Annotated in this window: 42 protein-coding genes (2 of these 42 only partly in view); 25 read left to right on the top strand and 17 right to left on the bottom strand. The window is 62.6% G+C overall.

What is annotated here, in order from left to right; translation table 11 throughout:
* From ugpE to CAL19_RS19950, 3 genes are all read left to right on the top strand, one after another.
* Positions 1-99, top strand: partial view of a sn-glycerol-3-phosphate ABC transporter permease UgpE gene (gene ugpE, locus CAL19_RS07975; protein WP_026641333.1) — the 3' end only. It extends 729 nt beyond the left edge of the window; 99 of the gene's 828 nt are visible here — the last part of the coding sequence; the start codon falls outside the window, past its left edge; the stop codon is at positions 97-99.
* Between the two features lie 36 nt (positions 100-135).
* On the top strand, positions 136-1224 hold the full coding sequence (locus tag CAL19_RS07970) for a sn-glycerol-3-phosphate import ATP-binding protein UgpC (RefSeq protein WP_026641332.1): 1089 nt from the start codon (positions 136-138) through the stop codon (positions 1222-1224).
* A 391-nt stretch (positions 1225-1615) separates the two neighbouring features.
* Positions 1616-1915 carry a transposase gene (locus CAL19_RS19950; RefSeq protein WP_094796496.1) on the top strand — a complete coding sequence of 100 codons (300 nt, stop codon included), beginning with the start codon at positions 1616-1618 and terminating at the stop codon, positions 1913-1915.
* A 525-nt stretch (positions 1916-2440) separates the two neighbouring features.
* Here the strand turns inward: CAL19_RS19950 and CAL19_RS07960 are convergent.
* Positions 2441-3049, bottom strand: a complete 609-nt coding sequence (locus CAL19_RS07960) for an RBBP9/YdeN family alpha/beta hydrolase (RefSeq protein ID WP_026641331.1) — start codon at positions 3047-3049, stop codon at positions 2441-2443.
* A gap of 212 nt (positions 3050-3261) precedes the next feature.
* Here CAL19_RS07960 and CAL19_RS07955 point away from each other — a divergent pair, with 212 nt between their 5' ends.
* From CAL19_RS07955 to CAL19_RS07885, 15 genes are all read left to right on the top strand, one after another.
* Complete coding sequence (locus CAL19_RS07955) at positions 3262-4389, top strand: branched-chain amino acid ABC transporter substrate-binding protein (protein ID WP_026641330.1); 1128 nt, start codon at positions 3262-3264, stop codon at positions 4387-4389.
* 562 nt (positions 4390-4951) lie between these two features.
* Positions 4952-12598 carry a type I polyketide synthase gene (locus CAL19_RS07950; protein WP_094796495.1) on the top strand — a complete coding sequence of 2549 codons (7647 nt, stop codon included), beginning with the start codon at positions 4952-4954 and terminating at the stop codon, positions 12596-12598.
* A gap of 5 nt (positions 12599-12603) precedes the next feature.
* Positions 12604-13950, top strand: coding sequence for an aminotransferase class I/II-fold pyridoxal phosphate-dependent enzyme (locus CAL19_RS07945; protein WP_026641328.1), 1347 nt, complete (start codon positions 12604-12606; stop codon positions 13948-13950).
* A 115-nt stretch (positions 13951-14065) separates the two neighbouring features.
* Positions 14066-14311 (top strand): hypothetical protein, encoded by a 246-nt coding sequence (locus CAL19_RS07940; RefSeq protein ID WP_026641327.1) that lies wholly within the window; start codon positions 14066-14068, stop codon positions 14309-14311.
* Between the two features lie 338 nt (positions 14312-14649).
* Positions 14650-15789 (top strand): non-hydrolyzing UDP-N-acetylglucosamine 2-epimerase, encoded by a 1140-nt coding sequence (wecB, locus tag CAL19_RS07935; protein ID WP_026641326.1) that lies wholly within the window; start codon positions 14650-14652, stop codon positions 15787-15789.
* Between the two features lie 6 nt (positions 15790-15795).
* Positions 15796-17061: a UDP-N-acetyl-D-mannosamine dehydrogenase gene (gene wecC / locus CAL19_RS07930; RefSeq protein WP_026641325.1), complete on the top strand. Its 1266-nt coding sequence runs from the start codon at positions 15796-15798 to the stop codon at positions 17059-17061.
* A 141-nt stretch (positions 17062-17202) separates the two neighbouring features.
* Positions 17203-21387: a glycosyltransferase gene (locus CAL19_RS07925; RefSeq protein WP_141214367.1), complete on the top strand. Its 4185-nt coding sequence runs from the start codon at positions 17203-17205 to the stop codon at positions 21385-21387.
* Positions 21388-21438: 51 nt separating this feature from the next.
* Positions 21439-23262 (top strand): alpha/beta hydrolase family protein, encoded by a 1824-nt coding sequence (locus CAL19_RS07920; RefSeq protein WP_141214366.1) that lies wholly within the window; start codon positions 21439-21441, stop codon positions 23260-23262.
* A 20-nt stretch (positions 23263-23282) separates the two neighbouring features.
* Positions 23283-24332: a CgeB family protein gene (locus CAL19_RS07915; RefSeq protein WP_051423911.1), complete on the top strand. Its 1050-nt coding sequence runs from the start codon at positions 23283-23285 to the stop codon at positions 24330-24332.
* 4 nt (positions 24333-24336) lie between these two features.
* A complete protein-coding gene (locus tag CAL19_RS07910; RefSeq protein WP_026641321.1) occupies positions 24337-25116 on the top strand; it encodes an ABC transporter permease in 780 nt (259 codons plus the stop codon).
* Between the two features lie 21 nt (positions 25117-25137).
* Positions 25138-25791: an ABC transporter ATP-binding protein gene (locus tag CAL19_RS07905; protein WP_026641320.1), complete on the top strand. Its 654-nt coding sequence runs from the start codon at positions 25138-25140 to the stop codon at positions 25789-25791.
* Positions 25788-26906, top strand: a complete 1119-nt coding sequence (locus CAL19_RS07900; protein ID WP_094796492.1) for an ABC transporter permease — start codon at positions 25788-25790, stop codon at positions 26904-26906. Before CAL19_RS07905 ends, CAL19_RS07900 begins: the two co-directional genes overlap by 4 nt.
* A gap of 65 nt (positions 26907-26971) precedes the next feature.
* The gene (locus CAL19_RS07895) at positions 26972-28051 is read left to right on the top strand and encodes a polysaccharide biosynthesis/export family protein (protein WP_051423910.1); all 1080 of its coding nucleotides are present in this window, start codon (positions 26972-26974) and stop codon (positions 28049-28051) included.
* On the top strand, positions 27994-30051 hold the full coding sequence (locus CAL19_RS07890; RefSeq protein ID WP_094796491.1) for a capsular polysaccharide biosynthesis protein: 2058 nt from the start codon (positions 27994-27996) through the stop codon (positions 30049-30051). The genes CAL19_RS07895 and CAL19_RS07890 overlap by 58 nt, the downstream gene beginning before the upstream one ends.
* The gene (locus tag CAL19_RS07885; RefSeq protein ID WP_094796490.1) at positions 30048-31271 is read left to right on the top strand and encodes a capsule biosynthesis protein; all 1224 of its coding nucleotides are present in this window, start codon (positions 30048-30050) and stop codon (positions 31269-31271) included. The genes CAL19_RS07890 and CAL19_RS07885 overlap by 4 nt, the downstream gene beginning before the upstream one ends.
* 6 nt (positions 31272-31277) lie before the next feature.
* Here CAL19_RS07885 and CAL19_RS07880 read toward each other — a convergent pair whose 3' ends face one another.
* The 6 genes from CAL19_RS07880 to CAL19_RS07855 form a co-directional block, all read right to left on the bottom strand.
* The gene (locus tag CAL19_RS07880; RefSeq protein WP_094796489.1) at positions 31278-32723 is read right to left on the bottom strand and encodes an LTA synthase family protein; all 1446 of its coding nucleotides are present in this window, start codon (positions 32721-32723) and stop codon (positions 31278-31280) included.
* A gap of 43 nt (positions 32724-32766) precedes the next feature.
* Positions 32767-33546 (bottom strand): SDR family NAD(P)-dependent oxidoreductase, encoded by a 780-nt coding sequence (locus CAL19_RS07875; RefSeq protein WP_094796488.1) that lies wholly within the window; start codon positions 33544-33546, stop codon positions 32767-32769.
* A 117-nt stretch (positions 33547-33663) separates the two neighbouring features.
* Positions 33664-34167 (bottom strand): Dps family protein, encoded by a 504-nt coding sequence (locus CAL19_RS07870; RefSeq protein ID WP_026641314.1) that lies wholly within the window; start codon positions 34165-34167, stop codon positions 33664-33666.
* A gap of 96 nt (positions 34168-34263) precedes the next feature.
* Positions 34264-35205: a LysR substrate-binding domain-containing protein gene (locus tag CAL19_RS07865; RefSeq protein WP_026641313.1), complete on the bottom strand. Its 942-nt coding sequence runs from the start codon at positions 35203-35205 to the stop codon at positions 34264-34266.
* A gap of 54 nt (positions 35206-35259) precedes the next feature.
* Positions 35260-37344 (bottom strand): ATP-dependent DNA helicase RecG, encoded by a 2085-nt coding sequence (gene recG / locus CAL19_RS07860; RefSeq protein WP_094796487.1) that lies wholly within the window; start codon positions 37342-37344, stop codon positions 35260-35262.
* Between the two features lie 32 nt (positions 37345-37376).
* Positions 37377-37763: a Rid family detoxifying hydrolase gene (locus CAL19_RS07855; RefSeq protein ID WP_026641311.1), complete on the bottom strand. Its 387-nt coding sequence runs from the start codon at positions 37761-37763 to the stop codon at positions 37377-37379.
* A 262-nt stretch (positions 37764-38025) separates the two neighbouring features.
* Here CAL19_RS07855 and CAL19_RS07850 point away from each other — a divergent pair, with 262 nt between their 5' ends.
* The gene (locus CAL19_RS07850; RefSeq protein ID WP_026641310.1) at positions 38026-38991 is read left to right on the top strand and encodes a Bug family tripartite tricarboxylate transporter substrate binding protein; all 966 of its coding nucleotides are present in this window, start codon (positions 38026-38028) and stop codon (positions 38989-38991) included.
* Between the two features lie 91 nt (positions 38992-39082).
* Positions 39083-40087, top strand: coding sequence for a TRAP transporter substrate-binding protein DctP (dctP, locus tag CAL19_RS07845; protein WP_026641309.1), 1005 nt, complete (start codon positions 39083-39085; stop codon positions 40085-40087).
* Positions 40088-40141: 54 nt separating this feature from the next.
* Here the strand turns inward: dctP and CAL19_RS07840 are convergent, their stop codons facing one another.
* Entirely contained in the window at positions 40142-41449 is a 1308-nt protein-coding gene (locus tag CAL19_RS07840) for a flagellin (protein WP_094796486.1), read from the bottom strand.
* A 198-nt stretch (positions 41450-41647) separates the two neighbouring features.
* A complete protein-coding gene (locus CAL19_RS07835; protein ID WP_026641307.1) occupies positions 41648-42424 on the bottom strand; it encodes a ferredoxin--NADP reductase in 777 nt (258 codons plus the stop codon).
* Between the two features lie 309 nt (positions 42425-42733).
* Between CAL19_RS07835 and CAL19_RS07830 the strand changes: the two genes are divergently transcribed.
* The 3 genes from CAL19_RS07830 (at position 42734) to CAL19_RS07820 (ending at position 46360) form a co-directional block, all read left to right on the top strand.
* Complete coding sequence (locus tag CAL19_RS07830) at positions 42734-43774, top strand: Fe(3+) ABC transporter substrate-binding protein (protein WP_026641306.1); 1041 nt, start codon at positions 42734-42736, stop codon at positions 43772-43774.
* A 134-nt stretch (positions 43775-43908) separates the two neighbouring features.
* A complete protein-coding gene (locus tag CAL19_RS07825) occupies positions 43909-45579 on the top strand; it encodes an ABC transporter permease (protein WP_094796485.1) in 1671 nt (556 codons plus the stop codon).
* Between the two features lie 4 nt (positions 45580-45583).
* Entirely contained in the window at positions 45584-46360 is a 777-nt protein-coding gene (locus CAL19_RS07820; RefSeq protein ID WP_026641304.1) for an ABC transporter ATP-binding protein, read from the top strand.
* A gap of 194 nt (positions 46361-46554) precedes the next feature.
* Here the strand turns inward: CAL19_RS07820 and CAL19_RS07815 are convergent, their stop codons facing one another.
* On the bottom strand, positions 46555-47439 hold the full coding sequence (locus tag CAL19_RS07815; protein ID WP_094796484.1) for a pirin family protein: 885 nt from the start codon (positions 47437-47439) through the stop codon (positions 46555-46557).
* Between the two features lie 64 nt (positions 47440-47503).
* Complete coding sequence (locus CAL19_RS07810; RefSeq protein WP_094796483.1) at positions 47504-48202, bottom strand: pirin family protein; 699 nt, start codon at positions 48200-48202, stop codon at positions 47504-47506.
* 145 nt (positions 48203-48347) lie between these two features.
* On the opposite strand from CAL19_RS07810, the gene CAL19_RS07805 reads away from it, so the two are divergent.
* Complete coding sequence (locus CAL19_RS07805; RefSeq protein ID WP_094796482.1) at positions 48348-49271, top strand: LysR family transcriptional regulator; 924 nt, start codon at positions 48348-48350, stop codon at positions 49269-49271.
* Between the two features lie 32 nt (positions 49272-49303).
* On the opposite strand, the gene ntrC is transcribed toward CAL19_RS07805, so the two are convergent.
* From ntrC to CAL19_RS07775, 6 genes are all read right to left on the bottom strand, one after another.
* A complete protein-coding gene (gene ntrC / locus CAL19_RS07800; protein WP_026641300.1) occupies positions 49304-50806 on the bottom strand; it encodes a nitrogen regulation protein NR(I) in 1503 nt (500 codons plus the stop codon).
* Positions 50803-51867, bottom strand: coding sequence for a nitrogen regulation protein NR(II) (gene glnL / locus CAL19_RS07795; RefSeq protein ID WP_038852714.1), 1065 nt, complete (start codon positions 51865-51867; stop codon positions 50803-50805). Before glnL ends, ntrC begins: the two co-directional genes overlap by 4 nt.
* Before the next feature lie 197 nt (positions 51868-52064).
* Positions 52065-53477 carry a type I glutamate--ammonia ligase gene (gene glnA / locus CAL19_RS07790; protein ID WP_026641298.1) on the bottom strand — a complete coding sequence of 471 codons (1413 nt, stop codon included), beginning with the start codon at positions 53475-53477 and terminating at the stop codon, positions 52065-52067.
* Positions 53478-53677: 200 nt separating this feature from the next.
* Positions 53678-54895 (bottom strand): radical SAM family heme chaperone HemW, encoded by a 1218-nt coding sequence (gene hemW / locus CAL19_RS07785; RefSeq protein ID WP_094796481.1) that lies wholly within the window; start codon positions 54893-54895, stop codon positions 53678-53680.
* Between the two features lie 3 nt (positions 54896-54898).
* Positions 54899-55534, bottom strand: coding sequence for an RdgB/HAM1 family non-canonical purine NTP pyrophosphatase (rdgB, locus tag CAL19_RS07780; protein WP_094796480.1), 636 nt, complete (start codon positions 55532-55534; stop codon positions 54899-54901).
* Positions 55535-55614: 80 nt separating this feature from the next.
* Positions 55615-56523 (bottom strand): LysR substrate-binding domain-containing protein, encoded by a 909-nt coding sequence (locus tag CAL19_RS07775; RefSeq protein WP_026641295.1) that lies wholly within the window; start codon positions 56521-56523, stop codon positions 55615-55617.
* 118 nt (positions 56524-56641) lie between these two features.
* Between CAL19_RS07775 and CAL19_RS07770 the strand changes: the two genes are divergently transcribed.
* Positions 56642-57671 carry the 5' portion of an acyl-CoA dehydrogenase family protein gene (locus tag CAL19_RS07770; protein ID WP_026641294.1) on the top strand. 131 nt of this gene lie beyond the right edge of the window, so only the first 1030 of its 1161 coding nucleotides appear in the window; the start codon lies at positions 56642-56644; the stop codon falls past the right edge of the window.

Genomic DNA, 57671 nt, shown 5'->3' with positions numbered 1-57671 from the left:
ACCATGGCCACGGCCATGCTGGCCATGGTTCCGCCCGCGCTGGTCGTCATCCTGATGCAGAAATGGTTCGTCAAGGGCCTGGTCGACACTGAAAAGTAGCGCCCTCGCCGCCTCGCCCACGCAAAAGATCAATCCATGGCTACTCTCAGCTTTCGCAACGTCAAGAAAACCTATGCCGGCAACGTAGCCGTCATCCACGGCATCGACGCCGACGTCCGCGACGGCGAATTTATCGTGATCGTGGGCCCGTCGGGCTGCGGCAAATCCACGCTGATGCGCATGGTGGCCGGCCTGGAAACCGTCACCAGCGGCGAAATCCTGATCGACGACAAGGTCGTGAACGATCTCGAGCCCGCCGAGCGCGACATCGCCATGGTGTTCCAGAATTACGCCCTGTACCCGCACATGAGCGTGTTCGACAACATGGCGTACGGGCTCAAGATCCGCAAGTTTTCCAAAGAAGACATCCGCAAGCGCGTGCAGGCCGCGGCGCAGATTCTTGAACTGGACCAGTTGCTGGAGCGCCGCCCGCGCCAATTGTCGGGCGGCCAGCGCCAGCGCGTCGCCATGGGCCGCGCCATCGTGCGCGAACCCAAGGTCTTCCTGTTCGACGAGCCGCTGTCGAACCTGGACGCGAAGCTGCGTGTCGCCATGCGGCTGGAAATTCTCAAGCTCCATCGCCGCCTGGGCACCACCAGCCTGTACGTGACGCACGACCAGGTCGAAGCCATGACGCTGGCGCACCGCATGATCGTCATGCACCAGGGCGTGCCCGAGCAGATCGGCACGCCCATGGAAGTGTTCGAACGGCCTGCCTCCACTTTTGTGGCGGGCTTCATCGGTTCGCCACCCATGAACCTGCTGCCCGTCAACGTAGGCGGCGACGGCACCCTGCAGACGTCCGACGGCGCCGCGCTGGATATTTCCCCCTTGCAAGTGCCCGCCCAGGTGCGGGGCCGCCCGGCCATCCTGGGCATGCGGCCCGAGCACATGCTGCTCAACGCGCAAGGCCTGAAGGCCGAAGTCGAAATGGTCGAGACACTGGGCTCCGAGCAGTTGGTGCACTGCCGTTGCGGCCAGAGCGCCGTCGTCGTGCGCTGCTCTACCCGCCAACTGGCCGAAATGCCCGCCAGGCCCGGCGACCAGATCAGCATAGGCCCCGACGGCCGCCACCCGCTGCATTGGTTCGAACCCGACACCGGCCGCCGCGTCCAGGACACCTGACCCCCGGCCGGCTCCCGGCCGACCCACCTATGGCGACCCGCCGGCCTCGGCTACAACAGGCACCCGCGCCACGCGCGGCAACGACGCGGTAACGCGCCACAGGTGTCTGACACCCTTCGGGAGTCAGACACCGCCCTCGCCTCCCGTCACCACACCAGAACACGCCCCCATTCCCTCGGTGTCTGACTCCCGAAGGGTGTCAGACACCACCGCCGCCCGCACCACCCCCAAACACGCCCCCTTTCCCTCGGTGTCTGACTCCCGAAGGGTGTCAGACACCACCCCATGCACCCACGCGCCTCAACTGCACTCTGGCAAAAGCGCCATCCCTCGTCTTGCTATAGCCACTGGCATAGGTATCGTCGGTCTTCGTCCACGCCGTTGCCATCCCATGCCGAGACCTCCCCGCCTGCTCATCGCAAATCTTCCTTATCACATCGTTCAGCGCGGCCACAGGCGCCAGATCGTATTCGAGTCGGCGGGCGATCACCGCGCCTACTTGAATAACCTACGCCTGTTCAGTCGCAACTTCGGCATCGCCGTACACGCGTGGTGCCTGATGCCAAATCATGTACACCTGCTGCTGAGCCCTACCCAAGATCCGCGCGCATTGTCTGCCTTGATGCAGCGGCTTGCCAGAGCGGCTACCTGCCGGTGGAACGCACGAAAACACACCACCGGCTCGATCTGAGAAGCCCGATTCAAGGCACGGGCGGTACACGAGGAAAAATACCTGCTGGAATGCTGCCGCTATATCGAGCTCAACCCTGTACGCGCAGGCCTGGTCAAAGCGCCGGCGAGCTACCCGTGGTCGAGCTATCGGGAACGACTGGGTGTAACTCCGCAGCACATGCTGGACCACCATGCGCTATATCTGGCCATGGGCCGGGACGATACCGGCAGGCGCGCCGCTTATCGTCACTTCGTCGAAAGCGGGCTGCCGTCGAGCCCCGGCGGTTACCTTTAGGCCCCATCGAAAAGCGTCGGGAAACATCGTCCCGCGACACGGTGTCAGACACCCTTCGGGAGTCAGACACCGCAAGACCTTGCCCGTGCACACCGCCGTAAGATATACGTCAGGTGTCAGACACCCTTCGGGAGTCAGACACCGCAAGACCTTGCCCGTGCACACCGCCGTAGGATATACGTCAGGTGTCTGACTCCCGAAGGGTGTCTGACACCAACACCTCGCAAAGCGTTCGCCCGGCCGACCCGCCTATCGCGGCCAGCTGGCCTCGGCTACGGCAGGCACCGGCGGCACGCGCGGCAAGGGCGGGGTAACGCGCCAGACCGCGCGGCGACGCAGCGCCGCCAGCAGTTTCAAGCCCTGCGGCCAGTCGCCGAATCCGCTTTCCGCATTGATGTGGCCGCCTTCCGGCACCAATTCAAAGCGACTGCCCCATGCAGCTGCAAATTCCCGCGCCCGCTCCAGACTGCAGTACGGGTCGTTGTCGGACGCCACCACCACAGACTGAAAACGCAACGAATGCCCCGGAACAGGGGCAAACACCCGCAGGCATTCAGGCATATCGGCCTGTTCCACATCGGCAGGCGCGACCAGCAACGCGCCCGCCACTTTCGCATGCAGCGGCACGGGCAGGTTGACCACGGCCAGGCAGCCCAGGCTGTGCGCAATCAGAAGGACAGGACACTCTGCTGAGTCCACATACGAAGCCACCGCGGCATTCCATACTGCCGGATCGGGCGCTTCCCAATCGGGCTGCCGCACGCGTCGCGCATGCGGCAGGCAGTGTTCCCAGCGGCTTTGCCAGTGGCCAGGGCCGGAGTCCTTCCAGCCCGGAACGAGGATCGGTTGGAATCTCATGCAGCCAATCATGCCCCGCCGGCTAAAGATCGCAAACGAATAAATCGGCTTTTGCATATATGCCTGGGGGAATAAAGCCAATTGCGTGCCGGCGCCCATTCTGCCCCGATGTCCCCCGCAAAACGGCCCGGCTTTCAGGTATGCTTGCCGGCACAAGCCACGCGCCGCGCGATCCGCGGACGGCTTATATAACGACGCAAAGGAGATTCCCCATGACACAATCGTTTCGCCTTACTCCGATGCTGGCCGCACTAGGCCTGGCCGTCGGCCTGGGCATTTCGGCCGGTGCGCAGGCGCAAAGCATCAAGATCGGCGTGGTCGGCCCCACCACCGGGCCCGTTACCCAGTACGGCGCAATGGTCCGCGAAGGCGTCGACACCGCCGTCGAACGTATCAATGCCGCTGGCGGCGTCGATGGCAAGAAACTCGAAACCGTGGTGATCGACGACGGCTGCGAACCCAAGCAGGGGCCGGTAGCCGCCAACCGCGTGGTCAACGACGAAATCGGCTTTGTGGTAGGCCACGTGTGCTCGGGCGCCACCATCGCAGCCGCCGACATCTACAACAACGAAGGCGTGGTCATGATCACCCCTTCGGCCACGTCGCCCGCCCTTACCGACGGCAAGAACTACGAGTTCATCTTCCGCACCATAGGCCGTGACGACCAGCAAGGCCCGGCCGCCGCCCAGTTCATCCTCGACAAAATCAAGCCCAAGGCGGTCGCCGTACTGCACGACAAGCAATCCTACGGCCAGGGCATTGCCACCGCCGTGAAGGACAACCTCGAGAAAGGCGGCGTCAAGGTCGCCGTGTTCGAAGGCATCAATGCCGGCGACAGCGACTATTCGGCAGTCATTACCAAGCTCAAGTCCAACAATGTGGATTTTGTGTACTACGGCGGCTACCACCCCGAAATGGGCCTGCTGCTGCGCCAGGCCAACGAACAGGGCGTCAAGGCCAAGTTCATGGGTCCCGAAGGCGTGGGCAATCCGGACATCAACGCCATTGCGGGCGACGCCGCCGAAGGCATGCTGCTGACCCTGCCGGCCGACTTCACCCAGAACCCGGCCAACGCCGAAATCGTCAAGGCGTTCGAAAGCAAGAAGCGCAATGCCAGCGGCGCCTTCCAGCTCACCGCTTACACCGCCACGCAAGTCATCGCCGACGCCATCAAGGGGTCCGGCAGCACCGACCCCACCAAGGTCGCGCAATACTTGCACGCCAATACTTTCGACACCCCCATCGGCAAGACTTCCTGGAACAAACAGGGCGACCTGAATGAATTCGAGTTCCAGGTATTCACGTGGCACAAAGACGGAAGCAAGACGGCGTTCAAATAATGATCAGCTGAACCGCCGATCTGTCTTATTGCAAATAAGGCCCCGCGTTGCGGGGCCTTATTTTTGGCAGCAACAGAATTAATTTTTGAATCGTCGCAGAAACTCAAGTGCGGTAACGTCATTCACGGCACGTAGTTTTCTGTAACTCGTGCTTTCACCTGGTGCGCCCTGATTAGCCTAACAATTCGATTATTAAGGCTAATTTGCAACGATTAGAGATGCGGACACCCTCGCTGTTTTGTATCTGATTTTTGCGACGCAGCAGAGTTGCCTGAGTCAACCCCAATAAACTGTAAAATCTTGCCATCTGGTTTGACCCATGAAATGGTGATAATAGGCGCCTCGCTTCGCTTTCGAAGCAAGTCGCCTTTATTTTTTCCGGCGAAGCCAGCATTTCTTACGCCAGCACTTTCCTGCTCGCCATTTATCTTTTTTATTGGTCTGTTCAACAATTGCCTGTATATCCCGCACGCCCTACGTAATAGCCGGCTGATTTGCCGCCCGCCCGGTAAAAAATAACACCAAGAAATTTCGACAGCTGTTTGTTCGAAGGAAGAAATACATGGCAAAGCGCGTTGCCGTCGTGGGGTTTTCGTTCCGTTTTCCGCAAACCGATACTGAACGGTATTGGCCAGACCTGCTCAACGGTCGTGATCTCGTCACGCAGGTAGAAGCAGATCGCTGGGCGCAAGACCCTTATCTGCACCCGGCCAAAGACCACCCTGGCACCGCATATACCTTTGCTGCGGGGTCTATCGGCGACGTGTCGGGCTTCGACGCGCACTTCTTCGGCATTTCGCCGCGCGAAGCGGCGCTGATGGACCCTCAGCAACGCCTGTTGCTCGAGCTGTGCTGGGAAACCATCGACCACGCAGGCATGCGTCCCTCGGCGCTGCGCGGCAGCGATTGCGGTGTCTATATCGGCATTGCCAGCGCCGACTACGCCTATCGCATGGCCGACGATGTGAGCGCCGTCGACGCCTCGATGGCAACTGGAAATACGTCCAGCATTGCCGCCAACCGCCTGTCGTATGTATTCGATCTGCACGGCCCCAGCATGGCCGTCGACACCGCCTGCTCGTCATCACTGGTTGCCGTGCATCAGGCCTGCCGGGCCATTGTCACCGGCGAGACCAGCATGGCCATCGCCGGCGGCGTCAGCCTGCACCTGCACCCCTACGGCTTCATCACCTTTTCCAAGGCTTCCATGCTGTCGCCGGGCGGCCGTTGCAAGGTGTTCGACGCATCTGGAGACGGCTATGTGCGGTCCGAGGGCGGCGGCCTGTTCCTGCTGAAAGATTACGACCAGGCCTTGGCCGACGGCGACAACATCCTGGCGGTGATCGCCGGCAGCGCCGTCAACACTGACGGACGCAAGTCGGGGCTCACCGTGCCCAACGCCGACGCCCAGATCGCGCTGATGCGCCAGGTGTACGAGCAAGCGGGCATTCCCGTGACCGAGATCGACTACCTGGAGGCCCACGGCACCGGCACCGCCGTCGGCGATCCCATTGAAACCCGCGCTATCGGCGCAGCGCTTGGCCAGCCTCGTGGCCCCGGCAACCCCTTGCCCATCGGGTCGGTCAAGAGCAATCTGGGGCATCTGGAAGCCGCCTCCGGCGTGGCGGGGCTCGTCAAGGCCATCTACTGCCTGCAGCATCGCACCGTGCCGGCCACCATAGGCATCCGCACGCTCAATCCCGCCATCGATTTCCAGGACTGGAACATCGAGATCACGCAACAGAATTACCCGCTGCGCCGCACGGGCACGCTCACCATCGGCGTGAATTCTTTCGGATTCGGCGGCGCAAACGCCCATGTCATCTTGCAAAGCCCTCCTGCGCGCAATGACCAGCAGGCCGATAAGCTGGCAAGCACCGCAGCAGTGCCGGTGGTGGTGTCGGGCAAGACGCCGGAGGCCTTGAAGGCTGCTGCGCACAGCTTGGCCGGCGTGCTGCGCGGCCAACCGGCGCGCACGCTGTACGACGTGGCCTATCACTCCGCCATGCGCCGCGAATGGCACGCGGAACGCGCCGTCGTCTATGGCAACGACAGCGAAACCGTCGCCCAGGCGCTGAGCCAATTCGCCGACGGCGACGCCGCGCAATACAGCGTGGCCACGGGCAGCGCCATACCCGGCGCCCAAGGCCCGGTCTTTGTGTATTCCGGCAATGGCTCGCAATGGGCGGGCATGGGGCGCCAGTTGCTGGCAGAGCCGGTTTTTGCCGAAGCCGTGCACGAAATCGATAACTGCTTTGAACCGCTGGCCGGCTATCGGCTGGCCGACGAATTGGCGCGCACCGACATTGCCAATCAGTACGAACGCACCGAAATTGCGCAGCCGGCCTTGTTTGCCATCCAGGTTGGCATTACCCGGATGCTCGCGCAACGTGGCGTCCAGCCCACCGCCGTGGTGGGCCACAGCGTGGGTGAAGTCGCCGCGGGTTGGGCCTGCGGCGCCCTTGCGCTGACCGACGCGGTACAGGTCATTTTCCATCGCAGCCGCCTGCAAGGCACCACCAAAGGCCAGGGTTGCATGACGGCAGTCGGGGTCGACGGCGCGACCGCCCAGGCGCTGCTTGCCGAACTGCAATTGACCCAAGCGGTGTGCGTGGCTGGCTACAACAGCAGTCGAGGCGCAACGCTGGCCGGCGACCCTGCGGCCATGGCCTCGATCGAGGCCGTGCTGGCCGAACGCCAGATTTTCTACAAACGGCTCGGCCTCGACTACGCCTTCCATAGCGCCGCGATGGACCCCATCAGGTCCGGTTTGCGCAAGGCGCTGGCAAACCTGGCGCCACAAAGCGGTTACGTACCGTTCTATTCCACCGTTACCGGTCAGCCCATCGACGGCACGGGCCTGGATGCGGAATACTGGTGGCGCAACGTGCGCCAGCCCGTGCAGTTCCAGCAGGCAATCGACGCCCTGGTGCAAGGCGACCAGAACATTTACGTAGAAATCGGCCCGCACCCGGTATTGCGCTCGTATATCAATGACGCCCTGGCTGGCGCCGACCGCAAGGGCCGTGTGCTGCTTACCGCAAGCCGCGGCAATGACGAGCCGGCAAAGATCCGTGACGCAGCCGGGCAGATCCTGTGCAGCGGCGCGCAGATCAGCTGGCAAGATCTCTTTCCCTGGGAAGGCCGCCACATCACGCTTCCCGCCTATCCGTGGCAGCGCGAGCGCCACTGGCATCCCGTCACACCCGAAGGGCTGGGCCAGTTGCAGCGCGCCAAAGTGCACTCTTTGCTGGGCTATCCGGTACGCCAGCACGATGGCGTCTGGGACAACCAGCTCGACACGGCGCTGTACCCGTGGCTGGCCGACCACGTCGTGGGCGACGCTACGGTGTTTCCCGGCACGGGCTTTGCCGAGATTGCCCTGGCGGCCGCCGCGCAGTGGCAACCGGCCGAGTACCTGGAACTCGAAGAACTCGAAATACGCGCACCGCTGCTGCTGGCGGCCAGTCCGTCGAAACGCCTGCGCACCACGCTCGATGCTGCGGATGGCAGCCTGCGCATCGTGGCCAAGGATGTCGGCAGCACCGAGCCCTGGACGCTGCACGCGACGGCTCGCATTCTGCGCGAGGCCGGGCCCGCGCTGCTGGCCGAGCCGGCGATCGAATGCCCCGAGCGCGCGCCCGACTTCACTGCCAGCAGTCATGTGTTGCTGACGCAGGCCGTGGGCCTGGAATACGGGCCAGCCTTCCAGGCCATCAAGCAAGGCTGGACGCTGTCGCACGATACCGTCGTGGCCGCGCTCCAAACCGACAACATGCCGCAGCGCGACCTGGAGCGCAGCCACCTGCACCCTGCGTTGCTCGACAATGCATTCCAGTTGATTATCCAGTTGTTGCGCGATGATCCTGCCATGAGTCGTGGCGTGGCCTTCGTGCCGGCCAAGATCGGCCGCGTTTCGCTGCGCACCGACGCTGGCGCGCCCGCCTATGCGCGCGCCCGGCTGCTGCGGCGCGCCCCTCATTCGCTGACTGCCGAGTTTGCCCTGTACGACGCTGCCGGCATACAGATCGCGGCGGTGCACGACGTGCGTTTCCGCGGCATACGCCTGGCCAAGTCTTACGGCGAAACGCTCGACTTCCTGGACGAACTGGGCGTGCCCAGCCCGCATCCGCACGACCCTCGCAGCGCCCTCAGCACGCTCGACTCCGCCGCCGCGTCAGACCTGCTTGCCAGCGCCGTTGCCCTGGCCGCGCAACAGGGCACGCACGCATGCTATGCGCAAGAAATCGAGCCGCTGCTCGACAGCCTGTGCGACCGCTACGCCGTACGCGCCTTGCGCGGGCTGGCGCAGAATGGCCCGCACCTGTATGACAAAGCCGTAGAGCGTTGCCGCCAGACTGCTCCGGACGCATCCGCCCTGCTGGATCATCTGTTGGAACGCGCCGCCCAGGCAGGCCTGCTGGAACGCGCGCCCACCGGTTGGACATTCACAGAAGAAGGGCCTGCAACGCCAGATGTCGTCGATATCTGGAACAGCCTGGTGCGCGAATACCCCGATTACGCGCACGTAGTACATGCGGTCGGTCGCGTGGGCTTGCACCTGGAGAACCTGCTGCAAGGCCGCGCCGACATGAACGCCGTCTGCCCTCCCACGGCCTCTCCGGCTGCTCTGTTGCGGCATCTTCTGGGGGCGCAGGCGCGTGAACAGCTTGGCGGCGCGCTGCGCACGCTGCTCGCCCGCGCACAAACGGCCCTGCCGCCCGGCGCGCGCCTGGGAGTCCTGGAAATCAGCGCCCATGCCCCGGCATTCGCCGAAGACTGCTGCGGCGCCCTGGACTTCGGCGTAGCCGATTACCACTATGCCGCGCCCAGTGCCGAAGCACACGAGCGCGCCCAGCGCCTGCTCGAACGCTACCCGGATGCGAGCTGCAGCCAGCTTGAACCGCGGCCGTGCACTCCGGACCAACTTGCCATGCGCGGGCACGACCTGGTCATCCTGCACGCCGACGCCGCATACGCCGACGATGCCCGGAAAATGCTCGAATATGCGTGCGGCCTTCTGAAATCCGGCGCAACGCTGGTGCTGGTCGGCGCACACCCGGTAAGCTGGCTCGACGTGGTGGCTGGCGCGCGGCCCGATTGGTGGACTGCCGTCACCAGCGACGGCGGAAAAGCCTCGTCCCAGTACACGGCCCACTTCTGGCAAGAGGCCCTGGCGCAACACGGGTGCCCGGTCACTGTGCTGGCCGAGTTCAGCCCCGACACGCTCAGTGGCCCCTACCTGCTTGTGGGCGTCGCACAGACCACAGCCGGCAGCACTTCAACCGCCGACGCCTCGCCCACGACATCCTCCGGATTGCTGCTGCTGGCCAGCGCCGACGAATCCGAAACCGCGCTGGCTCACGCCCTGTCAGAGCGGTTGGCGGCCCAGGGCCATCGTACCCACATTCAACGCGATACAGACCCCGCGGCATTTGCTTCGGCCTACCGCCAGGCCAAGGCCCGATTGGGCCAGGTCGACGCCATTGTGCACCTGGATGGCCTGGCACACGCACAGGATGTCTCCGACCCCCAGGCCTTGCTGGCTGTGCAGGTACGCCGTTGCGCGCTGGCTGCCGGCGCCGCGCAGGCGCTGGAACGTGACGGCGGTACGGCGACGTTGTGGCTCGTCACCGCGGGCGCTGCCCAGCACCTGGCTCCCGGAGGCGCCACCGCCACGCCCGGCGACGCGGCGCTGCGCGGATATGGCCGCACCATGATCAATGAGGCAGCCCAGTTCGCCGTGCGCCTGCTGGACCTGCCGGACGCGAGGCCCACGGCCGCCGTGCTGGATGCGTTGGAACGCGAGCTCAGGTGGCCCGATGCCGAGCAAGAAGCCGCTCTCACGCCCCAAGGACACCGTTACGCACCGCGCCTGCGCACGGTCCCCCGCCCTGCAACAGAAAAAGACGCGCCCGGCAGTGTGGGCCGCATGCGCCTGGGTTTCGAGTTCCCGGGGCAGTTGCGCAACCTGCGCTGGGAGACCTGCGAGCCGGCCGAACTAGCCCCCCATGAAATCGAGATCGCCGTCCACGCCACCGGGCTGAATTTCCGCGACGTGATGTACGCCCTGGGCCTGCTGTCCGATGAAGCCATCGAAAGCGGCTTTGCGGGCCCGACGCTGGGGCTCGAGTTCGCCGGCACAGTCTTGCGTGCAGGCCCGGACGCCGGCGGTGACTACCAGCCGGGCGACGCGGTAGTGGGGTTCGGTCCCGCCAGCTTTGCCAACCGCGTGCACACCACAGCAAACGCCATCGCGCGCATTCCGCAGGGCATCTCGTTCGAGGCGGCAGCCACCATACCCAGCACTTTCTTCACGGTTTACTATGCCTTGCATCACCTTGCCCAACTCGAAGAAGGCGAAAAGGTACTGATACACGGCGCCGCAGGCGGCGTGGGCATTGCCGCCATCCAGTATGCGCAATGGCGTGGCGCAGAAATCTATGCCACTGCCGGCACCGCCGAAAAGCGCGATTTCCTGCGGCTGCTGGGCGTGCAGCACATTTATGACTCGCGATCGCTCGCCTATGCCGACGCCATACTGGCCGACACCGGCGGCAAAGGGGTGGACGTCGTGCTCAACTCTTTGGCAGGCGAGGCCATCAATCGCAACCTGCGTGTGCTCAAGCCTTTCGGACGCTTCCTCGAACTGGGCAAACGCGACTTCTACGAGAACACGCGCATAGGCCTGCGTCCGTTCCGCAACAACATCAGCTATTTCGGCATTGACGCCGACCAGCTGATGCACGAACGCCCTGCCCTGACGCGGCGCCTGTTTGGCGAAGTCATGGCCCTGTTCGCCGAGGGCGCGTTGCATCCGCTTCCCTACCAGGAATTCGACGCCAATGACATCGTGGACGCGTTCCGCTACATGCAGCAGTCGCGCCAGATAGGCAAGATAGTCGTCACGTATCGCAATGGCATCCAGTGCGCACACGATGCAGCCCTGCCTGCCGACAACCCGGCGGAGCTGGCCCTGTCGGCCGAGGCCTCCTACCTGGTCACCGGCGGGCTCAGCGGTTTCGGCCTGCGCACCGCCCAATGGTTGGCCGACCGCGGCGCGCGCCACCTGGCGCTGGTCAGCCGCAGCGGCCCTGCGTCCGAAGCCGCGCAGCAAGCCCTGGCCGCGTTGCAGGCTCGCGGCGTGGCTGTCCACGCCGCGGCGTGCGATGTCACCGACGCCCAGGCGCTGGCCAACCTGATGCAGCAACTCGCCGCCGACATGCCGCCCCTGAAGGGCGTCGTACACGCCGCCATGGTGATCGACGATGGCCTGGTACGTGGCGCGACTGCCGAACAAATCGAACGCGTCCTGGCGCCCAAGGTCGTCGGAGCCATGCGGCTGGATGCGGCCACGCGCCACCTGCCGCTGGATTTCTTCATCACCTTCTCGTCCGCCACCACACTGTTCGGCAATCCCGGCCAGGCCAACTACGTTGCGGCCAACGCCTTCCTCGAGGCGCTGTGCCGGCAACGGCGCGCGCAGGGCCTGCCCGCCACTTGCGTGCGCTGGGGCGCCATCGACGACGTCGGCTACCTGGCCCGCAACAAGAAGGTCAAGGACGCCTTGCAAAGCCGCATGGGAGGCGCCGCCCTGGCGTCGGAGTCCGCACTACAGGCGCTGGAAGCGATGTTGCTGGCCGACGCCAGTGACCTGGCCGTGCTCGAGCTGGACTGGCGCGCCCTGCGCCGCTTCCTGCCCAGCGCAGGCACGCCCAAGTTCAGCCTGCTGGCCCGCCGCGCCAGCGACACCGGCGAAGATGACGGCAGCGCGCACGACATTGCCCAGTTGCTCGCCACGCTGGACGACGATGCCCTGCAACCCCTGTTCGTCGACATGCTCAAGGCCGAAGTGGGTGAAATCCTGCGGGTACCGGCCGACAAGATCGACGCCGACGTCTCGGTCTACGACATGGGCCTGGATTCTCTGATGGGTGTAGAGCTGGTCGTGGCGCTGGAAGGCCGCTTCGGGATCCGCCTGCCGGTCATGGCCCTTAACGAGAGTCCGACGCTGACCAAGCTGGCGGCGCGACTGGTCCAGCTGCTGCGTAACGAAGGTGACGCCCCGTCGGGTCAGGACAACTTACTGGCCCAGGTCGAGCAAGTTGCCGCGCGGCACACCGATGAGGTGCCTGCGGAGGCCCTGGCCAAATTCGCCGATGAACTCAAATCGGGCGCGGTTGACGTCCAGCAACGCATGATCCACTAAACATCGTGAGCCAAGCCAAAAAAGGTCTACCCGGTTTATCCGCAAGCCTCAAGGACAAACTTATCCAGCAGGCGCTACAGCGCAAACTGCGCCAGGCGGGCCAGGAACAGGGCTCCCGTTCCGTACCGCTGGCACCCGCACGCAAGGGAAATATCTCCGAAGAGTTCTATCGGTTCGATATGCACCCCGGCTACCGCCAACTGCGCATCATGAATGAGGGCGCCGCCCGCATGGGCGTGCGCAGCCCCTTTTTCAAACTGCACGAAGGTACCGCCGGCGCCGACACCCGCATCGGCGGCAAGAGCTACGTCAATTACGCCAGCTACAACTATCTGGGCATGTCGGGCGACCCTGTCGTACAGGCCGCCGCCCGCGAGGCTATGGAGCGTTATGGCACTTCGGTGTCCGCCAGCCGCCTGGTATCCGGCGAAAGGCCCATACACCGGGAGCTCGAGCAGGCGCTTGCCGAGTTATACGACGTCGACGACGCGGTCGCTTTTGTCAGCGGCCACGCCACCAATGTGTCGGTCATCGGCTACCTGTTCGGGCCTCGCGACCTGATCCTACACGACGAATTCATTCACAACAGCGTATTACAAGGCGCTCAATTATCCGGGGCACGCCGCCTGCCCTTCGCCCACAACGACTGGGCCGCCCTGGACGCGATACTCGACGAGCAGCGCCATCAGTTCGAGCGCGTGCTGATCGTGCTGGAGGGTCTCTACAGCATGGACGGCGACTTTCCCGATTTGCCACGTTTTGTCGAGATCAAGCGCCGCCACAAGGCGTTCCTGATGGTGGACGAAGCCCATTCACTGGGCGTCATGGGCAAGCGGGGGTACGGCATACGCGAGCACTTTGGCCTGGCCGGCAAGGACGTAGACATCTGGATGGGCACGCTCAGCAAGACATTGGCAGGCTGCGGGGGCTACATCGCCGGCGAAGCCGCCCTGGTCGAGCACCTGAAATTCCTGGCGCCCGGCTTCCTGTACAGCGTAGGGATGCCGCCAGCCGTCGCCGCCGCATCGCTGGCGGCGCTGCGCAGGATGCAGGAAGTCCCGGAGCGGGTGGCCGCCCTGCAGGCGCGCGGCAGGTTCTTCCTGCAGCACGCCAGAGCAGCGGGCATCGATACGGGAAGCAGCGCCGGGCTTGCAGTCGTGCCGGCGATTACGGCCAGCTCGCTGAAAGCCGCGCGCCTGTCGGCCGCGTTATTCGAACACCAGATAAATGTGCAGCCGATTCTGTACCCTGCCGTGCCGGAACAGACAGCGCGGCTGCGATTCTTTATCAGTTGCCTGCATTCTGAATCCCAGCTGACACGTACGCTGGAAATATTATCCAAAATAATATAACCAACTGTAGTTTGCATAATGGCGCCGTAACACCGCCACACATATCAAACGAAGCGTAAATCCTCTCCAAGCCGAATTGCTTTAATCTACACCCCAATCATTTTGAGGAGAAGCAATGATCGCTCGGAACAAGCAAACCATCCCTTCGTCCCGATCCAACAAGGATATCGCCCTGGAGCTGGTAAAGGCCATGCTCGAAGGTGGCGCACTCGACGCCACCAGGGAGGGGGACGAGTGGAAAGACAAGTCACTGCAGAGCAAGGCACGCCTGGATGCCTCTTACGTTGCAAATCTGTATTTTTTTACGTTGCAGCGCCTGGAAAAGGCCGATGAACCAAAATCGGGAATTACGGCCGCATAACGCCACTCTTTGGTGCATTTTCCCAAGTCGCGCGGCACCCCTTAATGTATTTTTGTATTTCTATTGTAGCGCTGTTTTATTGGGAAAATTTGCAAATCGTATCGTTACCCCGCGCAACGCAGTAACAAGTACGCCCCAGAGGACGCTTTTAGCTACATGTAGTGCTTAGTTTTTACATATTTTACGTAACAGAATGGGCACATTATGCCCTTTTCTTTTTTCGCCAGTCACGCTGCTGAAACGCAGTTGGCCAATTATGGCGGTCGAAGCTTTTTATTATCTGCGCGCGCTACGACGTTCTGCGGGTAATTAAAAATAAACCCCTACAGTGAGAAAGCATGACGAAGGTGTTAACGGTATTCGGCACGCGGCCCGAGGCAATCAAAATGGCGCCGGTCGTAAACGCATTGGTGGCAGAAAAGGCCATTCAGTCCCGGGTTTGCGTCACGGGTCAGCATCGGCAAATGCTTGACCAGGTACTGGACCTGTTTTCCATCAAGGCCGACTACGATTTAAACGTCATGCGCCCGGGACAAGACCTGTACGGTATCACCAGCACCGTCCTCGAAGGCATGCGCGACGTCCTGCAGAATTTCCAGCCGGACTACGTCCTTGTTCACGGCGACACCACCACCACCCTCGCGGCCTCGCTTGCCGCTTTTTATGCGCGTATTCCGGTCGGCCACGTCGAGGCGGGTCTGCGCACTCGCAATATTTACTCGCCCTGGCCCGAAGAGGCCAACCGGCAACTGACCGGCCGGCTCGCCAGCGTGCACTTTGCGCCAACGGAACAGGCGCGGCGCAATCTGCTCGACGAGGGCGTGGACGACTCCACGATCAGGGTTACCGGCAATACAGTCATCGATGCCCTGCTCGCCACGCAGGAAAAGGCCAGCCAGGATCGTGCATTGCAGGAACAACTGCACGCGCAATACCCTTTTCTTGCGAAGAACAGCCGCATCGTGCTGATTACCGGGCATCGTCGCGAAAACTTCGGCGATGGTTTCCAGAATATCTGCGAAGCCATACGCGCGTTGAGCGAAAAATACCCGGATATGGATTTTGTCTACCCGGTCCACCTGAATCCCAACGTTCGCGAACCGGTGCATCGCCTGCTCAACCGGCTGGGCAATGTGCACCTGATCGAGCCGATGGAATATCTGCCATTCGTGTACCTGATGCAGCGGAGCTATCTCATCCTTACCGATTCGGGCGGCATACAGGAAGAAGCTCCTTCGCTGGGAAAACCGGTGCTGGTCATGCGAGACAACACCGAACGCCCAGAAGCCGTCGAAGCGGGCACGGTTCGGATGGTTGGCACCTCCGTGGAACGAATCATCGCCGGCGTCAGCGAGCTGGCCGATCACCCAGAAAGTTACAAACGCATGGCGCTGGCGCATAACCCCTATGGGGACGGCCGCGCTGCGATACGCATCGTTGAAGCGATCCTCGCCTCCTCCCCTGGTAAACAAGGTTGAACACAAATGAATGACAACTCCACCCAAACGGTGTCCGTCATCGGACTCGGGTACATTGGCCTGCCAACAGCCGCGATGATCGCGTCCCGCAAGGTAAAGGTCATCGGCGTCGACATCAATCAGCACGCCGTTGACACCATCAACCGTGGACGTATCCACATTATCGAACCCGGTCTGGAACGCATTGTTCAATCGGTCGTATCAGAAGGTTATCTGCGCGCGACCACCAAGCCGGAGCCAGCCGACGCTTTTCTTATCGCCGTCCCTACTCCATTCAAGGATGATCACGAGCCCGACGTTTCGTATATCCGGGCCGCGGTCGAAGCGATTGCGCCGGTGCTGAACACGGGCAACATCATTATTCTGGAATCGACATCTCCGGTCGGCACGACGGAACAAATGGTCCAGTGGTTGTCCGAGCTGCGGCCCGACTTGAAGTTGCCATTGCAGGGCAGCGTCGAAAGCGACGTCTACGTCGCCTACTGCCCAGAGCGCGTGCTGCCTGGCCAAGTGGTCCGGGAACTGGTCGAGAACGACCGCATCGTCGGCGGCATCAACCATATTTCGGCTCAGAAAGCCAAAAGCGTCTACCAGATTTTCGTGCAGGGCCAGTTGCTCGAAACGAACGCGCGCACGGCTGAGATGTCGAAGCTGACGGAAAACGCATTCCGCGACGTGAACATCGCGTTCGCAAATGAGCTTTCGCTCATTTGCGACAAGCTTGACATTAATGTCTGGGAATTGATCCAGCTAGCGAACCACCATCCAAGAGTCAATATCCTGCAGCCGGGCGCAGGCGTTGGCGGTCACTGCATCGCCGTAGACCCCTGGTTCATTGTCAGCAAAACTCCCGAGCAGGCGCGAATAACTCGCACCGCCCGTGAAGTAAACGATGGCAAGCCCGACTGGGTAGCCGCGCAGATCCTCGCGGCGATTCACAGCAAAGTCGTGGCTGGCCAAGATGAAGAGGATGTCACCGTCGCCCTGCTCGGACTCGCATTCAAGCCGGATATCGACGACCTGCGCGAAAGCCCGGCCATGCATATTGCCGAGAGGCTGCATGCCAAGACCCGAGCCAGGATCCTGCTGTGCGAGCCCTATATCGAGGAAAAACCTGCCAACCTGGCTGGCGAACTGGTGTCACCTGAAGCGGCTGTAGAGCGCGCCGATGTCGTGGCATTGCTGGTCAAGCACTCGCCGTTCAAGGAAGTGGATTTTTCCCGCTACGAAGACAAGGTCGTCATCGACGCCGTAGGGCTGCTGCACAAGTAAGCCGCATTTGTTGTTTTCATTACATTCGCGAGCCGCCTTCAGCTGCATCAGCTCAGTCGGCTCGCTTTAGCGTTTTTGCCTTTAGTGCCCAACCGGCCGCGCTGCGCAGTTTCACCGGTTGTTGACATACACGGAGTCGAAGTGAGCGGAACTACCTCGCATGATATGCCGATTGAAAATCCAGGCCTGCTGGATATAAGCAGATCGGACTGCCACGCGCTGTTAGCACTGTCCCACATCGGCGCGTTGGCCGAGTTCGACCGCAGTGTGGCAACCGCACTGGATGGCTCCCGCGTTCTGTTCGTCGGGATGAAGTCGCATCCGCTGGCCAAGGCCTTCAGCCGAACCTCTGCAACCCTCAAGTTCACCACTACCAAAAGCCTGGACCAGTCGGACAAGCCTCTGCACGAGTTTGACGCCGTCGTGATCACGCGCAGCGACCCCAACAGCGAGGTCGCCGCGCAACAGATCATGCGGGTGGCAGAACGCGTGCGAAAAAGCGCGTTCCTGCTCCTCAGGTTGCCTGCGATTTCACCCTATCCTGTCTGCGCGTCCCTCGCTGCGCTGCAGGCTCTGCATTTCCTCGACTATAAAGAAGGCGAGTTGCTGTGCATCGGCGGCGGCGTCGAGGGCAAGCTCGGTGAAATCGATTGGCATCGTGTCGCGGCGGTTTCCGCCGCCGCCTTCGACGAACGCCAGCAAAAGATCACCGTGGCCCTGCGCAGCTGGCAACGGGCAAAATCGCAGGTCTCCGCTACATCGGAAGTGCAGCTGGTCGAGGCAGCCGCCTCGCGCGCCGTCTCACAGGAAAGCAAGCTGCAAAAGGCACTGGATGCGGCGCTGGACCGCAATTGGCGCCTCGAGACCACGCTGAACTCGGTGTACCAGACAGACTCCTACCGCATCGGCGCCGCATTTGTGCAGGCCAGCCAGTCATGGCAAGGCTTTCTCAAGCTGCCGCTCGCGCTTTATGCGGTCCTGCGCGACGGTCGCCGCCGGCGTGCCTCGAAGAAGCTGGGCATCCGCAAGCACTGGGAAGACGGCCTGGCCAGCCTGGCCACGATCGATCCCATCAAGCTCAAACCCGATTGGCTGGCCAAGGTGCAGGCCGCGCTGGCCAACCACGACAACGCCCAGGTACACCACTTAATTGGCAAGCTATCCCGCTCGCGCGGCATGCAGCAGGCAGTGAACTATCTGCTGGTCGGCAAGGTGTTCCGGGCGCAGGGCCTGCACGAAGAAGAGTTCCAGCTAAGTCGGCTGGCCCGCGAAATCTCGGAAGACGAGCCAGTGTTGCGAGGGTGTTTCTGGGCCGCCATATTTTCCAATAAGGTCTCCGCCGCGTACCGCGTGGCGCAGGACCTGTATGCACGCTACGAAGGCGACGCGGCGGTACGCCGCACGCCGTTCTATCGCAATATCCAGCGTCATCCGGTCAATGTGCTGGGTCTGTTCAACGATGTACCCGTGGTAGAGCAAAGCCTGGCATCCGTCTCGCCGGTGCCGAACCGCGTAGTCTACTTTGCCCATAACGCGCTTCCTCTGTCTACGGGCGGCTATGCCGTGCGCACCCACGAGATTGCCCGCGCGCTGACGCGCGAAGGCTTCGACGTGCACGTTGTGACGCGTCCGGGTTACCCCAGGGACATGGTGTCGCACGGCAACATCCCTGCGCCGGACAAGGCCGTGCAGATCGACGGAGTGCACTATCACCAGATTCCCAAGCCGCTGCGCAAGAGCGCCAAGTACAGGGCCGGGCTGCAGACGGCCGAATACCTGCAGCGCGCCACGGATGCCATTATCGACAAGCTGCTCGAGCTGGCGCCATCCACCGTGGTTGCCGCGTCCAATTATGTCACCGCCCTGCCCGCCTATCGTGCGGCCAAAGCGCTCGGCCTGACCTACTTCTACGATATCCGCGGTTTCTGGGAGATCACCAAGGCCTCCAAGGACCCCGCCCATGCGCAAACCTTCGATTACGCGCTGGACCGGGAAATCGAATCCACGCTCGCGAAATCGGCCGACCGCGTCTACGCGCTGTCCGAGCGCCTGAAGCATGAACTGGTGAACCGCGGCGTGGCCGAAGAGAATGTCGGCCTGCTGCTCAGCGCCGGCAACCCCGAGACCTTCGCTTCCGGCGGTGTGGACCCGTCGATGAAACTGCGCCTGGGCATCCCCGTCGATCGGCTGGTCATCGGCTATGTGGGCACCTTTGCCTCCTACGAAGGACTGGAAGATCTCGTCGTGGCCTGCGCGCGGCTGAAATCCCTGGGCCATGAGTTCCGGCTGCTGCTCGTAGGGGGCAGCAACACAATGGCCAGCGATGCGGACCCCGCCATCGCCGAACTGCGCCGAAGCGCCGAAGCCCATGGCATCGCCGATTGGCTCGTCACGCCGGGCCGGCTTCCGTATGTTGACGTGCCCAGGATCTATACAGCCATCGACGTCTGCGCCTTCCCCCGCCGTTCCCAGCCCGTAACCGAACTGATTTCGCCCATCAAGCCGATCGAAGCCATGCTTGCGGGCAAGCCCCTGATCGCCGCCGACGTGGGCGGACTGACGGATCTCGTGCAGCCCGACGTCAACGGTGTGCTGTTCGAGAGCGGAAACGTGGACGACCTGGCTGGCAAACTGGCAGGGTACCTGACCGATGAGCAGGCGCGCCGTACCCTCGGAGAAAACGCCCGCCGCTGGGTGCTGGACAATCGCACCTGGAACACCACCGTCAAGGAATTCGCTGCCGACATCGGCCAGATACGGCGCCAGACGATGCGCGCCAAGCTGGCCTCGGACGGCTCCTTCCTGCAGGCGCTCAATCCGTCCGCCCTGCGCGCGCGCCACCGTCCGCTGTCGACTGAACTCGCGATATTCCGCGAACTCTTCGACGCTGCGCGCCACCAGGGCAAGCAGAACCCGATCCTGCCGACATCGAAACGACGCTCCGTGTACTTTCTGCACAGCAGTCTGCCGCACCTGTCCGGCGGCTATGCGACGCGGGCACATGGGCTCATCACCGGGATCACGCAAAGCGATTGGGACATCCGGCCGTATACGCGCCCCGGGTTTCCCAAGGACATCAAATCGGCGAACCGCCTGCTTACGTTTCCGGCCGTCGATGTTATCCAGGGCGTGAATTACCGACGAATTTTCAATGGTGAAGACCGCATGCGGGCCAGCGAACTGGCATACATGCTGTCAATGGCGGACGAGTTCTACCAGGTGCTCGTGCAGGAGCGCCCCACCCTCGTCCATGGCCGATCCACCTACTTGACGGCGCTGCCCGCCATGCTGGCCGCCACGCGGGCCGGCCTGCCTTTCGTCTACGAGGTATCGGGGCTTTGGGAACTGGTACACCAGTCGCGCGACACCTCCGGCGAAAAGACCGACCTGATCGAGCGCATCCGGGAACTGGAGAACTTCACTTTCTCCAAGGCGCAGGCGTTGATCACCCTGACCGACGACATGATGACCGAGCTGACGGGACGCGGAGTGCCCGACGGCCATATCACCCTGATTCCGAACTGCGTAGACCCCGAGAAGTTCGTGCCCTGCGAACGCGACCAGGCCCTGGCATCGGCCATCGGCATTTCACCTGGTACACCGGTCATCGGATACATCGGTTCATTTGTCGACTACGAAGGCCTCGACGATCTGCTTTCCGCGTCCCGGATCCTGCTGCAGCAAGGGCTCGACTTCAAGGTCTTGCTGGTTGGCGATGGCAATGGCAATCATGAGGAACTTGCCAAGGAACTCGGCGACAGCGTCATCCTGACCGGCCGGGTGCCTCATGAAGACATCGCCCGCTATTACTCGATCCTGGACGTCATCGTCTACGCGCGCAAACCCTGGGAAGTGTGCGAAACAGTGTCACCCATGAAGCCTTTCGAGGCGCTCGCGCAAGAAAAGGCCGTCATCGCCTCTAGCGTGCGCGCGCTTGCCAATATCATTCATGACGGCTCCACCGGCCTGATCTTCCAGAAGGGCAGCATCGAAGATCTGGCGGAAAAAATACGTACCTATGTCAACAACCCAGACCTGCGGCGGGAGCATGGACGAAAGGGTCGCCAATGGGTGATCGACAACCGCAGTTGGCGCAGTGCCGGCGCGGACGCTGTGCGCGTATACGGCCAGGCTCTGGAGCGCCACGAGGCCCCCGCCGCTGCCGACGCCCAGGCCCTCCGGGCCAACGGCCACACCGGCAAGCCGGCCGGCGCGCACGAGCTGGTCGGCATCGAATTAGATGGACAGGCTGCCCCTGCCGCACGCAGCCAAGTCCGTCATGCGCACGAGGCCAACGTGTCTCCTGTACCCCAGCTGGAAGGCTAGGACCCCGCAAAGCGCCAATCCTGGCCCGATACCTACATTGAGACAAATCGGATGATTACTACTACGACTCGCCCCATCAAGCCTGGCTATGCTCCGCAAATGTTCGACGCCACTGCGAGGCATGAGCCTGATGACCTGGGCGGCCTCGAGGAAGGCAGCTACCAGGCGCGCATCGGCGAATTGCAGATCGACTTCACTCTGTCCCAGACTGACCACGCGGCAAAACGTCTATTCGTGATTCTGGCGGGGCAACAGCGGGCTGACGCGGAATGGCCGCTGGAGCAACTGCCGCGGAAATTCACCAATCTTCCCGGCACGACAGTCCTCGTCAATGACCCCACACTGGCCTTGACGGCCAGGCACGCTATCGGATGGTTCTTCGGCAGTCGCGAGCAGTCAGGGATCGTATCCCTGTCGCTACTGGTCGACAGCCTGCGGCAGCGACTGGGAGTCGACAGGCATCGCATTTATATCGTCGGAGAGGCCTCGAGTGGGCTGGCCGCCATTCAACTGGGCTGCAAGATAGGAGATTGCTCGGTCATTTCGATCAACCCGCATACCGATATCCGGCTCTACAACCGCGCCTACGTCGCCGACTTTTTCGCCCACCTGGCCGTGAGCGACCCTTCTGTCCAATCGGCCGACCTGGAGTTCAATACGCGCCTGTCCGCCGTCGACGCCTTGCGTGATTCTCAGGAAACGCGCGTGATGTATTACGAAGGCCAACACAATGCAGACAAGCCCAACCGGCATTTCCAGCACTTTTGCCGCGAATTCGGCATTGACGAAGACGAACAGCTGAGCGATCTCGGCACGCTTCAAGTCATTCGCTCGAACGACGCCGCGGAGGCACCGGTCGGGTTCCGGCAACTGATGTCCCGGGCCATCAAACTGGCGGAACGCACCGCGGCCAAACCGGTGCGAAGCACGGCGGTCGAAGAAGTCGCACCCGCCGCCCGGCGATCGGGCCCCAACCCGTTCCTGACCAAGCTTGCGCCGCCGGATACGCTCGTGGCTCACCCGTGGGGAGTCTGCGGATCGCTCAAAGAACTGGATTCGACCAGTATCCAGAATGGCCGCTTCGTCGTACGCCACCGCGGCGGCGAGTTTCAATGTCTGCTGAACATCAAGCCGGATTCGAACAAGCTGTTCGTGATGCTATGCGGTGCGACGAACCGCCGCTTCGCCCACCCGGATTTCCACCGCGTCAGCTGGGCGCCCGAAATTCCCGGCTCTACGCTTTATGTCGCCGACCCCACACTGGGGGTGACCCGCAAACTCTCGCTGGCCTGGTACGTGGGCACACGCGATAACGACTGGGGCACGGGGCTGGCAGAAATGGTGCGCGCCGTGGCGGGCAAGCTGGGCCTGGGCACCGACTCCGTGATCACGTATGGGTCGTCGGGCGGCGGATTCGCGGCCCTGATGACGGCCGCCCGCCTGGGCGACGCCACGGCGGTCGCGATCAATCCACAGACACACGTGCTCCAGTACCACCCCAAGAACGTGCGCACCATGTTGCTTTCGAACTTCGGCACCTCCGAATACGAAGAACTGCCGCCGTCAATGGTCAGCCAGCGGTTTGACGCCATCCGGGCGTTCCGGGATGCGCCCAAGGCCAAGCTGCTTTATCTGCAGAACGTGAATGACATCCATCACTATGAGGAACACTACCTGCCGTTCTGCGAAAAACTGGGTCTGCCGATATACGGCGGGGTGAAAGATGGCCACCTGGAAACCTGGCCGTACAAAGATGCGCATGGGCACCGGGGCGAGCCCCCTGCCCTGGTGCCGGATATCCTTGCCAAGTCGATTGCGCTGAGCGACATCAGGGTCGTCGTCAGTACGCGCCAGCGTACGGATGCCATCTTCTGAGCCGGCCAGCCCGCATCAATATGCAAAGTGTGCTCACCTGGCTGGGCCAGCGGCTTGCCAAGGGGCCCGATCCGCAGGCCCGGTACGCCAGCGTTCGTGTCGGGCTGGTCAGCGATGACCTGACCAGCAGCGCCCTGGCAGCCGAAGTGCGGACGGTGCATCTCACACCGCAGAACTTCCGCGCGATTCTGACACGCAGGCAGGTTGATTTCGTTTTCGTGGAGTCGGCCTGGCTGGGATACAAGAAAAGCTGGCAATACAAGATCGCCAGCTACCCTAGCCATCCGGATCGCACTAACGAGGCGTTGATCGAGCTGGTGCACACCGCTCGAGACGCCGGTATTCCCTGCATGTTCTGGAACAAGGAAGACAGCGTTCATTTCGAGCGTTTCATCGACAGCGCACGCTGGTTTTCCGCCATCTACACTGTGGACGAGAACACACTGCCCCGCTACGCCGAGGCCACGCGCGGCCAGGCAAGGCTGGGGGTGCTGCCCTTTGCTGTGCAGCCGCGCATCCATGATGGCCAGCGCCGTGCCAACCCGGTCAGCCGCCTTTGCTTCGTCGGCAGCTATACCTGCAACATGCATTTCGAGCGCAAGGCACGGCAGGAAATGCTGTTCTCGGCCGCCTCGGCATGGGGCCTGGATATCTTCGACAGGAACTCGCGTCGCCGCAACCATATCTACCGCTACCCCAGTTTTCCCCGCACCAAGATATACCCCGCAGTGTCATACGAGCGTACTCCGCGCATATATCAGGAATATGTCGGGTCACTCAACGTCAATACCGTGGAAGATTCCCGGACGATGTTCTCGCGGCGGCTGGTGGAGATCATGGCCTCGGGCGGCCTGGCCATCACGACGCCCAGCGCTTCGGTGTCCCACCTGTTCAAGGACTGCTGCCATGTCGTGCACAGCAGGAGCGACGCGGTGCAACTGTTCGAACGGCTATCCCGCGGGCGGTCGCCACGCGATGCCGCGCTGATCAGCCACGGACGCGAAGTCGTGTTCAAGAATCACCTCTGGGTGCATCGCCTGCAGATGCTCGAAGAAGATGGAATGTTCTGAGGCCATGAAACGCACTTCCATTCAGGTGTTCCGCGCAGTCGTCTATGCACTCACCTTGCGCGAAATGCAGGGCCGCTTCGGCCGCGCCCGCATGGGTGCCATGTGGACGCTTTTCGAGCCTATCGCCCATTTGGTGGCGCTGACACTGATCATGGTGTACATCCGGGGCAGGACCATCCCCGGCATCGACTATCCCGTCTTCCTGCTCGTCAGCCTGACACCCTTCCTGCTGTACAAGAACATCGCCCTCAGGATGATGCTGAGCATGGAGGCCAACAAGGCACTGTTTGCCTACAAGCAAATCCAGCCATTCAGCAGCTTTATGGGCCGGGTCGTCGTCGAGTGCGTGCTCAGCACCACGGTCTTCATCCTGGCCTACCTGACGTTGACCTGGATAGGCATGAGCACCACGATTGCCAAGCCGGCGGAATGGGTGCTGATGCTGTTTCTCGGGCTGTTCTTTGCCATCGGGCTGGGGCTCGTACTGGCCGCGATCGCCACCCTGATGCCGGAAAGCAAGTTTCTCATCCGGCTGTTGTTCATGCCGTTGTACCTGATATCCGGCGTCATCATTCCGCCGTCGAGCTATCCGTCTACATGGCTTCCCATTCTGATGCTCAACCCGTTCATGAATGTGCTGGAGCTCATAAGGTCGAATATTTTTCCCTACTACCGCCCGGCAGACGGCACGTCGCTGAGTTACGTACTGGAATGCACGCTGGTGCTGCTGTTTCTGGGCATGGCTGCATATCGGCTGCTCCGTTATCGCATGATGGCGATCTAGTCGCCGCCACGGAGCCCAGCCATGTTTGAACTTCGCAACGTCACCAAGTCATTCCTGACCCCCAGAGGCAGGCGATATATCTTCCAGAATCTCAATCTCGTCTTGCCCGCCGGGAAGAACATCGGACTGATCGGCAGGAACGGCGCAGGCAAGACCACGCTGATGCGCCTGCTCGGCGGCGCGGATACGCCCGACAGCGGCCGCATCATCACCGACAAGAACATTTCCTGGCCTGTCGGGCTGGGCGGCGGATTTCAGGGCTCACTGACAGGCCGCGAGAACGTCAAGTTCGTTTGCCGTGTGCAAGGCGCCACCGGCGCGCAAATGCGTGCGAAGGTGCAATACGTGGAAGCGTTTGCCGAAATCGGCAAATGGTTCGACGAGCCGGTCAAATCGTATTCCTCCGGGATGCGCTCCCGCCTGGCATTCGGCCTGAGCATGGCTTTCGACTTCGATTACTACCTGATCGATGAAGTGTTGTCGGTGGGCGACCATCACATCCGGGAGAAAAGCACGCGCGTCTTCCGGGAAAAAATGCAGAAATCGAACATCATACTCGTCACGCATTCCATGGGGCAGATTGCAAAATTGTGCGATGTCGTCGTGCTGCTGAAGGAAGGACGGGCGACGTTATACAACGACGTGCAAGAAGGAATAAAGGCTTATCAACAATGAAGATAAAAACCGGCATCACTCTCCCAGGGCTACGGAAATCGCTCTTTGCATGGGTCGTCATCATCCCCACCCTGCTGGCGACGATCTATTTCGCGATCTTCGCGCATGATCGCTATGCCAGCACGGCGCTCGTGGTAGTGCGCCAGGCCCAGGAAAGCCCGGCGGCGGCGGTACCCGGGCTATCGCTGCTCACCGGGGTGCTGAACCCGACCTCGCGCGAAGAAACACTGTTTCTGAGCGAGTATGTGCGGTCCAATGACATGATGAATTACCTGGATCAGCAAATGCAGTGGCCTACCCTGTATGCCGGCCGCATCCGCGATCCGCTGTACTGGCTGCCCGAGGGCGCCGACAGCGAAGACCGCCTGGAATTTTTCCAACGCATCGTGCAGGTGCATTTCGACGATCTGACGGGCCTGTTGCGCGTTGAAGTCCAGGCCTTCGATGCCGCCACCGCAGAGCAGATGCTCTCCTTGATTCTTCGGCAGTCTGAACACTTCATTAACGAAATATCGCATCGCATCGCGCGCGACCATGTGGCATTTGCGGCTGAAGAACTGGTGCGCGCCCGTCGAACGTATGAAGAAAAGTCTGACCAGCTGGTCCAGTTCCAGAATGAACACGGCATGCTCGACAGCGAAGCCGTGGCCACCTCGCGTGCGGGCATCATTGCCAATATCGAGAGCCAGCTCGCCACCGAGCGCGCCACGCTGACCGCGCTGCTGAGCAAACTGGAACCGGCCAGCCCGCAGGCGCAGCAGCAGCGCAATCGTATCCGCGCGCTGGAGAAGCAACTGGTCGAAGAAAAAGAGAAACTCGCTTCCTCGTCGGGAACGGAGCGCCTGAACACCATCGCGGCACAGTTTCGCAACCTGTCGATCGACGCCCAAGTAGCCGAAGAAGCCTACAAGCTTGCGCTGTCGGCCCAGGAAAACGCCCGGATCGAGGCCAACAAAAAAATACGTTCGCTGGTAACGGTCGTGTCGCCCAATCGGCCAGACACCGCAGAATATCCAAGGTCGTTGTATAACATCATCACCTTGTTCGTGTTGTTGTGCTTGCTGTACGGAATACTGCGCTTCGTCCTTGTGACCATTGCTGACCATCGGGATTGAACAATGTCCGACACGGTACACACAGGTTGGTCATTACACTTGCGGCATGACATCGGGGAAGCAACATGAACCTAACGTTTTCCACTCGATTGATCGGCACGGCGTGTTTGTGCGCCGTTCTTTCCGGCTGCGGCATCTTGTCGGGCGCCGGCCCCTATAGTTCCAGCATCACGACCGAGGCGGGCAGCAACAGCCAGCTGCCCTACGAAGTCATTGACCTCGGTCCCAGTACGCTGGCGCCGTACGCCGTGGCCGCACCACAGTCGCCCAGCAACAAGGTTTCAAAAGTGGTGCCCTACGCCGTCCGGCTTGTGCCCGGGGACGTCATTTCCGTCCTGATCTCCGACAGCGCCACAGAAGGCGGCCTGTTTGCGCCATTAAGCATGGGCGGCACCAAGTTTTCCAATGTCCGCATCGACGCCCAGGGGCGCATCTCCCTGCCCTATGCGGGTCGGATTCACGTGAACCAGCTGACTCTGCCGCAGGTGGAAGCCGAGGTGCGCAAGCGGCTCGAGGGCAAGGCCATGGATCCGCAGGTCCATATCGAAATGGTGGGCGACTTGTCGGGTTCCGTGCTCGTTGCCGGGGCTGTAAAGACGCCCGGCAGGTATTCGGCACTGCAAGGCCCTCTTACGCTGCTGGATGCGATCAACATGGCCGGAGGGCCGTTGCTCGAACCTCATCTGACCAGCGTGACGATACGTACCGGCAAGAGCGTCAAGACGCTGAACTATGCCCAGGTGTTGAACGGTCAGAACATGCCGGTTGCGCCGCGCTCGGAGATCGTGGTTGAGCGGGCGCGCAAGCGTTTTGTGGCCATGGGCTCGGTGGTCGAGCCGGGGTTGCACGATCTGCCCTCCGAGCGCCCCAGCCTGCTGGAGGCGCTGGGAGTCGTGGGCGGCCTGAAAGAACAGGCTGCCGACCCTTCCGGCGTATTCATATTCCGGCGAACCCAAACCGATACAGGTGAACCGCGCGCCCAGGTGTTTCGCCTGAACATGCGCAATCCCGAATCCATATTCATAGCTGGGCAATTCGCCATACAACCGGAAGACGCCATCTATGTAACCAATGCAGCAGTATACGAATGGCAGAAGATCATTACCCCGATTGTCCAGACGCTGATACTTTCCAGGGCCTTCTAGGCGCAGGCACCAGGATTTCCCGGGCAAGCATCGGCTGGTTGGACTGGGGGCTTTGGCGCAGAACGGATCTTTCAGCCTTTCTGGGCCTGCCAATCTCGGTTCATGCCGGCACGGCCAGGCCATCAGCCGGCACGGCATTCCTTGGCTGGGGCAGAAAGCGCAGCGGGCTGCGCGCGCTGAAGGCGGCGCAACGATTCTCGCGCGCTTTCCTGCTGCTCGAAGACGGCTTCCTGCGCTCAGTCGGCGGTAACGGGCAACGCTCGTATTCCCTGGTCTCGGACGATGAAGGCATCTACTATGACGCCTCCTGCCCTTCGCGCCTGGAACGCCTGATCCGTAAACCGTTGTCTGACGCTCAAAGCGCGCGCGCCAGGCTCGTGATGGCAATGTGGCGGGACGGCCGCTTGTCCAAGTACAACGGTAGCCGAGACATCGAACCAGACCGGTTGCCGGCACGCTTTGTCCTCGTGGTGGACCAGACCTACCAGGATCTTTCGGTGCAGTATGGCAACGCCGACGCACGCACCTTTGATCGGATGCTGCACGCCGCGCTCGACGATAATCCCGATGCGCAAGTGCTGGTAAAGATCCACCCCGAAGTCGCGATGGGTCGCAAGAAGGGCTATTTCGATGTAGCCCGGCTGGCCGGCATGCCGCGCGTGACGGTGATTGCGGATGATCGGCATCCGGCCGCCCTGCTCGAACATGCGCAGGCGGTCTACGTGGCCACCTCTCAAATGGGCTTCGAAGCGCTGCTATATGGAAAGCCTGCGCATGTTTTCGGAACCCCGTTTTATGCGGGCTGGGGCTTGACGCATGACTACCAGCCCGCACCCAGCCGGCGCACGCCATGCACGCTCGAGCAACTGGTGCACGCCGCGCTGATCGACTATGCCAGCTATCTTGACCCCGACACGGGAAAAAGATGCAATGTGGAAACCTTGATCGCCTGGCTTGCACTGCAACGCCGCCTGCGCAACGATCTGCCGCCCGCCATGATCGCCGTGGGGTTTTCGAACTGGAAAAAGCGCTTCGTGCGCGAATTTCTGTCGGGCAGCACGATCAAGTTCGTGAAGTCGCCAGGGGCCCGTCATTCTGGCTTGCCGATGGCGATGTGGGGTGCAGCGGGCCGGCAGGAAATGCATGGTGCTCGTGCGCTGTACCGCATTGAAGATGGCTTTCTCAGATCCGTCGGACTGGGAGCCCAACTGATACGTCCGATATCATGGGTGATCGATGATATCGGCATCTACTACGATGCAACACAGCCTTCGCGGCTGGAGCGCTTGCTTGCCGACACAGCCTTCGACGAGGCCCTATGCTGCAGGGCTCGCATGCTGCGCGCCGAGATTCTCCGGCGCGGCATCACCAAATACAATCTCAAGTCACCGCGGCGCTGGCAACGGCCAGGCGGCCAGAGGGTGGTGCTGGTCGTGGGGCAAGTCGAAACGGACGCTTCCATCCATTTTGGTGCGAGCGCCCTGCGCACCAACCTTGCGCTGCTGCAAGCCGTGCGGCAGGCCGAACCGGGCGCGACGATTCTGTTCAAGCCCCATCCCGACATGGTCGCAGGGCTGCGGGAACCGGACGCCCACCAGGAACAACTCCTGGACTGGTGCGACGAACTCATCGACGATGTCGCGATCGACGCCCTTTACCCCGAAATGGACGCAGTCCATGTCAATACGTCTCTCGCGGGTTTCGAGGCGCTAATGCGCCAGATACCGGTTGTGGTTTGGGGGCAGCCTTTTTATGCCGGCTGGGGCCTTACCGACGACCGGGGGCTCAGCCCCGAAGTCATGAAGCGCCGTGGACGCAGACTTTCGCTGGATGAGCTGGTCGCCGCGACTTTGATACTGTACCCCCGTTATATCAATCCGGCCACCCGGCAATTTTGTACACCGGAACAAGCGGTTCGGCAGTTGGCAGGCGCCTCGCCCGAATCGAGACCCAGATCGCTGATACGCGGTGCAATCGCAAGGGCGTGCCGCAAAAAATGAAGAAGCACTTTCTCATGCTGCAGGGCGTGAACTCGCCCTTTTTCCAGCGCCTGGGCCAGGCGCTCATGCACGACGGCCACGACGTGCTGAAGGTCAATTTCAACTGTGGCGACGCCTGGTACAGCCGTGGCCTGCAACGCCTAGACTACAAAGGTCCGATCGAGGAACTCGGCCAGTTCTATAGCACCCTGATCGACACCAGAGAGATTACCGATGTAGTGTTGTTCGGTGATCGCCGGCCGCTGCACCGCGCCTGTATTTCCGTGGCTCGGGCGCGGAACCTGCCGGTTCATGTGTTCGAGGAAGGTTACTTCCGCCCGTACTGGATCACGCTGGAACGTGATGGCGTCAATGCACACTCGTCTCTGCCGCGCGATGCCGATTGGTACAGACGCACTGCCCCACGCATACCAGACTACGATAACGGCGAGGCATTTTCGTCGTCATTCAGCGCGCGCGCCTGGCACGATATCGCCTATAACGTGGCCGGTATGCGCAACCGCCTATATTTTCCCCATTATCGCGGTCACAGCCCCGTGCCTGCCTGGCTGGAATACCCTGCGTATCTGCGCAGGGGAATTTCGCTTATTTCTCGTCGCCGATACGACGCGTCACAAATCGACCGGATCGTCGCCGAAAAGTTGCCGTTCTGGCTGGTTCCTTTGCAGCTGAATACGGATGCACAGATCCGTGATCATTCGCCCATCAAAGACATGCCCGAATTCCTGCAACACGTTTTCGCGTCTTTCTCCCGATTTGGAAACGGCGCGGATCTGATGGTGATCAAGAACCATCCGTTGGACAGCGGGCTTATCAACTATCGCGCGGTCATCCGGCGCTTATGCACGGAATATGGTGTTCCCTGCCAGAATGTGATTTATCTGGAAAGTGGCTCATTGCCGATATTGCTCAGCCATGCCCGTGGCGTCGTCACGGTGAACAGCACTGTGGGCGGCTCGGCACTGATACACAATCGCCCGCTCTTCACGTTGGCCGACCCCATCTACAACCTGCCTGGCCTCACCTTCCAGGGCCGCCTGGACGAGTTCTGGACCAATCCGCCGCGTCCGGACGCCATGCTGTTCAAACAGTTCCGCAACGCCGTGATCCACCTCACGCAGGTCAACGGTGGTTTTTATACCCGACAGAGCATCGATATGGCAGTGCGCGGCGCTTTGCCCCGCCTGGCCCGCGCGACTCACCCGCTCGCCGACTACTGAGCGCGGCTACAGGCTCGCCAGCCATGTGCGGGCCAGATCCGACAGGACGAGATCCTGCTTGACGGCTTTGCCCTGGCCATAATTCGACCAGATCACGAAAGGCGTTTTCCCATCGGGCATATAAGTATCGTACACATGGCGCATGATGGGGATATGGTCGCCGAAAATGCAAAGACTGGTCTGCCTGGCACGGCCACGGAACGCTTCGGCCATTTGCCCGAACATGGCATCCGCGTTCTTCAGATGGCGCACGTAGGCCACGAGTTCGTCGTATTGGGGCGGTAACGGCCCGGCCGCGATCGCCTGCCTGTCCTGGTCGGTAACGCGCTCCCAATGCAGGGGGCCGTGGTTTTCCATGGTGATGACGTGCACATACAGGGGCTGGTCCGTGCGGGCATCCAGTTCACGAAGCACGCGTTGACCCAGGGGAATGTCTCCGTAGTAGGGGTGGCTGGCGTCGGTCGGATCGAAATCTTCCAGGCTGATGAACTCGTCGAACCCCAATATGGGAATGATGTCGGCCCTGCGATAGAAGGTCGCATGGAAAGGATGCAGGCAGATCGTGCGATAGCCTTGGGACTTAAGGTGACGCGCCAACGAGGAAGTGCCGGCCGGGGCAAGCCTGCGGTAGGGATTGAACCGGTGCACACCCAACTGGTGCTCGCCCAGGCCGGAAAGAAATGCGAACTCGCTACGGACCGTGTTCGCCCCCCAGGCGGGTACCTGCGCATGACCGTGCATGACCGATTCCGCGCAAAGGCGATCGAATTGCTGCAGGATATCCGCGTTTAAGTGCGGAACGTAGCGGCGAGGATCAAAAAACGATTCGCTCTGGATCGACACGAGATCGGGGCGCCGGCCCTCCGGGATCTGTCCCCACCCCGTGTTGTCGGACCGCGTCGGGATTTCTTTTTCGGCGACGGCATAGCCCCACAGGTAAGCGAGCTGTCCGATCCGGCGCAAATCCGAGGCCGCATCGAAACTCAGGCCTCGCAGAATGGCCGACTTGCAGCTTGCCAGCATTCCCAGCGCCGCCACGAGCACTGCGCCCGGCAGAAGCAGCATGTCCGCGGCAGATACGAAGATGGCAGGTTCGTACCGGACGGCGACCACGCATGCGGCCGCATACGCCGCGGCAAGTAGAGCGATCAACCACAAGTTGATGAAAGGCAAATACAGCCTGGGGTGTTTCAAAGCATCCAGAAAATACTCGATGTCTTGATACACAAAGGGTTCCCTCAGGGCACGGTGCTTGGCATTGCTCACGAGCACCAGCAGCAACTGCAGCAGCAGGAGATTCAGGACGCCGAATATGGGACGCCTGAATATCAGCAGCTCTATTGCGAACCCGACGCCAAAAATACCCGTGTGCGCCACCAGGGCGCGCCAGGGCCGCTTCCAGGGAACTGCCGAGCGCGGGACCAATGCGGCCTCGATCGCCCACGATAGCAAGAGCCCGGATACAGCGACAGCCCACAGCAGGCGCCATCCACCGTCAACCACGGTATCCCAGCCTTTGCAAGATCCACCCCGACACCGCCGGATGAATCACAGACAGCAAAAAACACCCCAGATTCAGCGGAAACGGAAAACTGACACGCGCCTTGTTTTTCTCCAGGCCGTGGCGTATTACCCGCGCGGCCTTGTCTGCCTTCCACAAGAACGGCTTCGGGCCCGGCATGTCGAAACACATTTGAGATTCCACGTACCCCGGCATTACTACGTTGACCCTGACGCCTTCTTGCGCCAGCAGGTCGCGCATGGCTTCGCCGTAGACCTTGACTGCCGCCTTGCTCGCACTGTAGCTGGGCGTTTCGGGCAGGCCGCGCCATGCCGCCAGCGAGCTGATCAGCGCAATCTGCCCGCTTCGGCGCGCCCGCATGGCCGGCAGGCATGCATGCACCGTGGCCATCACGGCCTTGATATTGACGTCGAACAGGCGGTGCATGTCGTCCCAGGATTCGCCCTGCCCTTCGGGCCCGGTGTTGATGTTGACGCCAGCGTTGGCAATGACAAGATCGGGGGCCATGGTCGCGCTGATGTCGGCCAGCCACTGCATAAGGGCGTCGTGATCGCGGATGTCTTGCGCATGCAGCACTGTACGGGCGCCCAGCGCCGCGCATTCCTGAGCAAGCTTGTCCAGTTGTATGCGATTGCGGCCATGCAGAACCAGCGTCCGGGTGCCGGCGCGAGCGTACTCCAGGGCCAGGGCGCTGCCTATACCGCCCGTAGCGCCCGTGATCAGGACGCATGCGGGCGCCTGTGGCGTAGTCATAAAGGTCGACACCGTGCGATTGCTTACACAAGCGGCCCGCGGCCGCTGGTGAAGCGGGGCTGAAACGACACCGGCTTCCCCAGGGGAAGCCGGCACCAATACCAGAGCGCAGAGGGGTTATTCGAGCAGGCTGCGCAGCATCCAGGCGTTTTTCTCGTGGATGTCCATACGCTGGGTCAGCAGGTCGGCGGTGGGCTGGTCGTTGGCGGCATCGGCTTTTTCGAAGGCCGCGCGCGCCGTCTTGGAGACGGCTTCGTTACCCTTGACCAGCAAACGCACCATTTCCAGGGCGTCGGGCACGTTGGCCGGCTCGGCGATGGAAGAAAGCTTGGAGAACTCGCGGTACGTGCCGGGGGCATGTACGCCCAGGGCGCGGATGCGTTCGGCGATGTCGTCCAGCGCAGCCCATTCTTCGGAATACTGGGTCATGAACATCTGGTGCAGCGTGTTGAACAGCGGACCCGTGACGTTCCAGTGGAAATTGTGCGTCATCAGATACAGGGTGTAGCTGTCGGCAAGTACCTTGGAAAGTTCGGCGGCGACAGCAGTACGGTCTTTATCGGAAATGCCGATGTTGATGCGCACCGCAGCAGTGCCGGCGGCTTTGGAAGACTTGGCCATGTAAAGCTCCTTTATTGGGACAACGACTGAACAAGAATACCACCGTAGACTAACGAATGAGTGATCGCAGGCCGTGTTGGCAGGTCATCGATCAACCTAAGTGGCCACGGCCTCTTTATCAAGCATTTTGACCCCCGGCAGGCCGCATTCGTAAACCGCCTGGGCAAGGGCCTCGATGGCGGCCAGCCTGGGAAAGCTGCGGCGCCAGGCCAGCACCACCCGACGCTCGGGCGGCTGCCCTTCGAAAGACAGGTATTTCAGCAGGGCGCGAGGTTGGGCTTCCGGTATCGCTGTCACCGGCAACACCGTTACGCCGATGCCGGCTGCCACCATATGTCGGATGGTCTCGAGCGAAGAGCCTTCGAACGTACGCTGGATGCCGTCGCTGGCCGCCGAAAAGCGCGACAGCTCGGGGCATACTTCCAGCACCTGGTCGCGAAAACAGTGTCCGGACCCGAGCAACAGCATGGTTTGCTGCTTCAGGTCTTCGGAACTGACGGCCTTGCGGTCGGCCCATTCGTGGTCGCGCGGGACGGCCACCACGAACGGTTCGTCATACAGCGGCTGGGTGACCAGGCCGGCCTCAGGTAGCGGCAAGGCCATGATGGCACAGTCGATCTCGCCCTGGCGCAGCAGCTCTACCAGGCGCAAGGTGAAGTTTTCCTGCAGCAGCAGCGGCATCTGTGGAGTGCGCGCAATCTGCATGGGCACCAGGCGCGGCAGCAGGTACGGGCCGATGGTGTGGATGACCCCGACACGCAACGGCCCCGCCAGCGGATCGTGGCCCTGGCGGGCGATTTCCTTGATGCTGGCGCTTTCTTCCAGCACTTTCTGCGCCTGCGTCACGATGCGCTGCCCGATGGCGGTAACGCCCACCTCGGAGCCGCCCCGTTCGAACAAGGTGACCCCCAGTTCATCTTCGAGCTTGCGTATGGCCACCGATAAGGTGGGCTGGCTGACGAAACATGCCTCGGCCGCGCGGCCGAAGTGGCGTTCGCGAGCGACCGCGACGATGTATTTAAGTTCGGTCAGAGTCATGTTGGTGCGTACCTTGCCACGGTCGGCGGTGGGTGACGGAAAATAAAACGGCTTTCATGTGCGCAGGAAGTCTTCGCGGCCGCGCATCCAGCGCGCCAGGTGTGCCTCGGCCACGGCGGGATGTTCGGCCCTTAGCCAGGCCGCCGCCTCGCGCGCCTGCTCTGCAATGCCGATGTCGGATTCCAGGTCGGCGAAACGCAACAAAGCCATGCCCGATTGCCGGGTGCCCAGGAATTCGCCAGGGCCGCGCAGTTCAAGGTCGCGGCGGGCTATCTCGAAGCCGTCCGACGTTTCGAACATGGCTCGCAGACGTTGCCGCGCCACTTGTGACAACGGCGTCTGGTACAGCAGCACGCATACCGATTCGGCGCTGCCCCGCCCTACCCGTCCGCGCAGCTGGTGCAACTGGGCCAGGCCGAAGCGTTCGGCATGTTCGATGACCATCAGCGACGCATTGGGAACGTCTACCCCGACCTCGATGACCGTGGTCGCCACCAGCAGGTCGATGTCGCCATCGCGAAACGCCTGCATGACGGCCGCCTTGTCGGCTTGCGGCAAGCGTCCATGCACCAGGCCCAGCCGCAGATCGGGCAGTTCCGCGCGCATGGCCTCGTAGGTGTCTACCGCCGTTTGCAGTTGCAGCGCCTCGCTTTCTTCGACCAGCGGGCACACCCAATAGGCTTGCCGGCCTTCGCGCACCGCGCCGGCTACATGCGCGACGACCTCGTCGCGGCGTGCGTCGGAGACCAGTTTGGTCACCACCGGCGTGCGGCCCGGCGGAAGTTCGTCGATAACCGAGACGTCCAGGTCCGCGAAGAAGGTCATCGCCAACGTGCGCGGAATAGGCGTGGCGCTCATGTTGAGCTGGTGAGGAACAGTGCGCCCCTCGGGCGCTTCGCCCTTGCGCGTCAGCGCCAGCCGCTGCCCGACCCCGAAACGGTGTTGCTCATCGACAATCGACAGCCCCAGGTTGTGGAATTCGACGTGGTCCTGGATGAGCGCCTGCGTGCCGACCACCAACTGCACGCTGCCATCGGCCGCACTGGCGGCGGCCTGGCGACGAGCCTTGGCGCTGAGGCTGCCGCTTAGCCAGGCCACATTTACGCCCAGCGGCTGCAACCACGAAACCAGCTTGCGAAAATGCTGCTCGGCCAGAATTTCTGTGGGAGCCATCAGCGCCACCTGTGCCCCGCAGGCAATAGCCTGGGCCGCCGCAAGCGCGGCAACGACTGTCTTGCCGCTGCCCACGTCGCCCTGAAGCAGGCGGTGCATCGGATGCGACCGGGACAGATCGCCGGAGATCTCCTGCACGACTCTTTGCTGAGCTCCGGTCAGCCGAAACGGCAAGGCCTGGTAAAGGCGCTGCACCAGCCCCCCCGGCTCGTCCCGGTGCGGCAACGGAGTGGCGCGAATCGAACGGCGCGCCGCGCGCGCAGCCGCCAACGATAACTGCTGGGCCAGCAGCTCGTCGAACTTGATGCGACGCCAGGCCGGGTGGCCGCGTTCGACGAGATCGTCTTCGGAAATCCCCGGCGGCGGCGCATGCAACAGGCGAATGGCAGGCGCAAACGGCATCAGCTCGTAGCGTTCGAGCGCCTCCGCGGGCAAGGTGTCGTCCAGATTGGCTTGCTGCAGCGCCTGCGTGATGGCTTTGCGCAATGACGGCTGCGACAGCCCGTCGGTGCTGGGGTAGACCGGCGTCAGGGCCTGGGGCAGCGGCGTGTCGGCGGCGGTCAGGCGCGGATGCACCATTTCACGGCCGAACAGGCCGCCGCGAACCTCGCCTCGCGCGCGCAGGCGACGCCCGGCGGCCACCTGCTTTTGCTGGCTGGGGTAAAAGTTCAGCCAGCGCAACTGCAATTCGCCCGTTTCGTCGGCCATGACGGCCGTCAACTGGCGGCGCGGCCGGTACAGGATTTCGCTGCGCAGGATCTCGCCTTCGACCTGGGCGGGCTCGCCCGGGCGCAGCGATGCGATCGGCACGATGCGCGTTTCGTCTTCGTAGCGCAGCGGCAAATGCAGAATACAGTCGTCAGCAGTCACCAGGCCCAGGCTGTGCAGCTTGCGCTGCACGTCCGTGAGCGATGTTCCGGCGGCAGAAGCGCCAGCGGATTTGCGGGCTGCGGCGGTGGCCGGCATGACGGCGCCTGGCTGCTGCGCGTGCGCGCAGCCTACAGAACCAGGATGGCCTCGACTTCGAACTGCGCGCCCTTGGGCAGGCTGGCCACGCCAATGGTCGAGCGCGCAGGAAACGGCTGCGGAATGATCTCGGCCATGATGGCGTTGGCGGCGGTGAACTTGTTCAGGTCGGTAAGGAACAGCGTCAGCTTGACGATATTGTCCAATGTGCCGCCCGCTTCTTTGATGACGGCCTGCATATTGGCAAACGCCTGGCGTACCTGGGCCTCGAAGTTTTCGGACACCAGGTCGCCGGTGCCTGGCTCGAGCCCGATCTGGCCGGACAAATACACCGTCTTGGTGCCGGTAACGGCAATCGCTTGCGAGTACGGGCCGACGGCGGCAGGCGCTTCGTCGGTATGGATGATCTGCTTGCTCATGGACCGTATCCTTGGGTCAGTCGGTTAGACACACTGCACTATTGGAGTTTACTCATCAATAGGCAATTGCGAAAGACAGAAGTTCCTGCCCATTGCGCACGAAATCGCCGCATGCACCTGCCGAAAGCGGCTTGGCCAGCGGAGACGTAGCCATCCCTGCCCCATGAATTGATCGGCCTGCTGGATGAATTTATCTTAATTTTCGATTTAACTTATTAAGCGCCCCTGCCTATAGTGCGGTGTACAACTACAGGAGACATTCATGCGCACCACTCCGCTACGATCACTTGCCGCCCTGCTCGCCAGCCTGCCCATGGTTGCAGCCGCCGCGCAGGACTTTCCCGCCAAGCCCATCACGTTCATTGTTCCGTTTACTGCGGGCAGCGCCACGGATCAGCTGGGCCGGGCCATCGGCCAAGGCGTGGCCGAACAGACAGGCCAATCGGTAGTGATCGAGAACAAGCCGGGCGCCAGCGCCATGATCGGGGCGCAGACAGCGGCGCGCGCCGCGCCCGACGGTTATACGGTGCTGATTACGACGAACACCACGCATGCGGCCAACGAACATCTTTACAAAAGCCTGCCCTACGACCCGGTAAAGGACTTTTCCCCCGTGACGCTGTTGGGCAAGGGTGGGCAATTTATGGTGGTCAACCCGTCCTCCGAGGCCAAGAGCGTGTCGGACTTCCTGGCGTTGGCCAGGAAGTCTCCGGGCAAGCTGAGTTTCGGCAGCGGCAGTTCTAGCAGCCGTATCGCCGGAGAACTGCTGCAGCAGATGGCCGACGTGAAGCTGCTGCACGTGCCGTACAAAAGCAATCCGCTGGCGATTACCGATCTGCTGGGCGGGCAGATCGACATGATGATCACGGACAGCGCCACTGGCCTGCCGCAGGTCGAAGCCGGCAAGCTGCGGGGGCTGGGCTTTACCGGTAGCGAACGGTCGCCGCTGGCGCCCAACCTGCCCACCATCGCCGAGGCCGGCGTGCCCGGCTACGAGATGGGCTACTGGTTCGGCGCCTATGTGCCGGCCGGCACGCCGCAGGCCGTGGTCACCAAGCTGAATGACTTGCTGATCAAAGCCACGCAGCGGCAGGCGGCGCAGCATTTCTACAAATCGACGGGCACCACCCCCGCCACGTCCACGCCCCAGGAGCTGGCGCAGTTCCAGCGCAACGAGTCGCAGAAGTGGGGCGACATTATCAAGAAGGCCGGCATACAGCCGGAATGACCCGCAGCAGTCCGTGTTTCCCCCTGGTACCCGCGGCCCGGCCTCGGTGCTAAAACCGACGGGCGGATATACCGCGCAAGGGGAAACACAGATGCAGCTTTCCAATCATTCGGCCCATCGCTGCGCGATCGCGGCCGCCATGCTGGCCGGTGCCTGCATGGCCACGCAGGCCACAGCCCAGACCCGTCTTGAACTGATCAACGAGTATCCGGCCACGTCGATCACCGCCTCGGCCGACCTGCAATTCGCCGATCTGGTCAAAAAAGCGTCGGCGGGCGGGATCGTCATTGAGACACGCCAGGAAAAGCAGAACCCTTACAAAGGGGATGCGCAGGTGGCGGCGGTGATCGACGGCAAAACCCAGATGGCGACGCTGTTCGGCGGGGTACTGGGCAACAAGGATACGCTGTTCCTGCTGTCGTCCCTGCCCTTCGCCGCCAGGGATTTCAAGCAGGCCCGCACTCTGTATGAATGCGCCCGCCCCGCGCTGGAACAGCGCGCGCAGGCGCTGGGCGCGCACTTGCTGTATGTGACGCCCTGGCCGCCTTCGGGGATCTGGTCGGTGCAGCCGCTGCAAAGCGAAGCCGACATCAAGGCCTTGAAGATCCGCACCTACGACGCCACCAGCAAGTCCGTGTTCGAGAGAGTGGGCGCGCAAAGCGTGCAGATGCCTTATTCCGCGCTGGCCGACAAACTGGCTGCCGGCGAGGTCAACGCAGTGCTGACCTCGGGCGACGGCGGCGCGGGTCGCAACCTGTGGAACCACCTGCCCCATTTCACCGCCGTAAGCTATTCGATACCGCTGAGCTACACCATCATCAATAAAAAGACCTGGGACGAGCTAGGCGCCGGCGACCAGGCGATTCTGAGCGAAGCGGCGAAGAAAGTCTCCGCCACGTCATGGGCTGGCGTCGAACAGCGCATTGAAGCCAACTATGCGCGCATGCGGGAAAACAAAATGACGCTCGCCACACAACCGTCTGATTCGATCATGGCGGCGCTCAAGCGCGCCGGGGATGAAGAAACGCAGGCATGGCTGAAGGCCAATCCGCTGTCCGATAAAGAGGCTGCCTGCCTGTCGGCGCCCGGAGCATGACGGCGTAGCAGCCCTCAGTGCGCCTACCTGAGGTTTCCAGCCTGCCACACGGACTTATCCGCGCAGCAGGCTGAGCACTGTCTGCGGAATCTGGTTGGCCTGGGCCAGCACGGCCTGCACAGCCTGCTGCACAATCTGGCTCCGTATCATATTGGACGTTTCCACGGCATAGTCGGCATCTTCGATACGCGATCGGGCCGAATTCAAGGCCAGCTGCGACGTCGACAGGCCCTCGAGCACAGATTCGAGCCGATTCTGAGTCGCGCCCAGATAGGTGCGATACCCGTCTACCTGCGCGATGGCGGCGTCGATCTGCGCCAGCGAATCCGGCTGCATAAGTTCGATCGTGTTCGCATTCGGGCCACTCAGGTAGAACTTGTTGTTGAGCCGGCCCGCCAGCGGATCGTATTCCACGAAGTGCCCCTGCCATTCGAGGTACTTCACGTAGTTGCCGTCTTTATCCCAGCCCAGTTTTACGTTGTCGATCGGCTGGTCGTCCAGGGTCACGCCGCGCGCGGGATCCTCGATGTCGGCCTGTTGGTAGCCATTGTGCACGCGATACGTAGCCACCCCGGATGCGTGGTCAAACACCAGGGCCCCTTCTGCCCGATGGTAGTAATCGTCGCCCACCTTGACTGCGTACTCGCCCGGCCGGGCGCTTCCATCGCGATTCCTGACCTGGTGGATGGTGATAGAACCCGGTGTCACGTGATAGGCGGCTTCCGCCTCGCCAGGTTTCAGCAGCACCCCGTCCCGGTTGATGATGCCTTCAAGCTCGAGCTTCCACGTGCCGGCATTGGCACCGCTGGCGATCGTAATCTCTGACAGCGGCGGCCCCACCGGAGGCCGGATAGCGTTCACGCCCAACGTATCGGTATTCAGCGGTTGCAGATTCAACTCCAGCGTATCGGATGCCTCGCTCGACAGCTGGAAGCGCAGCGACTGCTCGGCGTCGAGCAGGCCTCGCCCCGCAAAGTTCAGCTCTGCGCCGATGCGATTGATCTCGTCGCGGATCTGCGCGATTTCTGTCTGGATAAACTCCCGATCCTGGAAAGACAATGAGCCGTTGCGGTGCTGCACGGTGAGCTCGCGCATGCGCTGCAATAGCGAATTGATGTCGGATGCGCCCCCCTCCACGGTCTGCAGGAGACCGATGGCGTCAGACACGGTGCGCATGGCGGCCGCGTTGCCCTTGATCCGGCTTGTCATGCGGTTGGCGATGGCAAGCCCCGCCGCATCGTCGCGGGCCGAATTGATCCTCAGCCCGGACGATAGCCTTTCCACACTCGACCCCAGCACGGCCTGCGAGCGCTTGAGATGTGAGTTGGCCCACCCCGAGAAGGGGCTGAAATTTATCAACATAGGATTGCAACTGCGACGTAGACATGATGTATATCGTCCGCGCTTCGCAAAGATTTAGCTTTTCTACATATATTTTATGTTTCGTAACAATAACGGCGATTCTTGCTAACCCGCGCAATGCCCGACGCCCACGCGAAAAAGCCCTGCCCGCGAAACGGACAGGGCTTGCGCTGCGGTACCCGGGCGACGCGGGGCGGTTTACTTTTCGACGAACGCCCGTTCGACCACGTAGTCACCCGGCTCGCCAACCCCCGGCGACACCGTGAAGCCGCGCGAATCGAGCATGGCGCTGATGTCGGCCAGCATATGCGGGCTGCCGCAAAGCATGGCGCGATCGGTCTCGGGATTGATGGGCGGCAGGCCGATGTCTTGGCACAGCTTGCCGTTTTCAAGCAGCTCGGTGATGCGCCCCTGGTTGCGGAAGGGCTCGCGCGTGACCGTGGGATAGTAAATGAGCTTTTCGCGGACGACGTCGCCGAAGAATTCGTTGTTGGGCAGCTCGTTTTCGATGAAATCGGCGTAGGCCAGTTCGCTGACCCACCGCACGCCGTGCACCAGCACGACCTTTTCGAAGCGCTCGTAGACGTCGGGGTCTTTGATGATGCTCATGAAGGGAGCCAGGCCCGTGCCGGTGCCGAACAGGAACAGGTGCTTGCCCGGCTTGAGGTCGTCTACCACCAGCGTGCCCACCGGTTTGCGGCTGACCAGGATGGTGTCGCCTTCTTTCAGGTGTTGCAGGCGCGAGGTCAGGGGCCCGTTCTGGACCTTGATGCTGAGAAACTCAAGGTTTTCTTCGTAGTTGGCGCTGGCGATGCTGTAGGCACGCATGAGGGGCTTGCCTTCGACTTCCAGGCCGATCATGACGAAATGGCCGTTGTGGAACCGCAGGGCCGCGTCACGCGTGGTGGTGAAGGAAAAAAGCGTATCGTTCCAGTGGCGCACGCTCAGTACGCGCTCGGTATTGAAAGCTGCCATGTCGCTGAAATGGTACGACGCACCAGGTACGCCGGATGGATTTCCGTACTGCAGAAAAGACGCTGCACGGGCTAAGGGTTATCCCTATTTTAACGCGAGTGCTTGATAACTGCTCTCATTAATCCGTAATGCCTTTATAACTTTTTGATAGAGATCAGGCGTCCGGCCGCCAAGCCGTCTTCAAGTTGAACGCCAAACGGCTTCCTGTTATTGTCGCACCTACTTGATAATCATTTTCGTTAACGGACGCGCTGCGGCGTGCGTGCGGATGCCGCTTTGTGTCCGTTTTATCCTGCACTGGAGCTCTCCATGTCGATCCGACGCCTTTCCTTGACCCCCCTGCTGGGCGCGCTTGCGGTGGCTGGCAGCATCTTCGCCGCGCCCGCGGCGGCTGCTGACGAAGTCAGCCTGTACACCACTCGCGAACCGAAGCTGATCCAGCCGATGCTGGATGCGTTCACTAAAGAAAGCGGCATCAAGGTCAACACGGTGTTTGTCAAAGACGGCCTGCTGGAGCGTGTGAAAGCCGAAGGCGCGCAGTCGCCCGCCGACGTGTTGATGACCGTGGACATCGGCAACCTGATCGATCTGGTCGACGGCGGCGTCACCCAGCCCATCAAGTCGGAAACCCTGAATTCGGTGATCCCCGCCAACCTGCGCGGCGCGGACGGCCAGTGGTACACGCTGTCGCTGCGCGACCGCGTGCTGTATGCGGCCAATGATCTGGAACTCGACAGCTTCCACTATGAAGACTTGGCCGACCCGAAATGGAAGAACAAGGTGTGCATCCGCTCGGGCCAGCACCCCTATAACACGGGCATGGTGGCCGCAATGATCGCCCATGACGGAGCAGAAGCCACCGAGCAATGGCTGCGCGGCGTGAAAGCCAACCTGGCCCGCAAGGCGGCTGGCGGCGACCGTGACGTGGCGCGCGATATCCTGGGCGGCATTTGCGACATCGGCATCGCCAATGCGTATTACGTCGGCCACATGAAGAACGCCGAGCCGGGTACCGATGCCCGCAAATGGGGTGATGCGATCAAGGTTGTGCGTCCCACGTTCAAGAACGGCGGCGACGGCACGCACGTGAACATCAGCGGCGCGGCTGTGGCCAAGCATGCTCCCAACAAAGACAACGCCATCAAGCTGCTGGAATTCCTGGTGTCCGAGCCGGCCCAGACGCTGTACGCCCGTGCCAACTACGAATACCCGGTCCGCAAGGGTGTGAAATTGGATCCCGTGGTGGCCAGCTTTGGCGAATTGAAGGTAGACTCCCTGCCCGTTGCCGAAGTCGCCAAGTACCGCAAACAGGCCAGCGAACTCGTCGACAAAGTGGGCTTTGACAACTAAGCCTGCGTGAAAAGCGACGCATGGCCTGAACGGCCTTCGCGTTGTTCGGCGCCGGCCGGCGACGGCCGGCGCGGCGCAAACGTAATCAGGTGTCTGACTCCAGGCCGGAGATCAGGCACCTTCTTTCTTGAAGCATGCATACAGAAACCTTGCCTCGCCCATGGCGTTTGCGCGGACCTGAACGCGGCGCGGGGTGGCTGACTGGCGCCGCGCTGGTGGCGCTGGCTGTCCTGGCGCCGTTGGGCGCGCTGGCCTGGCAGGCGGCACATGCGGACCTATCTCACTGGTCGCACCTGACGCAGTACGTATTGCCCCAGGCGTTCGCCAACACCGCGCTGCTGCTGCTGGGCGTGGGCATATTGGTCACGATGCTGGGCACCGGCGCCGCCTGGCTGGTGACGGCGTACGAGTTTCCCACCCGCCGCACGCTGACCTGGACGCTGCTGCTGCCCCTGGCAGTGCCTACCTACATCATTGCCTTTGCCTATCTGGACCTGCTGCACCCCATCGGTCCGATCCAGACCGCAATACGCACCGTGCTTGGCTACGACAGCCCTCGAGAGTTCCGCCTGCCCGACCTGCGTTCTATCTACGGCGCCATTTTCGTGCTGGGCTTCGTGCTGTACCCGTACGTGTACCTGAGCACCCGCATCATGTTCATGACGCAGGCGGCCAGCCTGCTCGAGGCCGCGCGCACGCTGGGCGCCGGCCGTGTGGGCGTGTTCGTGCGGGTGGCCTTGCCGCTGGCGCGGCCGGCCATTGCCGTGGGCGCAAGCCTGGCGCTGCTGGAAACCCTGAACGACATCGGCGCGTCCGAATTCCTGGGCGTGCAGACCCTGACCGTGTCGGTATACACCACCTGGATCACCCGCTCAGACCTTGCCAGCGCGGCCCAGATCGCGCTGACGATGCTTGCCATCGTGGTGGGGCTGATCCTGCTGGAGCGGCACGGGCGCAAGCGCCAACGCTATGCCAATACGCAGCGGATGCGCCCGATGCAGCCGCGTCGGCTGCGCGGCGCGGCCGCCCTGCTCGCCATCGTGCTGGGCTGGATACCCGTCCTGATCGGTTTTGTGGCGCCGGCCGGATACCTGGTGGTAGAAACCTACAAGCGCCTGCATCTTGTGGGGGGCGTGTCCAGCCAACTGTTGAATGGCCTGTTCAATACGCTGGCTGTGGCGTTTACCGCCACCATCGTGACCCTGATTTGCGGGCTGATCGTGGCCTGGTCCGGCCGTACGTTACGCGAAAGCGCGCGTTTCAACCCGGGACGTGCATGCGCCCGCATTGCCAGCCTGGGTTACGCCGTGCCCGGCACAGTGCTGGCCATCGGGCTGCTGGTGCCGTTTACCTGGATCGATCGCCAGATAGGCGCGGTGTTCGGCACGCAAGGCCTGTTTTTGATGGGTTCGATGGGCGCCCTGGTATGCGCATACACAATGCGCTTCCTGGCGGTGTCGGTAGGCGGTATCGAAGCCGGGCTGGCGCGTATTCCGCCTTCGTTGGAACAGGCGTCCCGCCTGCTGGGGGAATCCGCCGGCAGCACGCTGCGCCGTGTGCATCTACCCTTGCTGCGCCCCGCGTTGGCCGCGGCCGCCCTGCTGGTTTTCGTGGACGCCATGAAAGAGCTGCCGGCCACGTTGCTGCTGCGACCGCTGAATTTCGAAACACTGGCGACCTGGCTATACGCCGAGGCCGCGCGCGGCACATACGAGGAAGGCGCGGTCGCAGCGCTGGCCATTGTGCTGGCCGGGCTGCTGCCCGTCATCCTGCTGGCGCGCACTAATTTGAAGATGGGACATTGATATCGTGCCCGACCTGCTTGAACTAGACCGCATCTGCCTGGCATACGATACCCCTCAGGGGCATAAGTCTGTGGTGCGGGACCTGTCGTTGTCGCTGCCCGCCGGCCATATCGGCTGCCTGCTCGGCGAATCCGGCTGTGGCAAAACCACCATCCTGCGCGCGATTGCGGGTTTCGAGCCGCTGCGCGCGGGGCACATCGCCCTGGACGGCACCATCATTTCGTCGCCCACGGTGCAGGTGGCTCCGGAGCTGCGCCGCGTAGGCATGATGTTCCAGGACTACGCGTTGTTTCCCCACCTGACCGCGGCGCAGAATGTAGCTTTTGGCCTGCGCCGGATGGGCAGCGCCCAACGTACCGCCCGCGTACGTGAAATGCTGGACCTGGTAGGGTTGGCGGCCTCGGCCGACAGTTATCCGCACGAGATATCCGGCGGCCAGCAGCAGCGCGTGGCGCTGGCTCGCGCACTGGCGCCGTCGCCCGAGCTGTTGCTGCTGGACGAGCCTTTCTCCAACCTGGACGTCGATACGCGCGAGCGCCTGGCGTTCGAGGTACGCGAAATCCTGAAATCGACTGGACATACGGCGATTCTGGTGACGCATAACCAGGCCGAAGCATTTGCCATCGCCGACCGCATCGGGGTCATGAAGGAAGGCAAGATCGTGCAATGGGATACGCCCTACAACCTGCACCACCACCCTGCGGACGGTTTCGTACGGGATTTCGTGCGGCGCGAAACGCTGGCGGCCCAGCGGCAACAGGCCTACGCCCGCGGAATGTAGCCGCCCGCAATACAGTAATGCCATTTGGGAAGGCGTCTGACCTCCGCAGGGTGTCTGACACCTGTCGGAGTCAGACACCGATTCGTTGGCGAGCGGCGGGGATGCGGTTTGGCGGGTGTCTGACTCCCGCAGGGTGTCTGACACCTATCGGAGTCAGACACCGGTTCGTTGGCGAGCGCGGTGACGCCGGACACTTATTGCCGCGGAGGTGGCAGCGGGATGTATTCGGTTTCATCGCCAGGCACGACCTGGTTGAAGCGGCTGCGTTCCCAGTCGAGCTTGGCTTGCTCGATGCGGTCTTTGCTGCTGGACACGAAGTTCCACCAGACGAAGCGCGGCCCGTCCAGGGGCTCGCCGCCCAGTATTGCAAATCGCGCCGTTTCCCGTGCCTTGATTTCGACCGGTTTTCCAGCGGCGAAAACCAGCAGCTGCCCCGGCTGATGGCTTTGGCCATCGACTTCGACCACGCCGCTGCTCAGGTATGCTGCGCGCTCTTCATGTTCGGCGGGCACGACCACGGTGGCGCCCGGCTGCAGCACGATATCTCCGAAGAACAGCGGCGACAGGGTGCGTACTGCGGAAGTCTGGCCGAATATCGAACCGGCCACCACGCGCGCCTGTACGCCCTCGCCTTCTATCAGCGGTTGCGCGTCGAGGCCGTAATGCACGAAGCCCGGATCGGTTTCTTCGTGCCGGCTGGGTAGCCCCACCCACAGCTGCAAGCCCCACAGCCGTTGGCCTGCGTCCCGCTGCGGCGGTGGCGTGCGTTCGGAATGGACGATGCCCCGCCCCGCTGTCATCCAGTTGAGCTCGCCAGGACGGATTTCCTGGACATGCCCGGCGCTGTCCCGGTGCATCATCGCGCCTTCGTACAGATACGTGACAGTCGACAGGCCGATATGCGGATGGGGACGCACGTCGACGCCTGCGCCGGGGTCGAACAGGGCCGGGCCCATCTCGTCCAGAAAGACAAACGGACCTACCGTGCGCCGCTGGGCGGAAGGCAAGGCGCGCCGCACTTCCAGGCCGCCGCCCAGGTCGCTGGTGCGCGGAACAATCAGGGTTTCGATACTGGACATGATGATTTCCTCTTCGGAAAAGACGCCTCTGGAAATGCGCCGGCCTGCGCCAGCGCCGCCACGCTTACGGTAAATCGAATACCAACACGTCGGCCTGCCTGCCGTCGCTGATGCGCACGGCCGCCTCGTCGGTCAGGGCCACCGCATCGCCGGCGGACAGTTCCACGCCGTTGACGGTCGCCTGGCCGCGCGCGATATGCACCCAGGCGCGACGCCCGGGCGCGAGCGACAGTTCGGCCTGTTCGCCGCCATCGAACAAACCCACGTACAACCGTGCATCCTGGTGGATGCGCATCGACCCATCAGCCCCGTCTGGCGACACCACCTGGCGCAACCGGCCCCGCTTTTCGCTTTCGGGAACGCGCTGCTCTTCGTATTCCGGCGCGATGCCCGTAACGTCGGGCTCGATCCAGATCTGCAGCAAATGGGTGTGCCGGTCGTCCAGCGGATTGAACTCGGAATGCATTACGCCGCGCCCTGCGCTCATGCGCTGCACGTCGCCAGGCCGGATGGTCGATCCGCTGCCCATGCTGTCTTTGTGCGCGACGGCGCCTTCCAGCACATAGGTAATGATCTCCATATCGCGGTGACCGTGCGTGCCGAAGCCGCGGCCCGGCGCGATGCGGTCGTCGTTGATCACGCGCAGCGGCCCGAACCCCATGTGCGCCGGGTCGTAATAGTTGGCAAACGAAAAGGTATGGTAGCTGTCCAGCCAGCCGTGGTTGGCATGGCCTCGTTCATGGCTACGGCGCAAAGTCAGCATGATCGACTCCTTTGAAAATTTTGAACTGGCGGCGCTGACCGCATGCACAGCAACGCCGCTGATAAGACGTATTGTGGGTGGAGTTCACTGACTTGTGGATGAAGCCGTTTGATGAGAGCATTCAATTTATTTGAATGATTTTTCCATGCAAGCAATAACGCCCGAACTGCTGTACATGGTAGACGCCATCGCCCGCCACGGCAGCTTTGCAAAAGCGGCGCGGGAACTCGGCAAAGTGCCCTCTGCCGTCACGTACGCGGTGCGCAAGCTCGAAGACGCCCTGGATGTACTTCTGTTTGATCGCAGCGGCCATCGCGCGCAACTGACTCCGGCGGGCCAGACGCTGCTGCAGGACGGACGCCAGGTATTGCAATCGCTCGATGCCCTGGCCGGCAGGGTCAAGCGGGTGGCCACCGGCTGGGAACTGGAACTGCGCGTGGCGGTAAACACGATACTGCCCCTGCCCCCGCTGTACGACGTCATCCGCGAGTTTCGCGAGGCTGCGTCCGTCACGACGTTACGCCTGTCCACCGAGGTGCTGGGCGGCAACTGGGATGCGCTGGCCAGCGGGCGCGCCGACCTTGTGATCGGCGCGGATGCGAATGGCGCCGCGCCAGCGGCTTACCGCTCGCATGCCATGGGCGAGGTCCAGTTCGGTTTTTGTGTGTCGCCGGACCATCCGCTGGCCTTGCTGGGCCGGCCCTTGCAGGCAAGCGACATCGCGGCGTATTGCGCCGTGGTGGTCGCTGATACGTCGCGCCACCTTCCCCCCCTGACGCGGGGCTTGCTGAACAGGCAGCCGCTGATTGTGATGCCCACCATGCAGGCCAAGATCGACGCACAGGTACGCGGCCTGGGCTGCGGATACCTGCCCTTGACGCTGGCCGCGCCCTACATCGTGCGCGGCGAGCTGGTCGAGTGCCAGATTGTCGATGGCGTGCCCATGACGGAACAGCTGGTGTATGCCTGGCGCGACCAGGCGCCGGGCGCGGCATTGAAATGGTGGCTGCAGAAGCTGCGTTCGCCCCGCCTGTGCGAAAGCCTGCTGGGACTACAGCAGGCCGGCTGAACAATGCCCGTTGTGCGTCGGCGCACGCCGCCCTACTCTTCGATGCCCAGTTCCCGCAGCTTGCGCGTAATGGTATTGCGGCCGATGCCCAGGCGGCTGGCCGCCTCTACGCGGCGGCCCCGGCTGGCATCCAGGGCGCTTTGCAGCAGGATGCGCTCGAACTGACGCGTCAGGGTTGCCATCACGGCCGGCTCGCCGCGCTGCAGCCGTTGCTGCGCATCGCGCAGCAACGCTGTCTGCCAGTCGGCGCCTTCGACGCGCGCCAGGGGCGCGGCAGGCGGCGCCGTGCCCGCCGGGAAGCCGCCCTGCACGGCCACCGCGACGCCGCTTACGGATGCTTGCGGTTGCAGCTGCGTGGCACGGATTTCGGGAGGCAGGTCGGCGGGCTCGATGGTCTGGCCCGGCGCCATCACGGTAAGCCAGTGGCAGAAGTTTTCGAGCTGGCGCACATTGCCGGGAAACTCGAAACGCTGCAGCGCCGCCATCGCGTCCGGCGTCAGCCGCTTGACCGGCACGCCCAGCGAGCGCGCACTGGCTGCCAGAAAATGGCTGGCCAGCGAAGGAATATCTTCGACACGCTCGCGCAACGGCGGCAGGCGCAAGCGGATAACGTTCAAACGGTGGAACAGATCTTCACGGAACAGGCCTTGCTCGACGCGCTGTTCCAGCGGCTGGTGCGTCGCCGCCACGATGCGCACGTCGACCCGAACGGGCTGCGCGCCGCCTACCCGGTAGAAACTGCCTTCGGCCAGCACACGCAGCAGCCGGGTCTGCAGCTCGATCGGCATGTCGCCGATTTCGTCCAGGAACAGGGTGCCCCCGTGCGCCTCTTCGAAACGGCCGCGGCGCAGCGTGTTGGCGCCGGTGAACGCACCGCGTTCATGGCCGAACAGCTCGGCTTCGAGCAGGTCGCGCGGAATGGCCGCCGCATTCAGGGCAACGAAAGGCCCGCCGGCCCTCGCCCCATGGCCGTGCAGCGCCCGCGCCACCAACTCCTTGCCGGTGCCCGATTCGCCGGTGATCAGCACCGTGACTTTCGATTGCGCCAGCCGGCCGATGGCGCGGAATACTTCCTGCATGGCAGTGGAAGATGACTGCGTCATCATCCACCGCTCGCCGCCGGGGCCGGGTTCGCCGGTGTCCATGTCGCTGGAGCGATCATCGTGCGGCGCCGATTCATTGACCGCGCGCTCGATCAGTTCCACCGCCTCGTTGACGTCGAACGGCTTGGCCAGATAGTCGAAGGCGCCGCCCTGGAAAGCCGATACCGTGCTGTCCAGGTCGGCGAACGCGGTCATGACGATGACGGGCAGGCGGGGATGGCGTTCTTTAATCTGGCGCAGCAGGTCCAGCCCGCTGCCGCCGGGCATGCGTATGTCGGATACCAAGGCGGCCGGCGCCTGGTCGTCCAGCGCTTCAAGCACGTCGCGCGCCTGCGAGAAACTGCGGGTGGGAATGCCGGCCCTGGCCAGCGCTTTTTCAAGTACCCACCGTATGGCCTGGTCGTCGTCAACGATCCATACTAGGTTGCTCATAGAGGGTGCTCCATGGGCAGGATCAGACGGAATTCAGTGTGCCTGGGACGGGATTCGAACTCGATGATGCCTCCGTGCTGCTGCACAAAATCCTGGGCCAGGCTCAGGCCCAGGCCGGTACCGCCAGGACGGGCCGTCACAAGCGGATGAAAGATGCGGTCCCGGATCGAATCGGGAACGCCGGGCCCGTTGTCGATGACGGACAGCACCAGGGCCAGGCGATGCTGCCGGTGCGCCAGCATCACCTGGCGCGCAACCCGTGTGCGCAGAGTGACCTGGCCAGCGGGGATATCGGGGCCTGTGGCCTGTTGCGAGAGTTCCTGCGCGGCGTTGCGCACCACATTAAGTACTGCCTGGATCAGGCGGGCGGCGTCGCCACGCAGGTCGGGCACGGATGCGTCGTAGTCGCGCACCAGGGTGATTCGGTCGCGAAATTCGGCCTGGATCAGCGCGCAGACGCGCTCGCAGACTTCGTGAATGTTGACGGACTGGGTATGCAATGGCACACGCTGAGGGCCGCTCAGGCGATCCACCAGCACCTGCAGGCGGTCGGCCTCCGAAATAATGACCTGCGTGTATTCGGCCAACGCCGCGTTGGGCAGCTCGGCCTCGAGCAACTGCGCAGCGCCGCGCAGCCCGCCCAGGGGGTTCTTGACTTCGTGGGCCAGGTTGCGCAGCAGTTCGCGGTGCGCTTCGATCTCTTCAACCAGCCGATGATTGCGGTCGGCCAATACGCGCTGCTCGATCTCGCGCGCTTCGATCAATACAGGCCAATCCTGGCTGGCCAATGATACGGTGGTGACGGAAACCTCGACAGACTCGCTGGCGCGGCGCACGGATGACAGCTGACGCACATCGGCAAACTGACCCGCGACGGCACGGTCGATGGAAGACTGCAGGTTCTCGGGATGGTCAAACAGCTTGGCTGCGGCCAGCCCCTTCAGTTGTCTGCGGGAACGGCCGAACAGGTCTTCTGCAGCCGCATTGGCATGTTCGACATGCCCGCGTCCGTTCAGCAGCAGAATGGCCGTGGCCAAAAGATCAAACGCTTCGACATTCATCATTCGCGGCACCTGGGGAAACGCACCAAGGGACTCTCAAGCCCACCAGCCCGCCATTGTTCGGGACGCACAGCGCTATGGTCGCCAGTGCCCGGGCCCCAAGGAACTCCAGACACCGCGCCCATCAGATGGCGCCGGCAAGCCCCGGTGCCTGACGCCCAACGGGGCAGACACCGGAACCCGCCTTGCCAGCTAGATCACAGGCTGTAGTACATGTCGAACTCGACCGGATGAGTCGTCATGCGCAGGCGCTGAACTTCACCTTCCTTCAGGGCCAGGTAGGCGTCGATCATGTCGTTGCTGAACACACCGCCGCGGGTCAGGAACTCGCGGTCTTTGTCCAGCGCCTCGAGCGCCTGGTCGAGCGATGCGCAGACGGTCGGGATCTTCGCGTCTTCTTCCGGCGGCAGGTCGTACAGGTTCTTGTCGGCGGGGTCGCCGGGGTGGATCTTGTTCTGCACGCCGTCCAGGCCGGCCATCATCAGGGCCGAGAAAGCCAGGTAGGGGTTGGCCAGCGGATCCGGGAAGCGGGTTTCGATACGGCGCGCCTTGGGGTTGCCGACGTAGGGGATGCGGATCGAGGCCGAGCGGTTGCGGGCCGAGTAGGCCAGCTTGACCGGCGCTTCGAAGTGCGGCACCAGGCGCTTGTACGAGTTGGTGCCCGGGTTGGTGATGGCGTTGAGCGCACGCGCGTGCTTGATGATGCCGCCGATGTAGTACATGGCGAACTCGGACAGGCCCGCGTAGCCGTTGCCCGCAAACAGGTTCTGGCCATCTTTCCAGATGGACTGGTGCACGTGCATGCCGGAACCGTTGTCGCCGACCACGGGCTTGGGCATGAACGTGGCGGTCTTGCCGTAGGCGTGCGCGACGTTGTGCACGACGTATTTCAGGATCTGGTTCCAGTCGGCGCGGCGCACCAGCGTATTGAACTTGGTGCCGATCTCGAGCTGGCCGGGGCCGGCAACTTCGTGGTGGTGCACTTCGACCGGCACACCCATTTGTTCGAGCAGCAGGCACATCTCGGAACGCATGTCCTGGAAGGAATCGACCGGGGGCACGGGGAAATACCCGCCCTTGACCGCCGGGCGATGGCCGGTGTTGCCGCCTTCGAATTCAATGGCCGACGACCACGAGGCCTCTTCGGACTTGATCTTCACGAAGGTGCCCGACATGTCCGTGTTCCAGGTCACGCCGTCGAACACGAAGAATTCGGGCTCGGGACCGAAGTAGGCGGTGTCGCCCAGGCCGGAAGACTTCAGGTAGGCTTCGGCGCGCTTGGCCAGCGAACGCGGATCGCGGTCGTACCCTTTCAGGTCCGAGGGCTCGACCACGTCGCAGCTGAAGATCAGCGTCGGCTCTTCGCGGAACGGATCGAGGTTTGCGGTGTCCAGGTCGGGAATGAGCAGCATGTCGGAAGCTTCGATGCCCTTCCAGCCCGGGATGGACGAACCGTCGAAAGCCTGGCCGCTTTCCAGCTTGTCTTCATCGATGGCCGAGGTGGGCACCGACACGTGATGCTCACGACCCGCAGTGTCGGTGAAGCGGAAATCAACAAACTTGACTTCTTGGTCGGCGATCTGTTTCAGGATGTCTTTCGGGCTTGCCATGTCATCTCCATTGATAAAAGCGCCGCGGTGTACGCTGTTCCGGCCGGCACGTACCCCAATAAAGCAAGATGCATGCCAAGACCCAACTCAGGGCATGAGCTCAGATATGCGCATTGAAAGGGGCATTATGCACCATACCGGTGCGCACTGCGATGTCTTGGTGCACAATTTTGGTGCAATACATGCACCGTATTGCAGCGTTACAGGAAGATTTCCTGTAAGTCGTTCAGGAAGCGCCAGCCCAGGGGGGTGGCGCGGATTCGCGCAGGGTCTGCATCGAGCAGCCCTCGCTCGGTGGCCGTTTGCAGGCGCTTGGCGATGGCGGCCAGCGACACGCCCGTACGGTCGGTAAACGAACTGGCCGCGACGCCTTCTTTAAGGCGCAAGGCGTTGAGCATGAATTCGAACGGCAATTCGTCGGACGGAACGCTGCGGTTCTCGGCAACATGGGTGCCATCCCGCGCCACGGCAGCGGCCATCCAGGATTCGGGGTTGCGCAGCCGCGCCTGCCGCACGATGCGGTCGTGAAACGACAGCTTGCCGTGCGCGCCAGGCCCCAAGCCCAGATAATCGCCGAATTCCCAATAATTGAGGTTGTGGCGGCACCGGGCGCCCGGCCGCGCATAGGCGGACACTTCGTAGCGCTGCAGGCCCGCTGACGCCAGGGTTTCTTCGACCGCGTCCTGCATGGCAGCGCTCAGGTCGTCATCGGGAACCTCGGGTGGATACTTGGCAAATACGGTATTGGGTTCAAGCGTCAGGTGATACAGCGACAGATGTTCCGTGCCGAACGACAGGGCCTGGCGCAGATCCTGGACACAGCCGTCCAGGTCTTGACCGGGCAACGCGAACATGACGTCCAGGTTGACCCGCGCGACAGCGCGCTGGGCCATATCGATGGCCGCGCGGGCCTGGGCGGCATCATGGATGCGGCCCAGCTTCTTCAATTGGGCATCATCGAAGCTCTGGATCCCCAGCGACAACCGATTGACGCCGCTGGCGGCATAGTCGCGCAAGCGCGCCGCCTCGGCGGCGCCGGGATTCGCCTCCATGGTGATTTCGGCATCAGGCAGCAGGTTCAGGCAGGCGCGCAGCATCGCCAACAGTTCGTCAAGCGCGGCGGCCGACAACAGACTGGGCGTGCCTCCGCCCAGGAAAACCGATATGACCTGCCTGCCCCAGACCAACGGCAGCGCCTGCTCCAGATCCGCCCGCAAGGCGTCCAGGTAGGCACGCTCGGGAAGCTCGGCGGGCATCGCATGCGAATTGAAGTCGCAATACGGACATTTGCGCACGCACCAAGGCACGTGTACGTACACAGACAAGGGCGGCAGGCTCGTCAGCGTGGCGCCCGGCGGCACCACCGTGCGCGCAGTAGCGCTCGAGCCCGCGGGCCGGATAGGTATGGTAGTGGCCACGACTTACCTATGCGGTGATGCCAGCCTGTCGAGCAACTGGGCCAGCCCCCGGGCGCGATGGCTGACCCGGTTTTTCTCGGCCGGATCCAGCTCGGCCGCAGTTCGGCCCAGCTCGGGCAGCAGAAAATGCGGATCGTAGCCAAAGCCATGCAGGCCCCGCGGAGCATCGACGATCTGGCCGTGCCACAGGCCTTCGCCTATGAGCGGACAGGGGTCGTCGTGGGTGCGCACCAGCACCAGCAGCGCGACATACGACGCCCTGCGGTCGGCCCCCCCTGCCAGGTTGCGGACCAGCAAGGCATTATTGGCGGCGTCGCTGCGTTCGGCCGCTGGGTCGGCCAACTGCGCATAGCGCGCGGAATATACGCCGGGCGCCCCGCCCAAGGCGGGCACGCACAGCCCGGAATCGTCGGCCAGCGCAGGCAGCCCGGTCAGCCGGCTGGCATGACGCGCCTTGGCCAGCGCGTTCTCGACGAAGGTGACATGCGGCTCTTCGGCTTCAGGCACGCCGAGTTCGCCCTGGGGAACGAGCGCGATCCCCAAGGGGGCGAACAGGGCCGAGAACTCACGCAGTTTGCCCGGGTTATTGGAAGCCAGGACGACCCGGCCGTAGGGGAAATCGATGCTGTTCGGATCCATGCCGCCATTGTAGTCCGGGGCCAGGGGGCCTCTGTGCCGGGGCGGCGGCGCCGAGCGTGGCGCCCGCCCTGGCGTGGCGCCTATTTTTCGCGTTCCGGCACGTCGGCCACCAGCATGTCGAGCAGTTCGCGCGCAAACGCCGGCAGGGCATCGCGGTTGCGCACGCAGATCTGCAGTTCGCGCAGGGCCCAGTCGTCGATCAGGGGCACGATGGCCACGTTCAGCCCGCGCGCATAGCGCAACGCCACCGACTCGGGAATGACGCCTATTCCCACGCCGCTTTCTATCATGCGGCACACGGCCTCGAAGTTGCCCACCTCTACCCGGAACTTGAAGGTGCGCCCCAGCGCCGCCGCGGCCTGTAACAGGAAGGGGTGGATGGCGCTCCATTCGGACAGGCCGACGTAATCGTTGCCCAGCGTATCGGCAAACGCGACGGCGGACTCGCCAGCCAGCGGATGCCCGGCCGGGGTGACCACCACCAGGCGATCTTTGCGGTAGGGAATGAACTGCAGATTCTGGTCTGCCGTATAGCCGGCCACGATGCCCAGGTCGGCCGAACCCTCGGCCACGGCGCGCACGATCAGGTAGCTCAGGCGTTCGCGCAGTTCGACGTTGACGTCCGGGTGGGCCGCCAGGAAGCGGCTGAGAACGGCTGGCATGAACTCGGTCATGGCCGTGGTGTTGGCCAACACCCGCACGTGGCCCTTTACGCCGCGCGCAAATTCCTGCATGTCGCCGCGCAGCTGCTCGATTTGCCGCATCACGGTGCGCGCATGGCGCGTCAGGGCCTCGCCCGAAGGAGTCAGCGTGACACCCTGGCTGGTGCGATACAGCAGCTGCGTACCGAAGTGCTCTTCGAGGTTCTTGATGCGCGTACTGGCCGCCGGCAGCGACAGATGCGTTTTTTCGGCACCGCGGGTAAGGCTGTGCCAGTCGCCGATATGTACTATCAACTGCAGATCGGTCAGATCAAAATGCCCGGCCATGTATTCCTCTTGTTCGGCAAATGCTAACCCGGTATTAAGCAATCATAAATTGGCAAGCGCGCCCGGGTTGCGGCAAAGTGCCGGATTATCCGTAGGCCTCATCATAGAACCCCGAATCATGTCTGACACCAATACGCAATTCCAGGACATCCGCGAAGCCGTCCGCGACCTTTGCTCGCAGTTTTCCGGCGAATACTTCCGGAAAATCGACGAACAGCGCGGCTACCCCGAAGAATTCGTCAACGCGCTGACCGAAGCCGGCTGGCTGGCGGCACTGATTCCCCAGGAATATGGCGGCTCGGGCCTGGGCCTGACCGAAGCGTCGGTCATTATGGAGGAAATCAACCGCAGCGGCGGCAACTCGGGCGTGTGCCACGGCCAGATGTACAACATGGGCACCCTGCTGCGCCATGGCTCCGAAGCGCAAAAGCGCGAGTTCCTGCCGCGCATCGCAAGCGGCGAACTGCGCCTGCAATCGATGGGCGTCACCGAGCCCACCACCGGCACCGACACCACCAAGATCAAGACCACCGCCGTGCGTCGCGGCGACCGCTACGTAATCAATGGGCAGAAGGTCTGGATCTCGCGGGTACAACATTCCGACTACATGATCCTGCTGGCCCGCACCACGCCGCTGGAACAGGTCACCCGCAAATCCGAGGGCATGTCGATTTTCCTGGTTGACCTGCACCACGCCGTCAAGAATGGCCTGGAAGTGCGGCCCATTCCCAACATGGTCAACCATGAAACCAACGAGCTGTTCTTCGACAACCTGGAAATTCCCGTCGAGAACCTGATCGGCGAAGAAGGCAAGGGTTTCAAGTACATCCTGGACGGCCTGAACGCCGAACGCACGCTGATCGCCGCCGAATGCATCGGCGACGGCTACTGGTTTATCGACAAGGTGACGGCATACGCCAAGGAGCGCGTAGTGTTCGGCCGCCCCATCGGCCAGAACCAGGGCGTGCAATTTCCCATTTCGCGCGCCTACATCAACGTCGAGGCGGCCAGCCTGATGCGCTACGAAGCCTGCCGCCTGTTTGACGCCCACCAGCCGTGCGGCGCCCAGGCAAACATGGCCAAGCTGCTGGCCGCCGACGCGTCATGGGAAGCGGCCAACGCCTGCCTGCAGTTCCATGGCGGCTTCG

Origin of the sequence: Bordetella genomosp. 7 (assembly GCF_002261265.1) — a bacterium.
GTDB lineage: Bacteria > Pseudomonadota > Gammaproteobacteria > Burkholderiales > Burkholderiaceae_B > Bordetella_A.
Note: the sequence above shows the minus strand (reverse complement) of the source record. Positions and strands in the feature narration are given on the sequence as shown.

Bases quoted from the DNA above. Each gene is read 5' to 3' on its own strand.
- CAL19_RS07970 (WP_026641332.1), top strand. From the start codon at position 136: ATGGCTACTCTCAGCTTTCGCAACGTCAAGAAAACCTATGCCGGCAAC.
- CAL19_RS19950 (WP_094796496.1), top strand. From the start codon at position 1,616: ATGCCGAGACCTCCCCGCCTGCTCATCGCAAATCTTCCTTATCACATC.
- CAL19_RS07960 (WP_026641331.1), bottom strand. From the start codon at position 3,049: ATGAGATTCCAACCGATCCTCGTTCCGGGCTGGAAGGACTCCGGCCCT.
- CAL19_RS07955 (WP_026641330.1), top strand. From the start codon at position 3,262: ATGACACAATCGTTTCGCCTTACTCCGATGCTGGCCGCACTAGGCCTG.
- CAL19_RS07950 (WP_094796495.1), top strand. From the start codon at position 4,952: ATGGCAAAGCGCGTTGCCGTCGTGGGGTTTTCGTTCCGTTTTCCGCAA.
- CAL19_RS07940 (WP_026641327.1), top strand. From the start codon at position 14,066: ATGATCGCTCGGAACAAGCAAACCATCCCTTCGTCCCGATCCAACAAG.
- wecB (WP_026641326.1), top strand. From the start codon at position 14,650: ATGACGAAGGTGTTAACGGTATTCGGCACGCGGCCCGAGGCAATCAAA.
- wecC (WP_026641325.1), top strand. From the start codon at position 15,796: ATGAATGACAACTCCACCCAAACGGTGTCCGTCATCGGACTCGGGTAC.
- CAL19_RS07920 (WP_141214366.1), top strand. From the start codon at position 21,439: ATGATTACTACTACGACTCGCCCCATCAAGCCTGGCTATGCTCCGCAA.
- CAL19_RS07915 (WP_051423911.1), top strand. From the start codon at position 23,283: ATGCAAAGTGTGCTCACCTGGCTGGGCCAGCGGCTTGCCAAGGGGCCC.
- CAL19_RS07910 (WP_026641321.1), top strand. From the start codon at position 24,337: ATGAAACGCACTTCCATTCAGGTGTTCCGCGCAGTCGTCTATGCACTC.
- CAL19_RS07905 (WP_026641320.1), top strand. From the start codon at position 25,138: ATGTTTGAACTTCGCAACGTCACCAAGTCATTCCTGACCCCCAGAGGC.
- CAL19_RS07900 (WP_094796492.1), top strand. From the start codon at position 25,788: ATGAAGATAAAAACCGGCATCACTCTCCCAGGGCTACGGAAATCGCTC.
- CAL19_RS07895 (WP_051423910.1), top strand. From the start codon at position 26,972: ATGAACCTAACGTTTTCCACTCGATTGATCGGCACGGCGTGTTTGTGC.
- CAL19_RS07890 (WP_094796491.1), top strand. From the start codon at position 27,994: ATGGCAGAAGATCATTACCCCGATTGTCCAGACGCTGATACTTTCCAG.
- CAL19_RS07885 (WP_094796490.1), top strand. From the start codon at position 30,048: ATGAAGAAGCACTTTCTCATGCTGCAGGGCGTGAACTCGCCCTTTTTC.
- CAL19_RS07875 (WP_094796488.1), bottom strand. From the start codon at position 33,546: ATGACTACGCCACAGGCGCCCGCATGCGTCCTGATCACGGGCGCTACG.
- CAL19_RS07870 (WP_026641314.1), bottom strand. From the start codon at position 34,167: ATGGCCAAGTCTTCCAAAGCCGCCGGCACTGCTGCGGTGCGCATCAAC.
- CAL19_RS07865 (WP_026641313.1), bottom strand. From the start codon at position 35,205: ATGACTCTGACCGAACTTAAATACATCGTCGCGGTCGCTCGCGAACGC.
- recG (WP_094796487.1), bottom strand. From the start codon at position 37,344: ATGCCGGCCACCGCCGCAGCCCGCAAATCCGCTGGCGCTTCTGCCGCC.
- CAL19_RS07855 (WP_026641311.1), bottom strand. From the start codon at position 37,763: ATGAGCAAGCAGATCATCCATACCGACGAAGCGCCTGCCGCCGTCGGC.
- CAL19_RS07850 (WP_026641310.1), top strand. From the start codon at position 38,026: ATGCGCACCACTCCGCTACGATCACTTGCCGCCCTGCTCGCCAGCCTG.
- dctP (WP_026641309.1), top strand. From the start codon at position 39,083: ATGCAGCTTTCCAATCATTCGGCCCATCGCTGCGCGATCGCGGCCGCC.
- CAL19_RS07840 (WP_094796486.1), bottom strand. From the start codon at position 41,449: ATGTTGATAAATTTCAGCCCCTTCTCGGGGTGGGCCAACTCACATCTC.
- CAL19_RS07835 (WP_026641307.1), bottom strand. From the start codon at position 42,424: ATGGCAGCTTTCAATACCGAGCGCGTACTGAGCGTGCGCCACTGGAAC.
- CAL19_RS07830 (WP_026641306.1), top strand. From the start codon at position 42,734: ATGTCGATCCGACGCCTTTCCTTGACCCCCCTGCTGGGCGCGCTTGCG.
- CAL19_RS07825 (WP_094796485.1), top strand. From the start codon at position 43,909: ATGCATACAGAAACCTTGCCTCGCCCATGGCGTTTGCGCGGACCTGAA.
- CAL19_RS07815 (WP_094796484.1), bottom strand. From the start codon at position 47,439: ATGTCCAGTATCGAAACCCTGATTGTTCCGCGCACCAGCGACCTGGGC.
- CAL19_RS07810 (WP_094796483.1), bottom strand. From the start codon at position 48,202: ATGCTGACTTTGCGCCGTAGCCATGAACGAGGCCATGCCAACCACGGC.
- CAL19_RS07805 (WP_094796482.1), top strand. From the start codon at position 48,348: ATGCAAGCAATAACGCCCGAACTGCTGTACATGGTAGACGCCATCGCC.
- ntrC (WP_026641300.1), bottom strand. From the start codon at position 50,806: ATGAGCAACCTAGTATGGATCGTTGACGACGACCAGGCCATACGGTGG.
- glnL (WP_038852714.1), bottom strand. From the start codon at position 51,867: ATGAATGTCGAAGCGTTTGATCTTTTGGCCACGGCCATTCTGCTGCTG.
- glnA (WP_026641298.1), bottom strand. From the start codon at position 53,477: ATGGCAAGCCCGAAAGACATCCTGAAACAGATCGCCGACCAAGAAGTC.
- rdgB (WP_094796480.1), bottom strand. From the start codon at position 55,534: ATGGATCCGAACAGCATCGATTTCCCCTACGGCCGGGTCGTCCTGGCT.
- CAL19_RS07775 (WP_026641295.1), bottom strand. From the start codon at position 56,523: ATGGCCGGGCATTTTGATCTGACCGATCTGCAGTTGATAGTACATATC.